The organism is Kribbella pratensis (assembly GCF_004366075.1).
Lineage (GTDB): Bacteria > Actinomycetota > Actinomycetes > Propionibacteriales > Kribbellaceae > Kribbella > Kribbella pratensis.
In genome coordinates, this window is the sequence record NZ_SODU01000003.1 from 1,073,003 (window position 1) to 1,127,539 (window position 54,537).

General features: G+C 67.6%; 64 protein-coding genes and 1 pseudogene (2 of these 65 only partly in view). 8 read left to right on the forward strand and 57 right to left on the reverse strand.

The genetic code is table 11. The features are described 5' to 3' along the window. Nucleotides 1-865: the 3' portion of a sulfatase-like hydrolase/transferase gene (locus tag EV137_RS29350; protein ID WP_134131547.1), read on the forward strand. 476 nt of this gene lie to the left of the window's left edge; only the last 865 of its 1,341 coding nucleotides appear in the window; its start codon lies off the left edge, out of view; its stop codon occupies nt 863-865. A 140-nt stretch (nt 866-1,005) separates the two neighbouring features. After that, a complete protein-coding gene (locus EV137_RS29355) occupies nt 1,006-1,479 on the forward strand; it encodes a DoxX family protein (RefSeq protein WP_134008619.1) in 474 nt (157 codons plus the stop codon). 35 nt (nt 1,480-1,514) lie between these two features. On the opposite strand, the gene EV137_RS29360 is transcribed toward EV137_RS29355, so the two are convergent. Continuing rightward, complete coding sequence (locus EV137_RS29360) at nt 1,515-1,970, reverse strand: nuclear transport factor 2 family protein (protein ID WP_134131548.1); 456 nt, start codon at nt 1,968-1,970, stop codon at nt 1,515-1,517. 285 nt (nt 1,971-2,255) lie between these two features. On the opposite strand from EV137_RS29360, the gene EV137_RS29365 reads away from it, so the two are divergent. After that, nucleotides 2,256-2,804: a TetR/AcrR family transcriptional regulator gene (locus EV137_RS29365; RefSeq protein WP_238175624.1), complete on the forward strand. Its 549-nt coding sequence runs from the start codon at nt 2,256-2,258 to the stop codon at nt 2,802-2,804. Next, nucleotides 2,801-3,769, forward strand: coding sequence for a glycoside hydrolase family 18 protein (locus EV137_RS29370; protein ID WP_134131549.1), 969 nt, complete (start codon nt 2,801-2,803; stop codon nt 3,767-3,769). Before EV137_RS29365 ends, EV137_RS29370 begins: the two co-directional genes overlap by 4 nt. On the opposite strand, the gene EV137_RS29375 is transcribed toward EV137_RS29370, so the two are convergent. Next, nucleotides 3,766-5,526 carry a hypothetical protein gene (locus tag EV137_RS29375; protein ID WP_134131550.1) on the reverse strand — a complete coding sequence of 587 codons (1,761 nt, stop codon included), beginning with the start codon at nt 5,524-5,526 and terminating at the stop codon, nt 3,766-3,768. The genes EV137_RS29370 and EV137_RS29375 overlap by 4 nt on opposite strands. Nucleotides 5,527-5,541: 15 nt before the next feature. Further along, nucleotides 5,542-7,224, reverse strand: a complete 1,683-nt coding sequence (locus EV137_RS29380; protein ID WP_134008607.1) for an ABC-F family ATP-binding cassette domain-containing protein — start codon at nt 7,222-7,224, stop codon at nt 5,542-5,544. A 120-nt stretch (nt 7,225-7,344) separates the two neighbouring features. Between EV137_RS29380 and EV137_RS29385 the strand changes: the two genes are divergently transcribed. Beyond that, the gene (locus tag EV137_RS29385; RefSeq protein ID WP_134008604.1) at nt 7,345-7,554 is read left to right on the forward strand and encodes a hypothetical protein; all 210 of its coding nucleotides are present in this window, start codon (nt 7,345-7,347) and stop codon (nt 7,552-7,554) included. After that, on the forward strand, nt 7,551-8,711 hold the full coding sequence (locus tag EV137_RS29390; protein ID WP_134131551.1) for a hypothetical protein: 1,161 nt from the start codon (nt 7,551-7,553) through the stop codon (nt 8,709-8,711). The genes EV137_RS29385 and EV137_RS29390 overlap by 4 nt, the downstream gene beginning before the upstream one ends. A 1-nt stretch (nt 8,712) precedes the next feature. On the opposite strand, the gene EV137_RS29395 is transcribed toward EV137_RS29390, so the two are convergent. The 14 genes from EV137_RS29395 to EV137_RS29460 form a co-directional block, all read right to left on the reverse strand. Continuing rightward, nucleotides 8,713-9,480 (reverse strand): hypothetical protein, encoded by a 768-nt coding sequence (locus EV137_RS29395; RefSeq protein WP_134131552.1) that lies wholly within the window; start codon nt 9,478-9,480, stop codon nt 8,713-8,715. Beyond that, a complete protein-coding gene (locus EV137_RS29400) occupies nt 9,473-10,006 on the reverse strand; it encodes an RNA polymerase sigma factor (RefSeq protein ID WP_134008595.1) in 534 nt (177 codons plus the stop codon). The genes EV137_RS29395 and EV137_RS29400 overlap by 8 nt, the downstream gene beginning before the upstream one ends. A gap of 57 nt (nt 10,007-10,063) precedes the next feature. Then, nucleotides 10,064-11,407: a zeta toxin family protein gene (locus EV137_RS29405; protein WP_134131553.1), complete on the reverse strand. Its 1,344-nt coding sequence runs from the start codon at nt 11,405-11,407 to the stop codon at nt 10,064-10,066. Further along, entirely contained in the window at nt 11,404-11,691 is a 288-nt protein-coding gene (locus EV137_RS29410; RefSeq protein WP_133789391.1) for a ferritin family protein, read from the reverse strand. Before EV137_RS29410 ends, EV137_RS29405 begins: the two co-directional genes overlap by 4 nt. A 39-nt stretch (nt 11,692-11,730) precedes the next feature. Continuing rightward, entirely contained in the window at nt 11,731-12,330 is a 600-nt protein-coding gene (locus EV137_RS29415; protein ID WP_238175625.1) for a class I SAM-dependent methyltransferase, read from the reverse strand. Beyond that, nucleotides 12,323-13,150 (reverse strand): tRNA pseudouridine(38-40) synthase TruA, encoded by an 828-nt coding sequence (truA, locus tag EV137_RS29420; protein WP_134131555.1) that lies wholly within the window; start codon nt 13,148-13,150, stop codon nt 12,323-12,325. Before truA ends, EV137_RS29415 begins: the two co-directional genes overlap by 8 nt. Nucleotides 13,151-13,212: 62 nt before the next feature. Continuing rightward, nucleotides 13,213-13,776, reverse strand: coding sequence for a 50S ribosomal protein L17 (rplQ, locus tag EV137_RS29425; RefSeq protein WP_134008581.1), 564 nt, complete (start codon nt 13,774-13,776; stop codon nt 13,213-13,215). A gap of 68 nt (nt 13,777-13,844) precedes the next feature. Beyond that, the gene (locus EV137_RS29430) at nt 13,845-14,870 is read right to left on the reverse strand and encodes a DNA-directed RNA polymerase subunit alpha (RefSeq protein ID WP_130384620.1); all 1,026 of its coding nucleotides are present in this window, start codon (nt 14,868-14,870) and stop codon (nt 13,845-13,847) included. 100 nt (nt 14,871-14,970) lie between these two features. Then, a complete protein-coding gene (rpsD, locus tag EV137_RS29435; protein ID WP_131335164.1) occupies nt 14,971-15,579 on the reverse strand; it encodes a 30S ribosomal protein S4 in 609 nt (202 codons plus the stop codon). Between the two features lie 26 nt (nt 15,580-15,605). Further along, complete coding sequence (rpsK, locus tag EV137_RS29440) at nt 15,606-16,013, reverse strand: 30S ribosomal protein S11 (protein WP_130384622.1); 408 nt, start codon at nt 16,011-16,013, stop codon at nt 15,606-15,608. 38 nt (nt 16,014-16,051) lie between these two features. After that, a complete protein-coding gene (gene rpsM / locus EV137_RS29445) occupies nt 16,052-16,423 on the reverse strand; it encodes a 30S ribosomal protein S13 (RefSeq protein WP_133789395.1) in 372 nt (123 codons plus the stop codon). Between the two features lie 183 nt (nt 16,424-16,606). Beyond that, entirely contained in the window at nt 16,607-16,720 is a 114-nt protein-coding gene (gene rpmJ, locus EV137_RS29450) for a 50S ribosomal protein L36 (RefSeq protein ID WP_008361054.1), read from the reverse strand. A 33-nt stretch (nt 16,721-16,753) separates the two neighbouring features. Continuing rightward, nucleotides 16,754-16,975, reverse strand: a complete 222-nt coding sequence (gene infA / locus EV137_RS29455; protein ID WP_012923661.1) for a translation initiation factor IF-1 — start codon at nt 16,973-16,975, stop codon at nt 16,754-16,756. 97 nt (nt 16,976-17,072) lie between these two features. Next, nucleotides 17,073-17,402 (reverse strand): winged helix-turn-helix transcriptional regulator, encoded by a 330-nt coding sequence (locus tag EV137_RS29460; RefSeq protein WP_130384623.1) that lies wholly within the window; start codon nt 17,400-17,402, stop codon nt 17,073-17,075. A gap of 76 nt (nt 17,403-17,478) precedes the next feature. Between EV137_RS29460 and EV137_RS29465 the strand changes: the two genes are divergently transcribed. Then, nucleotides 17,479-18,336, forward strand: a complete 858-nt coding sequence (locus tag EV137_RS29465) for an NAD(P)-dependent oxidoreductase (RefSeq protein ID WP_134131556.1) — start codon at nt 17,479-17,481, stop codon at nt 18,334-18,336. Here EV137_RS29465 and EV137_RS29470 read toward each other — a convergent pair. The 32 genes and pseudogenes from EV137_RS29470 to EV137_RS29625 all read right to left on the reverse strand — a co-directional run bounded on the left by EV137_RS29470 (nt 18,317) and on the right by EV137_RS29625 (nt 39,417). After that, nucleotides 18,317-19,132, reverse strand: a complete 816-nt coding sequence (locus EV137_RS29470) for a hypothetical protein (protein WP_238175626.1) — start codon at nt 19,130-19,132, stop codon at nt 18,317-18,319. The genes EV137_RS29465 and EV137_RS29470 overlap by 20 nt on opposite strands. Beyond that, on the reverse strand, nt 19,129-19,575 hold the full coding sequence (locus tag EV137_RS29475; protein ID WP_134008575.1) for a DUF1707 SHOCT-like domain-containing protein: 447 nt from the start codon (nt 19,573-19,575) through the stop codon (nt 19,129-19,131). The genes EV137_RS29470 and EV137_RS29475 overlap by 4 nt, the downstream gene beginning before the upstream one ends. A 63-nt stretch (nt 19,576-19,638) precedes the next feature. After that, the gene (gene map / locus EV137_RS29480; RefSeq protein WP_375372042.1) at nt 19,639-20,460 is read right to left on the reverse strand and encodes a type I methionyl aminopeptidase; all 822 of its coding nucleotides are present in this window, start codon (nt 20,458-20,460) and stop codon (nt 19,639-19,641) included. Nucleotides 20,461-20,477: 17 nt separating this feature from the next. Next, nucleotides 20,478-21,050, reverse strand: coding sequence for an adenylate kinase (locus EV137_RS29485; RefSeq protein ID WP_202871193.1), 573 nt, complete (start codon nt 21,048-21,050; stop codon nt 20,478-20,480). Further along, nucleotides 21,050-22,351 carry a preprotein translocase subunit SecY gene (gene secY, locus EV137_RS29490; RefSeq protein ID WP_134008569.1) on the reverse strand — a complete coding sequence of 434 codons (1,302 nt, stop codon included), beginning with the start codon at nt 22,349-22,351 and terminating at the stop codon, nt 21,050-21,052. The genes EV137_RS29485 and secY overlap by 1 nt, the downstream gene beginning before the upstream one ends. A gap of 134 nt (nt 22,352-22,485) precedes the next feature. Beyond that, entirely contained in the window at nt 22,486-22,926 is a 441-nt protein-coding gene (rplO, locus tag EV137_RS29495) for a 50S ribosomal protein L15 (protein WP_130384628.1), read from the reverse strand. A gap of 1 nt (nt 22,927) precedes the next feature. Then, the gene (gene rpmD / locus EV137_RS29500; RefSeq protein WP_131286341.1) at nt 22,928-23,110 is read right to left on the reverse strand and encodes a 50S ribosomal protein L30; all 183 of its coding nucleotides are present in this window, start codon (nt 23,108-23,110) and stop codon (nt 22,928-22,930) included. Continuing rightward, the gene (rpsE, locus tag EV137_RS29505) at nt 23,110-23,709 is read right to left on the reverse strand and encodes a 30S ribosomal protein S5 (RefSeq protein ID WP_130384630.1); all 600 of its coding nucleotides are present in this window, start codon (nt 23,707-23,709) and stop codon (nt 23,110-23,112) included. The genes rpmD and rpsE overlap by 1 nt, the downstream gene beginning before the upstream one ends. A gap of 28 nt (nt 23,710-23,737) precedes the next feature. Continuing rightward, nucleotides 23,738-24,121, reverse strand: coding sequence for a 50S ribosomal protein L18 (gene rplR, locus EV137_RS29510; protein WP_133789404.1), 384 nt, complete (start codon nt 24,119-24,121; stop codon nt 23,738-23,740). Between the two features lie 2 nt (nt 24,122-24,123). Then, on the reverse strand, nt 24,124-24,666 hold the full coding sequence (rplF, locus tag EV137_RS29515; protein WP_134008567.1) for a 50S ribosomal protein L6: 543 nt from the start codon (nt 24,664-24,666) through the stop codon (nt 24,124-24,126). 27 nt (nt 24,667-24,693) lie between these two features. Further along, on the reverse strand, nt 24,694-25,101 hold the full coding sequence (rpsH, locus tag EV137_RS29520; RefSeq protein WP_131335173.1) for a 30S ribosomal protein S8: 408 nt from the start codon (nt 25,099-25,101) through the stop codon (nt 24,694-24,696). Between the two features lie 94 nt (nt 25,102-25,195). Further along, complete coding sequence (locus EV137_RS29525) at nt 25,196-25,381, reverse strand: type Z 30S ribosomal protein S14 (RefSeq protein WP_012923674.1); 186 nt, start codon at nt 25,379-25,381, stop codon at nt 25,196-25,198. 1 nt (nt 25,382) lies between these two features. Further along, nucleotides 25,383-25,955, reverse strand: a complete 573-nt coding sequence (gene rplE, locus EV137_RS29530) for a 50S ribosomal protein L5 (RefSeq protein WP_134008564.1) — start codon at nt 25,953-25,955, stop codon at nt 25,383-25,385. Beyond that, entirely contained in the window at nt 25,955-26,344 is a 390-nt protein-coding gene (rplX, locus tag EV137_RS29535) for a 50S ribosomal protein L24 (protein ID WP_131335175.1), read from the reverse strand. Before rplX ends, rplE begins: the two co-directional genes overlap by 1 nt. 1 nt (nt 26,345) lies before the next feature. Next, a complete protein-coding gene (rplN, locus tag EV137_RS29540) occupies nt 26,346-26,714 on the reverse strand; it encodes a 50S ribosomal protein L14 (RefSeq protein ID WP_012923677.1) in 369 nt (122 codons plus the stop codon). Between the two features lie 95 nt (nt 26,715-26,809). After that, a complete protein-coding gene (gene rpsQ / locus EV137_RS29545; protein ID WP_133789407.1) occupies nt 26,810-27,106 on the reverse strand; it encodes a 30S ribosomal protein S17 in 297 nt (98 codons plus the stop codon). Beyond that, nucleotides 27,103-27,381, reverse strand: a complete 279-nt coding sequence (gene rpmC, locus EV137_RS29550; RefSeq protein WP_134008561.1) for a 50S ribosomal protein L29 — start codon at nt 27,379-27,381, stop codon at nt 27,103-27,105. The genes rpsQ and rpmC overlap by 4 nt, the downstream gene beginning before the upstream one ends. Beyond that, nucleotides 27,381-27,800: a 50S ribosomal protein L16 gene (gene rplP, locus EV137_RS29555; RefSeq protein ID WP_134008558.1), complete on the reverse strand. Its 420-nt coding sequence runs from the start codon at nt 27,798-27,800 to the stop codon at nt 27,381-27,383. Before rplP ends, rpmC begins: the two co-directional genes overlap by 1 nt. Before the next feature lie 3 nt (nt 27,801-27,803). Further along, nucleotides 27,804-28,664, reverse strand: coding sequence for a 30S ribosomal protein S3 (gene rpsC / locus EV137_RS29560; protein WP_134008555.1), 861 nt, complete (start codon nt 28,662-28,664; stop codon nt 27,804-27,806). 157 nt (nt 28,665-28,821) lie between these two features. Further along, nucleotides 28,822-29,265, reverse strand: a pseudogene (gene rplV / locus EV137_RS29565) (50S ribosomal protein L22); the annotation flags it as partial. Between the two features lie 52 nt (nt 29,266-29,317). Beyond that, nucleotides 29,318-29,599 (reverse strand): 30S ribosomal protein S19, encoded by a 282-nt coding sequence (gene rpsS, locus EV137_RS29570; protein ID WP_130384641.1) that lies wholly within the window; start codon nt 29,597-29,599, stop codon nt 29,318-29,320. Nucleotides 29,600-29,614: 15 nt separating this feature from the next. Then, the gene (gene rplB, locus EV137_RS29575) at nt 29,615-30,448 is read right to left on the reverse strand and encodes a 50S ribosomal protein L2 (RefSeq protein ID WP_131286351.1); all 834 of its coding nucleotides are present in this window, start codon (nt 30,446-30,448) and stop codon (nt 29,615-29,617) included. Further along, nucleotides 30,448-30,753, reverse strand: coding sequence for a 50S ribosomal protein L23 (rplW, locus tag EV137_RS29580; protein WP_130384643.1), 306 nt, complete (start codon nt 30,751-30,753; stop codon nt 30,448-30,450). Before rplW ends, rplB begins: the two co-directional genes overlap by 1 nt. Beyond that, the gene (gene rplD / locus EV137_RS29585) at nt 30,750-31,442 is read right to left on the reverse strand and encodes a 50S ribosomal protein L4 (RefSeq protein WP_134008549.1); all 693 of its coding nucleotides are present in this window, start codon (nt 31,440-31,442) and stop codon (nt 30,750-30,752) included. Before rplD ends, rplW begins: the two co-directional genes overlap by 4 nt. Continuing rightward, nucleotides 31,439-32,095: a 50S ribosomal protein L3 gene (gene rplC, locus EV137_RS29590; RefSeq protein WP_133789412.1), complete on the reverse strand. Its 657-nt coding sequence runs from the start codon at nt 32,093-32,095 to the stop codon at nt 31,439-31,441. The genes rplD and rplC overlap by 4 nt, the downstream gene beginning before the upstream one ends. 16 nt (nt 32,096-32,111) lie before the next feature. Next, a complete protein-coding gene (rpsJ, locus tag EV137_RS29595) occupies nt 32,112-32,420 on the reverse strand; it encodes a 30S ribosomal protein S10 (RefSeq protein ID WP_012923688.1) in 309 nt (102 codons plus the stop codon). Between the two features lie 361 nt (nt 32,421-32,781). Continuing rightward, nucleotides 32,782-33,975, reverse strand: coding sequence for an elongation factor Tu (tuf, locus tag EV137_RS29600; RefSeq protein WP_131465688.1), 1,194 nt, complete (start codon nt 33,973-33,975; stop codon nt 32,782-32,784). A gap of 74 nt (nt 33,976-34,049) precedes the next feature. Continuing rightward, nucleotides 34,050-36,110 (reverse strand): elongation factor G, encoded by a 2,061-nt coding sequence (gene fusA, locus EV137_RS29605; protein WP_238175703.1) that lies wholly within the window; start codon nt 36,108-36,110, stop codon nt 34,050-34,052. 122 nt (nt 36,111-36,232) lie between these two features. Continuing rightward, a complete protein-coding gene (rpsG, locus tag EV137_RS29610; protein ID WP_134008543.1) occupies nt 36,233-36,703 on the reverse strand; it encodes a 30S ribosomal protein S7 in 471 nt (156 codons plus the stop codon). Then, entirely contained in the window at nt 36,703-37,077 is a 375-nt protein-coding gene (rpsL, locus tag EV137_RS29615) for a 30S ribosomal protein S12 (protein ID WP_130384649.1), read from the reverse strand. Before rpsL ends, rpsG begins: the two co-directional genes overlap by 1 nt. 278 nt (nt 37,078-37,355) lie before the next feature. Then, nucleotides 37,356-38,114 (reverse strand): maleylpyruvate isomerase N-terminal domain-containing protein, encoded by a 759-nt coding sequence (locus EV137_RS29620; protein WP_134131558.1) that lies wholly within the window; start codon nt 38,112-38,114, stop codon nt 37,356-37,358. Beyond that, entirely contained in the window at nt 38,107-39,417 is a 1,311-nt protein-coding gene (locus tag EV137_RS29625; RefSeq protein ID WP_134131559.1) for a nuclear transport factor 2 family protein, read from the reverse strand. The genes EV137_RS29620 and EV137_RS29625 overlap by 8 nt, the downstream gene beginning before the upstream one ends. Before the next feature lie 460 nt (nt 39,418-39,877). Here EV137_RS29625 and EV137_RS29630 point away from each other — a divergent pair, with 460 nt between their 5' ends. Then, nucleotides 39,878-40,903 carry a type IV toxin-antitoxin system AbiEi family antitoxin domain-containing protein gene (locus EV137_RS29630; RefSeq protein WP_134131560.1) on the forward strand — a complete coding sequence of 342 codons (1,026 nt, stop codon included), beginning with the start codon at nt 39,878-39,880 and terminating at the stop codon, nt 40,901-40,903. A gap of 171 nt (nt 40,904-41,074) precedes the next feature. Here EV137_RS29630 and EV137_RS29635 read toward each other — a convergent pair whose 3' ends face one another. The 8 genes from EV137_RS29635 to EV137_RS29670 all read right to left on the reverse strand — a co-directional run. Beyond that, complete coding sequence (locus EV137_RS29635) at nt 41,075-44,935, reverse strand: DNA-directed RNA polymerase subunit beta' (protein WP_133789417.1); 3,861 nt, start codon at nt 44,933-44,935, stop codon at nt 41,075-41,077. Nucleotides 44,936-45,003: 68 nt separating this feature from the next. Then, complete coding sequence (gene rpoB / locus EV137_RS29640) at nt 45,004-48,486, reverse strand: DNA-directed RNA polymerase subunit beta (RefSeq protein WP_134008532.1); 3,483 nt, start codon at nt 48,484-48,486, stop codon at nt 45,004-45,006. Nucleotides 48,487-48,749: 263 nt separating this feature from the next. Continuing rightward, nucleotides 48,750-49,463, reverse strand: coding sequence for a hypothetical protein (locus tag EV137_RS29645; RefSeq protein ID WP_134131561.1), 714 nt, complete (start codon nt 49,461-49,463; stop codon nt 48,750-48,752). Further along, entirely contained in the window at nt 49,463-49,954 is a 492-nt protein-coding gene (locus tag EV137_RS29650) for an Rv1363c family protein (protein WP_134131562.1), read from the reverse strand. The genes EV137_RS29645 and EV137_RS29650 overlap by 1 nt, the downstream gene beginning before the upstream one ends. Then, nucleotides 49,951-51,240 (reverse strand): MCE family protein, encoded by a 1,290-nt coding sequence (locus EV137_RS29655; protein ID WP_134131563.1) that lies wholly within the window; start codon nt 51,238-51,240, stop codon nt 49,951-49,953. The genes EV137_RS29650 and EV137_RS29655 overlap by 4 nt, the downstream gene beginning before the upstream one ends. Beyond that, entirely contained in the window at nt 51,237-52,481 is a 1,245-nt protein-coding gene (locus EV137_RS29660; RefSeq protein ID WP_134131564.1) for an MCE family protein, read from the reverse strand. Before EV137_RS29660 ends, EV137_RS29655 begins: the two co-directional genes overlap by 4 nt. Further along, nucleotides 52,478-53,665 (reverse strand): MCE family protein, encoded by a 1,188-nt coding sequence (locus EV137_RS29665; RefSeq protein ID WP_134008514.1) that lies wholly within the window; start codon nt 53,663-53,665, stop codon nt 52,478-52,480. Before EV137_RS29665 ends, EV137_RS29660 begins: the two co-directional genes overlap by 4 nt. Next, nucleotides 53,665-54,537, reverse strand: the 3' portion of a protein-coding gene (locus EV137_RS29670; RefSeq protein ID WP_133789423.1) for an MCE family protein. 141 nt of this gene lie beyond the right edge of the window; the window shows 873 of its 1,014 coding nt (coding positions 142-1,014); its start codon lies beyond the right edge, outside the window — the gene reads right to left on this strand; its stop codon occupies nt 53,665-53,667. The genes EV137_RS29665 and EV137_RS29670 overlap by 1 nt, the downstream gene beginning before the upstream one ends.

Genomic DNA, 54,537 nt, shown 5'->3' on the forward strand with positions numbered 1-54,537 from the left:
CCGCTACGTCACTCGTGTGTCGGCCGACGACCGCCCCTTCATGCTGTTCCTCTCACTGATCGAGCCTCACCACCAGAACGAGCACGACGACTACCCGGCACCGGAGGTCTACCGGGACACCTACACCGGTGCGTGGCTGCCACCGGACCTGGCGACACTGCCCGGTACGGCGCACCAGCACGCGGCCGGGTACTACGGCCAGATCAAACGCGTCGACGAGTGTCTCGGCCGGCTGCGGGACGCTCTGGTGAGCCTCGACCTCACCGACGACACGCTCCTGCTCTACACGTCCGACCACGGCTCACACTTCAAGACGCGGAACAGCGAGTACAAGCGCTCACCGCACGACGGATCCGTCCGCGTGCCCTTGGTGGTCGAAGGGCCCGGGTACCGCGGTGGCTCGCGCGTGACCGCACCGGTCAGCACGGTCGATGTCGTGCCGACCCTGCTGGACGCGGCCGGGATCGACCTGCCCGACCATCTGGACGGGCTGCCGCTGCGGGAGTCCCGTCGCGACGCAGTGCTCATCCAGGTCAGCGAGTCCGAGGTCGGCCGCGCGCTGCGGACACAGCGGTGGAAGTACTACGTGCACGCCCCGGACGCCGGCGACGTACCAGCGGCCGGGTCCTACACGGAGCGGGCGTTGTACGACCTCGACGCCGATCCGTACGAGCTCGACAACCTGATCGACAGCGTCAACCACCAGGATGTCGCCGCAGAGCTACGGGCGCGGCTCGTCGACGAGATCGCCGCGATCGAAGGACAGTCCGTCACGGTGTCGCCGTACCCGGAGCCGAGGGACCGCGGACGATTCCCGGAGACCACGGTCCGCCGGCTGAACCTCGACGGGCGTCGCCTCGAGTGACGGCGTACTCCCCAGGCCTCAGGGTCTCCCTGAGTCGTACGACGGTCGGCGTAGCGGAAGTGCCGCCGGCCGCCCGACGCGGCAGGCCGGTGCTTTTCGCGAACCTGTTCGTGACATCGACAGCGAACAGGGAGACCACCATGAATGCCTTGCTCTACAAGGGAAATCGAGCCGCGGAGTGGCTCGGGCAGCGCAGCGTCGACATCCTGCGGGTCAGCCTCGGGCTGATCTTCCTGGTGTTCGGCGTGCTCAAGTTCTTCCCCGGGGCCAGCCCGGCGGAGGCGCTGGTGATGCGGACCATCGACACGCTGACGCTCGGCGTCGTCCACGGCCGGTCGGCCGTGCTGCTGACCGCGGTGATGGAGTGTTTCATCGGGCTCACGCTGGTGTCCGGCCGGCTGCTGCGGACCGGGCTGCTGGTGCTCGGCTTCTCGCTGGTCGGGATCATGTCGCCGCTGGTGCTGTTCTTCGGCGATCTGTTCCCGGGCACGCCGACGCTGGAGGCGCAGTACGTGCTGAAGGATGTCGTCCTCGCGGCAGCCGGGCTCGTCGTCGCGGCGAAGGCTCTGACGGCGATGCCGGTGCGGATTGGAGACGGCCCCGGGCGGGCTTGATGCCGCGGTCCGGGGCCGTCCGGCGCCTCTGCCGACTACGACGCGGCCGGGGCGCCCGCCGGTTCCGTCAGGTGCGCGACGAGTTGGTCCACCTGGCCGCGGGCGCGGATCATCGCCAGGTGGTCGATGTAGTCCCGGGACTCCACGATCAGCCCGTCCCGCACCCGGAGTACGAAGATCCCCGGCACCCGGAACGGCTCGCCGGTGGCCACGACCGTCCCGGCGTACTCGAACTCGGCCACGATCACCTCGGGGTCGATGGTCTGGTGCACCCGGATGTTGTCCGGCTGGAAGTGCACCACCTCGGCGACCTGCGGGCCGACCCCGCCGAAGTGCTCGCGGAGCGCGTCCCGGCTGAGCAGCGGGTGGTCGCCGTACGGGTTCATCGGGTGCCGGACGTCGGTCTGCTCGGCGTACAGCTCCGGCAGCACGGCGAAGTCGCGATCGGCGACGCCGTGCACGAGTTTCAGGAAGACCTCTTCAGGAGTCATCGGATTCCTCACGGGTATAAACGGAGTGATGACTTCGAATATATGGAGTCACGACTTCGTTTACAACCTCGGCGGCGTTCGCGGCGTCTTCTAGGCTGAGAGGGTGTCTGAGGATCCCGCGCCGTAGCGAGCAGGTGCTCGGCGGAGTGCCTCGGTGCGCTGGAGGGAAGGGTTCGATGCGGAGCATCGTTCCCTTTCCTCCAGTGCGGCGAGGTGCCCGCCGAGTGCCGCGCAGTAGGCGCGGGATCCTCAGACACCCTCACAGTGCGACGGAGGGGAGTTGGGGTGCGAGCAGACGCACGGGACAATCGGGCCAGGATCATGACGGCCGCGGACGACGTCTTCGGGCGGTCGCCGGGGGCGTCGACCGACGATGTGGCGAAGCTGGCCGGGGTCGGGATCGCGACCGTGTTCCGGCATTTCGCGACCAAGACCGAGCTGCTCGAGGCGGTGCTGACGCTGCGGCTGGAGCGGATCCGCGACCGGGCCCTCGAACTGGCCGGCAGCGACGACCCGGGTACGGCGTTCTTCGAGTTCTTCACGCAGGTCGTGTCGGAGTCCGCGTCGAAGCTGGCGATCGCCGAAGCGCTGACCGCGGCGGGGGCGGCGGCCGGCGAGGAGGCGCGGGAGGCCGGCCGGGGGATGCGGGAGGCGTTCAGCGGCTTGCTGGCCGCGGCCCAGAAGACCGGCGCGGTCCGCGCCGACGCGGAGATGCCCGAGGTGTACGCGCTGCTGATCGGCGCGTCCCGCGGCGCGACCGCGGCCAAGCTCGACCCGGAGACCCGCGACCGGATGCTCGCCCTGATCTACGACGGCCTGAAGCCTCCCCGGTGAAGCGCGTTCTCAAAGTCGTCGTTGTCCTGCTGCTGCTTCTGATTGTCCCGCTCGGGGCCTACGCGATCTCACTGCGCGTGCAGTACACCGGCGACCCGACGGCCCGGACCCGCGGCCAGGACGCGCTCTGGCTCGGTCACGCCTGGGTCGACGGCCGGAAGTCCGCCGCCGACGTGACCGCGCTGGCGCAACGGTTGCAGGGCACCGGCATCCGCGACCTCTACGTGCACACCGGCCCGTTGGAGCACGACGGCTCGTTGCCATTGGCAAAGGTTTCGCCGAAGGCGCGCTGGTTCGTCGATGCGGTGCACGCCGCGGCTCCCGCCGTACGCGTGCAGGCCTGGCTCGGAGACGTCGTACAGCCGGGCAAGGATCCCGGTATGAATCTCGATGATTCAGCCGTCCGCCGCCGGGTCGTCGAGTCGGCGTCCGCCGTTCTGCAGCAGGGGTTTCAGGGCATCCACTACGACTTCGAGCCGGTGCGATCCGGGTCGAAGGGCTACCTGTCCGTGCTGGACGAGACGCGTGCCCTGGGTACGACGTTGTCGGTCGCGGCGGCGCAGATCGACCCGCTCTGGTACTTGCACGTGATCCCGGTCGACAAGTGGTGGTCCCAGGACTACTTCCGCCAGATCGCGGAACGGGTCAACCAGGTCGCCGTCATGTCCTACGACACCGCACTGCCGCTGGAGTCCTTGTACGGCGGGTACGTCGCCAAGCAGACCAAGCTGGCGTTGGAGGTCACCCCACCAGCCACGGTCCTCCTCATGGGACTCCCGGCGTACTGGGAGAACAATCCGGCCCATTGGGGCGACGCGGAGACCGTCAGCGCGGCAGTCCGCGGCGCACGTCTCGGTCTTGGCGACTCACCGCGTCAGAACTTCGGTCTGGCCTTGTACGTCGACTTCGCGGCCACCGACGAGCACTGGACGGCGTACCGCGACGGCTGGTGCGTGGCGCCCTAGAAAGGGTTCCAGCGGGTCAGGACGAGGATGAGGACGCACACGGCTACGTAGATCGCGTTGATCAGCAGCACCGGCGAGGGACGGCGGGCGATCGGCTCCTCCGGCAGACCGGTGTGCGAACGCAGCCGGAGCGTCTCGAACACGGCAGCGACGTTGGCCAGCTCCTTGTCCGCGATACCGCCGACAACATGCCAGTCGTCACCTGCCTCCAGGCTGAGCCCGTCCTCCTCGACCTCGACCGAATCCACGACCCGCCACGACAGGCGCCGCTCCAACCAGCCAGTGCGAATCCACAGGTCGGTCGCGGTGGCAGTCACCCGGAAGAGCGCACGTGAGCCGAGCGAGTGCACCAGCTGTGCGCCGACCAGAGTCGCCATGCACGCACCGAACCATTCGCCCCAGCTTGCGAAGGCCCCGACTGCGAGCGGCCCGACGAGCAGTACGGCGATGAGTGCCGGCAGGCTCCACCAAGACCGAGCCCGCAGCGGAACCTCCCATGGCAGCGTCGGCACCTCCCGCGCCGGCTCGACGGGCGGCGCGGTGGGCGCGTCCTCGGCCGGCTCGAAGTCCGTCGGCAAGCTGCTGGCTGTCTCGTCGTGCCACGGCAGCTTCCTGAACGCGCGGAACGGGCTGACCGGCCGGAGCGCCTGACTACCGAGCAGCAATGTCGGCCAGCTGCCCTCAGCGAGGTCACCGACGAGCAGTGCGTCGCCGCGGTACCTCATGAGCGTTTGCGCCCACTCCCGCCTGAGCTTGGCCGGCGCCTCGGCCTGCTCCTCCTCGTCGAGCACACTGAAGGCCTCGAGCAACCGCAGGTCGCTCGCTTCGTCGTCCAGGTCGGCGTCGAGAAGGCCCAGCAGGACCGTACCGTCCGCGGACCGGACCGCGAAGGCACCGGAAATGTGCGGATCGATCCGGACAGGCATGGCCGGTCCGCTCCACGACCTCCGCGGACGGGCTCTACGCAGCCGGAGGTCGCGCAGCACGAACAGGAGGGCCAACAGCCACGCACCACCAGCGACCGTGTACCAGAAGGTGTAGTCGGCCAGCTCTGCGCGCAGCCGGAGCCAGTCTCGGTCGGCAGGGTCGACGAGGACCAGAATCTCCTCGCCGGTGTCGTAGTCACCCGCCACGGACACTTTGCGGCTGCTGCCGTCCGGCAGTTGGAGAGCGAGCTCCCCGTCATCGTTGATGCCCTTCGCAACAGCAGTCTGCTCGACGGCACGTCGTAGATGAGTGTCCTCGCGCGAGTCCTGCCAGTTCATCAGGCCGAGCGCGGCAGCGCCCACCAGCACCAGGGCAACCGCCACGAGCAGCCTGCTCGTCACACCGGTCCGTGCAGCCGCAGGTACTTGCACCTGGTCTCGTTGCATCCGCCCAGCCAGTGACCGTTGGCGGAGGCGGCTCGTGCCGATCCAGATCAGCAGTACGGCACACAGGACGCCGTACACGGTCCAGCCGATCCGCGCTGAGGCGACATTGTCGTACCGGAGGTCGAGAGCCATGAACACCACGCCGGCCACCGCTGCGACGATCGGTTGCCACCACAGCAGGGCGAGCGACGCGAAGCAGGCGATCATCGCCAGTGAGAACGTCCGGTCCGGACCGCAGGTCGTCGGGACCTCGACCGAGCAGTTGCTGGTGTCCCCGACGACCGACGCCAGGATCGCCCCGAGCCAGAGCGCCGGCAGCAGCCAGCGATAGGTCCAGCTCGGTACGACGGTGCGAGCCCAGCGGGCCGCGAGAGCGCCTGTCATTCGAGAACTGTAAGGTCAGCGGGCCCTTTCCACGCGACCTTCGTCCCAGACCGGCTCGTCGGGTTCGTAGACCGAGCCGTCGGCGCCGAAGACCAGGTAGCGGTCGAACCCCCGGGCGAACCAGCGGTCGTGGGTCACTGCGAGGACCGTGCCGTCGAACGAGTCGAGGCCCTCCTCCAGCGCCTCGGCCGACTCGACGTCCAGGTTGTCGGTGGGCTCGTCGAGAAGCAGCAGCGTCGCACCGGACAGCTCCAGGAGGAGGATCTGGAAACGGGCCTGCTGACCTCCTGACAGGCTGTCGAAGGTCTGCTCGGCCGCGTGTGCCAGCTCGTACCGGTCCAGCTTCCGCGACGCCAGCTCGCGTCCCATGCCGTCACGGTGGTCGTCACCGCGGTGCAGGATCTCCAGCAACGTCCTACCGACCAGCTCCGGGTGCTCATGGGTCTGCGCGAACCAGCCGGGCCGCACGCGCGCACCGAGCTTGGCGTTGCCGGTGTGCGCCACGGACGGGATCCGTATGTCGCCGACGGGCTCGTGCTCCACATCCGGATCCGAACCACCATTGGCGAGCAGCCGCAGGAAGTGCGACTTCCCGGACCCGTTGGAGCCCAGCACGGCGACACGTTCGCCGTACCAGACCTCGAGGTCGAAGGGCTTCATCAGGCCGGTCAGCTCGAGTGCGGTGCACACCACGGCCCTCTTGCCGGTGCGGCCGCCTGTCAGCCGCATGCTGACCTTCTGCTCGCGTGGCAAGGCCTGCGGCGGCCCAGCCTCCTCGAACTTGCGCAGCCGCGTCTGCGACGCCCGGTAGCGCGAGGCCATGTCGGAGTTGTATGCCGCTTTCTGCTTGTACATGAGCATCTGCGCCCGCAGCTTGGCGTGCTCCTCGTCCCAGCGCTTGCGCAACTCCTCGAAACGCTCGAACCGGTGCCGCCGCGCCTCGTGGTACGTCGCGAACCCGCCGCCGTGCGTCCACGCCGTATTGCCTGCCGCTCCGAGCTCCACGGTGACGATCCGGGTAGCGGTGTTGGCCAGCAGCTCCCGGTCGTGGCTGATGTACAGCACGGTCTTGTCGGAGCTACGCAACTGCTCCTCCAGCCACCGCTTCCCCGGTACGTCGAGGTAGTTGTCCGGCTCGTCCAGCATCAGTACTTCGTCTGGCCCGCGCAGCAACGCCTCCAGCACCAGTCGCTTCTGCTCACCGCCGGACAGCGTCTTCACCTCACGCCAGCGACAGCGGTCGAACGGTATGCCGAGTGCGGACGTCGTACAGACGTCCCAGAGGACCTCCGCGTCGTACCCACCGACCTCGCCCCAGTCCGCCACCGCCTGCGCATACCGGAGCTGGGTCTTCTCGTCGTCCGCGTCCATCATCTTCTGCTCGGCCTTGTCCAGCTTGGCCGCGGCCTGCTGGATCGCCTCGGGCGCCACACCGAGCAGCAGATCGCGGACGGTCGACGAGTCGCGCACCGAGCCGACGAACTGCCGCATCACGCCCAGCCCGCCGGACCGGGAGATGCTGCCACTGTGCGGCTTCAGGTCGCCGGCGATGATCCTGGTGAGGGTGGTCTTGCCCGAACCGTTCGCCCCGACCAGCGCAACCTTCGCGCCGTCCCCGACCCGGAACGTGACGTCGTCCAGCAACACCCGCCCGTCCGGCAGCTCGAACCCCACACCGGCGACATCCACGTGACCCATCCCCCCAGTCTGACGGCCCCGGCAACCCCCACGCGACCGGTTATCGTGTGCCGGTGCGGCGGGTGCCTGGGCGGCGCACCGGCTCGGTGGCGACCCTTTGAAAAGGAATGATCGGGACGGATGGACGCTTATCGTGAAGCACAGCGGCTGTACGCCGAGGCCATGTTGTCGCATGCCTCCGGGCGGGAACTGATCGCCGAGCTCGAGCGGGCGCTCCAGCGGATCGGGGAACTGCTGCCACAAGCGGCACCGGACCAGCGTTCCGCCGTACTGCTGATGAACAGCTCGATCGCGGAACGGCTCGCCGGGCTGGCGGAGGAGAGCCGATGACCGAGCTCGGTCCGGAGATCCCCCCTGGCACCTGGGAGCACGACTGGGTCTCGTCGGTCGTCGCCAAGGCCGCGGAGTACGCCGGCCGACCCTCCCGCTGGAACGGGAAGCTGTACGAGCAGCCAGGACCGGTCGCAGGCGTGTGTCTTCCCGACGGCAGCATGACGATCAGCCGGGAGCACGTGCTCGACCCGGCCCGTGCCGCCTACACCCCGGGCCGAACGCTGACCAGCGACGAACGGTTCGCGGCGGCCCGCGCGACCACGATGGCGGTGTTCAACGCACGGCTCTCGATGTCCGAGGTCGGCGACGACAGCGTGCCCGGCGCGACACCGATCGGGTCGCTCGAGGACATCGCTCTCGAGAACGCACGAGCCGACCAGTTCAGCCAGGAGTACAGCGGCCGGATCGCCGAGAGCATGACCGAGCAGTCGCTGTCCCTGGGCGGTGACGCTCCGGTGTTCCCGGCGTACTCGGCGGCCACGGATCGGCTGCTGTACACGTTGGGCGACGCCACCGGGATGGGCCACGACCAGCTCGGCGACCTGATCGACAGCACCGCGCGCACGCAGCGGTTCAACGCGATCGCCGACCAGGCGCTCGACCATCAGGTCGGCGAGCTGATCCCCGAGTCGCACCGCGCCCAACTGCGCGAGGCCCTGACCGGGCCGCTCCGCCGCGGACTCGGCGGCCTCACGATGACGGAGATGAGCGAACTCACGCACCCCGGATCAAAGCACAAGTGGGGCTGGGACTCGGCAGAGTGGACCGAGGTGGAGTTCACCACCAACCTCGACGACATCAAGAAGCACTACGAGTCCTGGGACGCGGAGCACCCGGGCGAGGAGCCGCCGGAACTGCCGGACTCGCTGCGTGAGAGGTTCCTCGACCGCGAGGAGGAGATCCAGCAGGTCTGGGCCAGTAAGGGCTGGCCGGCGCAGCAGCCGGTCGCGGGGCGCGAACAGGAGTACTACGAGCGGCTGCCCGAACAGGTGTACCCGAACGCGCGCGAGCAGGAGATCGCCAGGCTGCAGCAGTTCCTGTGGTCGCACACAGCACCGAGCAAGCGCAACGATTCGGCTGTCGACACCGGCGGACGCCCGGACAACGTCCGGCACATCGGCTCGGCCCGCAAGCCCGACCGCGGGGTCGAGTGAGCTACCAGTCCTTGAGGGCGCTCAGGTAGGTGCCGCCGGACGGGCGGACCGCGCCTGTCATGAAGAGCTTCAGCGGCGCGGAGTACAGCCCGTAGACGTGAGTTCCGGTGAAGAAGCCGGCTGACGTGCACCCGTCGTACACGACCCAGATCTCCTTGGTACCGGCCGCGGTGCTGAAGCGGAGCGCGATCGCCTCGGAGGGCTTGGCGACCTGCGGAGCGCATTTGAACACCGGCAGGTCCGGGTTACGCTCCGGGAGCACCTTGATCGCGTCGACCACTTGCCGTGCAACGGCAGCGTCGAACTCCTGCTCTCCGAGGAGACCGCCCTGGCCCGTGCTGTAACGGCAGGCATGGAGTCCGGTCACTGGGGTGTTCAGGTCGAGTCCTGTCCCTGTCGGTACGTCGTTCGGCGCTGCCACCTGCTGGATCGGATGCGGGACCGGACAGCTTGTCTTCCCGGCCTTGGAGTTCGGCGCTACGCCCTGTGAGGGCTGCTCCGGTGCGACAGCCCCGCCCTCGGAGGCAGAGTCACTGTGGCTGGTGGCGACGGGTGACTCACCACCCAGCAGGCCCCACACGCCACCGACGGCCGCAACCACCAGGACCGCACCAGCAGCCATCGACAACGCCGTACGGCGCCGGTGCACCCGACGACGTGCTTCACGCGCCAGACCTGTCGTCTGCATCCCCTGAGCGCCCGCGTGGTCCTGGAACGCAGAGGTGATCTTGGGGCCGAGCTCCTGCTCTGGGTCGTGCTGCTCAGGCATCCTCGGCTCCTTCCGTGCTCAGTGTGGTCTTCAACGCTGCCAGTGCTCGATGTACGTGCGACCGCGCCGTCGCCTCCGCGCAGTGCAGCAGCTGCGCGATCTCGGCGTACGACAGCTCCTCGTAGAACCGCAGTACGACGGCAGCTCGCTGCTTGTCGGGGAGGGTCGCGCACAGGTCCCAGATGGCATCAGCCTCGGCGCGGGCCGTCGTACCGTCCGAGACGGCGCGCGCCGTGCGCACCGGGTCGTCGACCGGCGTCTCCCGCCGGCGGAACCGCCGCCACCAGGAGATGTGCGCATTCACCACCATCCGCTTCACGTACGCCTCGGGGTCGTCGGCACGGCTCACCCGGCCCCACCGCGCGCACGCCGTCGTCAGAGCGTCCTGTACGGCGTCCTCGGCCAGGCTCGCGTCACCCGTGAGGACATACGCGAACCGCAGCAGGGCATCCGCCTTCTCGGTGACCCACGCCTCGAAGTCGAGCGGCCCCGTCCGAACCTCAGCTGCCGCCAAGACTGCCTCCATACCCTCAGGACGCCGGTGTGCCGCTGTCCGTTGCAGTACGACACCATCCGCCCGAGGTCACCGAGCCAACCGACCGTTGTCTCCGCCACCACGCTCGTCGCGAGCCGCACCCTGTCCCCGCTGCGGCCGCTGCCCACCCTCAGGTTGCGAGTGCGTGTCGGCCCCAGGCACAGAGATACCAGACGCAGGGCTCTGCTCAGCCTGCAACCGCACCGCAAACCGCTCCCAGTCATGCCCCTGCTGCGGCCGCGCAGGTACCTGCTGTCCACCCACCGCCTGCGCCCCACCCTGCACCCCCGCCGCCCACCGCGGGTCCTGCGCACCAGCCACCGCCTGCTGCGGCTGCTGCGCCGCCTGCTCCTGCCACGACTGCGCCACGTGCTGCTGATGCGGCGCATACCGCGGAGGCGGAGGCACCTGCTGAGGTTGTTGTGGCTGCTGCGGAACAGCTTGTGGTTGTTGGGTTGGTTGGGCAGCTCGGGTGGCTTCGGCTTGGGCCCTTAGCGCGGTCAGGCGGTGGTGTTCGGCCAGTTTGGGGGCGGCTGTTTGTTGGAGTTTGGCGAGCAGGCGGTGGCCCTCGCGGGTTGCCATCAGGGGCATGGCCTTGAAATGGTCCTTGAGCGGCCGGCGGGCCAGAGCGTCGAGTTTGTTGTAGCCGCGGACGAAGTGGTTGACCTCCCGGTCGGTCCACGGGCGGTTGCGCTCGGTCTCGATGGCCCAGCGGCTCGAGCCGATCTGGTGCCGCCAGACGCCGTTCTTCTGCTCGTTCGTGAACACCGGCTCGGCCTCGCCCCGCCGGTACACGTGCACGGCGTCGGCCACACCCTGCGCCTCGATCGCATCAGCGGTGTCCAGCATGTCGTGGTAGATCTGATCGTGCTGACCCGCGTCGATCCACCGCCCGTACCCGACCTCCTGGCGGCTGTCGTTGAACCGCTCGATGATCCCGAGCTGACTCTGCGACTCGTGCACGGCCGCAACCGCGACCTCGACCCGGTACCCCTGCTCCTGGAACGACCGCATCAGCTCGAGGTCGCCGATCGGGTACGGCACGACGACGTCCATCCGCCGTGCCTGCACGTCGCCGAGCGCCCGCCCGCGCCACTCCGCCGCATCCTCGGCATGGCCCACCGTCGCGGAGTAGTCGTTGTCGAGCGCCGCACGCGCATACTCGGGGTGCTTCTCCAGCAGCTCGTCGTGATCGAGGACGTACGCCTTCTTCATGCCGAGGCGGTCCATCGCCGCCGCCTGCATGGTCGTCTTGCCCGCACCGGGCTGCCCGAGGATGAACAGCACGGTGGGCTTGCGCCACGGCGGACGCCCCCGGCCGTGCTTGGCAAGTCCAGGCTGGATCCGCCGGACGTAGAACTCGTCCAGCTTCTCCTTCGACAGCCGGCTCATTGCCGACCGGCGCGGACCCGTGCGAGCAGTTCCGGGAACTCGGCGTTGATCCGCGCGATCTCGGCCTTGTCGTCGGGCGACAGTCCGCGCCGCAGCTCTTCGTACCCGGCCGACACCTCCGCCAGCCGATCCGCCTCGACGTGGTCACCGGCGTCGTCAGCGGCACCGATCCGGGCGCTGTACGCCGCGATCACCGCACCGATGCGATTCCGCGCGGACTCGTACGCCCGCTCGTCGTCGAACGACCAGCGCGGGTTCGGCTCGGTGCTCCCCGTTTCCGTCATCCAGACGACGATATCTCGGGCATGGATGCCTGAGGCAAATTAATCCCGGCGGGCCCGCAGCACCCGGAAGCCCTTGGCGCTTCCCGTCCGCTCACAGGGATAGCCCTGCTCGGTCATCCACCGCTGCAGGGAGTCACCACCCAGGTTCTTTCCGACAACGAACCGGGCGGTCCCACCCGGCGCCAGCCGTTCCAGCCAGCGCAGCAGCATCTTGTGGAGCTCGGGTTTGCCGATGTGGATCGCCGGGTTCGACCAAATCTCGTCGAACCGCACCTCCTCGGGTACGTCGTCCGGCAGCACCGCATGCACCCGCTCCGCGACCCCTGCGGCCTTGGCGTTCTCCGCCGTCAGTTCGAGCGCGCGCGTGTTCACGTCGACCGCCCACACGGTTGCCTGCGGCACCTCGGTCGCCAGCGCGCACGCGATCGGCCCGTAGCCGGTCCCCAGGTCGAGGAACGTCCCGGCCTTCCGCGGCGGCTCGACCTCGCGCAGCAACACCGCCGTACCGATGTCCAGCCGGTCCCGCGAGAACACGCCGGTCGCGGTGGTGAACGTGTACTCCCGCCCCCAGATCCGGGCCTCGACAGTACGTCGTACGTCCGCAGAGCCAGGCTCCGCCGAGAAGTAGTGGTCAGCCACTGCGCCCTCCATTTGGGACGTGAACCTCTCCCCTGACCTGACGGGCCTGCGATGCCCGCGCGGCCAGCTGGTCGTCCGCCGGGTAGCGCACTTCCTCCAACGTCAGCCCGTGCGCCGGCAGGACCGACACGGCCGAGTCCCGCACCTTCCCAGCCAGTACTGCGGCCGGCCACTCGACGTCCCGGCGTCCGTCGCCCACAGGGATCATCGAGCCCACCAGCGCCCGCACCATCGAGTGACAGAAGGCATCTGCGATCACAGTGCCCTCCAGCTGCCCTACACCCGTCCGCTGCCACGAAAACTCCAGCAGCGCCCGCACTGTGCTGGCACCTTCCCGCTTCTTGCAGAACGCCGCGAAGTCGTGCTCTCCGAGCAGACCGGTCGCGGCAGCGTTCATACGATCCACATCCATCGGACGTCCCACCCGCAGGACATGTCCCCGGGTCAACGGGTCCCAGCCGGACGGGTCGTCGCACAGCCGGTACACGTACCGCCGGGCCAGGGCGGAGAACCTGGCGTCAAAGCCCTCAGGAGCCGCTGAGACGGCCGTGACAGCTACATCTGCGGGTAGGACGCCGTTCAGCCCTCTCAAGAGCCTCAGCGGGTCCACAGCGCCTTCGACGTCGACGTGGGTGACCTGTCCCCGGGCGTGGACGCCCGTGTCGGTCCGACCGGCACAGGTCACGGTCACCGGCTCCGGCAGTCGCAGTACGACGCGAACCGCCTCTTCGAGCTCCCCCTGCACGGTACGGAGACCCTCCTGACGGGCCCACCCATGAAAGGCCGCTCCGTCGTACCTCAGGTCAATCCGCCAACGCACACGCCAATCTAACGCAACAGCACCCCCTCACCGCGTGGTGAGGGGGTGCTGCGTGAGGCCTGTTACTTGTCCTCGGTCTTCGCGTCCTCGGCGACGACGTCCTGGACCTTCTCGTCCTGGACGTCCTCGGTCGCGACGTCCTCGGTCGCGACGTCCTCGACCTTGGGCTCGTCCTCGACCTTGTCCTCGGTCTTCGGCTCCTCGGCCGCGGCGGCCTTCTTCGCCGGCGCCTTCTTGGCGGCCGTCTTCTTCGCCTTCGGCGAGTCCGCCAGCGCCTCGACCAGCTCGATCTTCACCATCGGGGCGTTGTCGCCCTTGCGCGGGCCGAGCTTGGTGATCCGGGTGTAGCCACCCGGACGGTCGGCGTACCGCTCGCCGATCTCGGTGAAGAGCACGTGCACGACGCTCTTGTCCTTGATCCGCTTCATCACCTGGCGGCGCGAGTTCAGGTCACCACGCTTCGCCTTGGTGATCATCTGCTCCGCCAGCGGCTGCAGGCGCTTGGCCTTGGCCGCGGTGGTGGTGATGGCGCCGTGCTCGAACAGCGACGTCGCGAGGTTGCTGAGGATCAGCTTCTCGTGCGCCGGGCTGCCGCCCAGCCGGGCACCCTTGGTGGGGGTTGGCATCTCATAACTCCAGGAATCTAAGGCCCGTCGGGCCGAAGGGTTGTAGGGCCCGACGGGCCTTGGTCAGCTCAGTACTGCTCGGTCTCGGCGAAGCTCTCGTCCTCGTCGTCCGCCTCGTTGCCGTAGGCACCGGACGCGGCGCGCAGGTCGAACCCGGGCGGGGAGTCCTTCAGCGACAGGCCCATCTCGGCCAGCTTCAGCTTGACCTCGTCGATCGACTTGGAGCCGAAGTTCCGGATGTCCAGCAGGTCCTGCTCGCTGCGCGAGATCAGCTCACCCACGGTGTGGATGCCCTCGCGCTTCAGGCAGTTGTACGACCGGACGGTCAGCTGCAGGTCCTCGACCGGCAGGGCCAGGTCGGCGGCCATCTGCTCGTCGACCGGCGACGGGCCGATGTCGATGCCCTCGGCCTCGACGTTCAGCTCGCGGGCCAGGCCGAACAGCTCGACCAGGGTCTTACCGGCCGACGCGACGGCGTCGCGCGGCAGCATCGACGGCTTGGTCTCGACGTCGACCACGAGGCGGTCGAAGTCGGTGCGCTGCTCGACACGGGTCGCCTCGACCTTGTAGGTGACCTTGAGGACCGGCGAGTAGATCGAGTCGACCGGCATCCGGCCGATCTCGGCGTCGGCGGACTTGTTCTGTACGGCGGACACGTAGCCGCGGCCCCGCTCGACGACCAGCTCCATCTCGAGCCGGCCCTTCTCGTTCAGGGTGGCGATCTTCAGGTCCGGGTTGTGCACCTCGACACCGGCCGGCGGCGCGATGTCGGCGGCGGTGACGTCACCGGGGCCCTGCTTGCGCAGGTACATGGTGACCGGCTCGTCGTGCTCGGAGGAGACGACCAGGTCCTTCAGGTTCAGGATCAGCTGGGTGGCGTCTTCCTTGACCCCGGCAACGGTGGAGAACTCGTGCAGAACTCCGTCGATCTTGATACTGGTGACGGCCGCCCCCGGGATGGAGGACAGCAGGGTCCGGCGGATCGAGTTGCCGAGGGTGTAACCGAAGCCCGGCTCCAGCGGCTCGATCACGAACCGCGAGCGGTACTCGTCGACGACCTCTTCGGTCAGGGTGGGGCGCTGTGCGATAAGCACTTCTGTCTTCTTTCTGTTCCGCGACGACCACTATTTGAGGTCGCGAAGGAAGAACGCACCGATCCGGCCGGCGGCCCGCAGGCCGCCGGCCGGGACCGGGTCAGTTCTTCGAGTAGAGCTCGACGATCAGGTGCTCGGCGACCTGGGTGTCGATCTGCTGCCGGGTCGGCAGCTGGTGGACGAGGATCCGCAGCCTTTCGGGCATCACCTCGAGCCATGCCGGGACGACACGCTCGCTGTGCGTCTCCCGGGCGATGATGAACGGCGTCGTCTCGACCGACTTCTGCTTGACATCGATGATGTCGTGCGCGGCCACGCGGTACGACGGGATGTTCACCTTGCGGCCGTTCACGGTGAAGTGACCGTGGACGACGAGCTGACGGGCCTGCCGACGCGTCCGGGCCAGGCCGGAGCGGTAGACCACGTTGTCCAGGCGGGACTCGAGGATCTGCAGCAGGTTGTCACCGGTCTTGCCGGAGCGCCGCGAGGCCTCCTCGTAGTACCGGCGGAACTGCTTCTCGAGAACGCCGTACGAGTAACGCGCCTTCTGCTTCTCGCGCAGCTGGAGCAGGTACTCGCTCTCCTTCGGGCGGCCGCGGCCGTGCATACCCGGCGGGTACGGACGACGCTCGAACGCCTTGTCGCCACCGACGAGGTCGACCCCGAGACGGCGCGACTTCTTGGTCATAGGTCCGGTGTAACGGGCCATGGTTCGCTACCTTCCTCTCTCTGGGATCAGACCCGGCGCCGCTTCGGCGGGCGGCATCCGTTGTGGGCGACTGGGGTGACGTCCTGGATGGTGCCGACCTCGAGGCCGACCGCACCCAGTGAACGGATCGCGGTCTCACGGCCGGAACCGGGACCCTTGACGAACACGTCGATCTTGCGCATGCCGTGCTCCATCGCCCGGCGCCCGGCGGCCTCGGCGGCCATCTGCGCGGCGAACGGGGTCGACTTGCGCGAACCCTTGAAGCCGACGGTGCCCGCGGAGGCCCACGAGATGACCGCGCCGGTCGGGTCGGTGATCGTCACGATCGTGTTGTTGAACGTGCTCTTGATGTGAGCGTGGCCGGCGGCCACGTTCTTCTTCTCCTTGCGGCGCACCTTCTTCGCGCCGGCCGCGCTGCGGCTCTTGGGAGGCATAGGTCAGTTGCTCCTGGGGTGGTCGAAAGTCATCCGGGTCACTTCTTCTTCTTGCCGGCGATCGCCTTACGGCGGCCCTTGCGGCTACGGGCGTTGGTCCGCGTGCGCTGACCGCGCACCGGAAGCCCGCTGCGGTGCCGGCGACCCTGGTACGACCCGATCTCGATCTTGCGGCGGATGTCCGCGGTCACCTCGCGACGGAGGTCACCTTCGATCTTGTAGTTGCCTTCGATCCAGTCCCGGAGCTTGACCAGCTCGTCGTCGCCCAGCTCGTGGACGCGCTTGTCCGGGGAGACCCCGGTGTTCTTCAGTGTCTCCAGGGCGCGTGTGCGGCCCACACCGAAGATGTAGGTCAGAGCGACCTCGATGCGCTTGTCGCGCGGCAGGTCGACTCCTACGAGGCGTGCCATGTGGCGGTGTTCCTTTCGTCAGCAGAGGTGTGGTGGCGCGCTGCGTCCTTGCCCGCCTCGGTGACTTGTGGTGCTTCACCGGCAAGGCCCCGGCCTCTGTTCCAGGGGCAACGCCCGGGACGGATCCCGGACGAGCATGCGCGCTGTGGTGCGAAAGTGCTGTGCTACTGCGTGAAGGCTTTGTCAGCCCTGCCGCTGCTTGTGCCGCGGGTTCTCGCAGATCACCATGACCCGGCCGTGACGGCGGATCACCTTGCACTTGTCGCAGATCTTCTTGACGCTCGGATTGACCTTCATCGAGCTACTTTCTTCGACAGGTGTTGGTGGGTCTTACTTGTACCGATAGACGATGCGACCCCGGGTGAGGTCGTACGGCGACAGCTCCACGACGACCCGGTCCTCGGGGAGGATCCGGATGTAGTGCTGCCTCATCTTGCCGCTGATGTGCGCGAGCACCTTGTGCCCGTTGGACAGCTCAACACGGAACATCGCGTTCGGCAGGGCCTCGACGATGGTGCCCTCGAGTTCGATAACTCCCTCTTTTTTGGGCATGTCCTCGCACTTCTGTAGACGTGACTGGCTATGGCCACAAAGTAGCCAAGGAATGAGTGTACGCCACGCACCCAGGCGAAACCCAATCGAGACCGGATCAGCGCACGCGGGAGGCCTCGAGCTCGGTCAGATGGTCCGATCCCCAGGTGTCCAAGGGTATCAGCGCCTCGTTGAGTGACCGCCCGAGTTCGGTCAGTGAGTACTCCACCTTCGGCGGCACCTGGTGGAACACCTCCCGATGCACGATGTCGCGCGACTCGAGCTCCCGCAACTGCTGGATCAGCATCTTCTCGGTGACCCCGGTGATCTCCCGCCGCAGCTCCCCGAACCGCATCGGCCCGTGGTGCAGCGCCCACAGGATCCGCGGCTTCCACTTCCCGCCGATCACGTCGGCGGCCGCATCCAGACCACAGGTGTAGGCGCGCATGCTTACCTTTCCGTCAGTACCTGACTATTTAGTGGGTACTTGTCCATCCTAAAGCCTCGGCTCCAGGGTGGACGGCATGAAGACACCTGTCACCGTCCTGGGGCTCGGGGCGATGGGGACCGCTCTCGCCCGGGCCTTCCTGGCCGCCGGCCATCCGACCACCGTCTGGAACCGCACGCCCGGCCGCTCCCCCGAACTCGACGCGGCACGCGCCGCCACCGCCGGCGAGGCGATCGCGGCCAGTCCGCTCGTTGTGGTCTGCCTGCTCGTCGACGACACCGTCCGCAGCACGCTCGAGGGCATCGACCTCACCGGCAAGACGATCGTCAACCTCACCAACAGCACGCCCGACCAGGCGCGGACCACAGCGGAGCGAGTCACGGCCGCAGGAGCGCAGTACGTCGACGGCGGGATCATGGCCGTCCCCGCGATGATCGGCGGACCCGCGGCCTTCATCTTCTACAGCGGCGTACCGGAAGCCTTCGAGAAGCATCGCGCCGACCTGTCCGCGCTGGCACGTCCCGAGTACGTCGGCGCCGACCCGGGCCTCGCCGCGCTCTACGACATCGCGTTGCTGAGCGCGATGTACGGGATGTTCGGCGGCGCCCACCACGCGCTGGCGCTCATCGGCACCGAAAACGTCCCCGCCGAACCGTTCACGGAACGCTTCCTGCTTCCGTGGCTGACCGCGATGCTCGGCTCCCTGCCTCGCATCGCCGACGAGCTCGACAACGGCCCGTCCGGCACAGCCGGCTCGAACCTCGCGATGCAAGCAGCCGCCTACGACAACCTGACCGGCACATCCATCGCGCAAGGCGTTGACCCGATGCTGCTGGAGCCGATGGGCGGGTTGCTGCGCAAGGCCGTTGCCGCTGGGCACGGCGATGCGGACCTCGCAGCGCTCGTCGGCTTGCTCAGGACTCCTGCCGGGTAGCGGCCCACTGTTCGCCCGCGCGCCAGATCTGTTCGGGCATCAGGTCCAGCAGGTCGCAGGCCGCGTCCAGTTGCGCGAGGGCGGTGGTCGCGTCCCGGTACGCCGGGAGGATCGCAACGAACCGCCGGCCCTCGCAGCTGAAACCGAACGCCGGTACGTCGGCCAGCGCCTCGACCGCCCGCGGATGCAGGACCGCCATCGCGTGGTCCTCGCGCCCGTTGAACAAGCGGTACTGCGCCGGCAGCCCGTCGATCGTCAACGGCAACGGCAGGTAGCTCGCAGCCGCGACCGGTGCGAGCCCCGAAGGCAGCACCTGCAACGGCGGCAGCGGCCGATCCACGTGCAGATCGAGGAAGTCGAAGCCGAGTTCACGTCGCCGTACCTTGTGCCGGAACCGCCCGGTCCAGAACTCCCGGCCGCGATGGCTGCCGGACGTCACGTCGACGACCTCGGCCTCCGGATCCGCGTCGAACGGTGGGAACTGCCAACGATCCAGTAGTTCCCTCCCGGACGCGCTGATCCGCCAGCCGAGCTGCCCGGCCGCATCGGCCCACGCGCGTCGCCGGCGGCCGTCACGGATCCGCAGCAGCACCGTGACCCCGATCAGCACCAGGAACCAGGCCATCACCAGCCAGCCCACCCAGCGCGGCTCCAGCAGTAACCCGGCGATCGCCAGTGGTACGGCGACGGCGAACCAGATCACGTAGACGATCGCGGCCCCTTGGTGCAGCTGCCATGCCAGATCCGGCCGCAGCCGCGGACCGGTCACACGTCGGCTGACCGGGGCCGTCGTCAACGGCGCCTGCCGAGGCCGCCGAGGGCGATGATCGCCCACGGGATCAGCAGCCAGACCGGCCAGAAGTGCGGCCAGTGCCCGCCGTTGCCGATCCCGATCACGAACCAGATCAGCACGTTGATCAGCACGACACCGGTGAATCCGCCCACGGACCTGCGTCCGCGGTCCGGGTGGTTGTCCTTCTTCCGCTCCGGGAAGTTCCCCGGCTCCGGCCCCGGCTTGCTGTCCTGCACCACCTTGGGCGTCTCGTACGTGCGGACCGCCGGCAGGTCACGCACCAGCGGCTCGAGCTCGCCGTACGTCTGCACGGTGTAGAGCTGGTCGAGACGGGACGAGAACTCGGGCTGGTCCAGCCGGCCGTCCGCGAACGCGTCCCGCAACCGCCCGGCGATCTTGTCCCGGTCGGCTTCGGTGAAACGCTGGTGCGGCTGGTACTGAGGCATGTCTCAAGTGTGCCTCAGCCCCGGTCCCTCCGCGTCCCCCAACGGGTGGACCCACGGCGTCCCTCAGTCGGCGAGGGCGCCGAACTTGATGCCGAGCTCGGCGAGCTTCGCCTCGCCGCCGTCGAGCGCGGTCAGCACCCACGGGCCGGCCGGGGTCAGCGTGAAGGTGTGCTCGGTGTGGGCGGCGTACCGGCCATCGTCGGTGACGACCGTCCAGTCGTCCTCGAGCGTGTGGTTGTCCTGCTTGCCGAGCGTGAGCATCGGCTCGACGGCCAGTGCCATGCCCTCGACCAGCTTCGGGCCGCGACCGGGCCGGCCGAAGTTCGGCACGTTCGGCGGCTGGTGCATCGCCGAACCGATCCCGTGGCCGACGAAGTCCTCGACGATCCCGTACGACGAGTTCGCGCGGACATGCGCCTCGACCGCGGCCGAGATGTCCGACAGCCGCCCGCCGAGCCGCGCCGCGGCGAACCCGCGCCACATCGACTCCTCGCAGATCCGGGCGAGCTCCAGCAGCTCCGCGTCCACGTCGCCGACCGGCACGGTGATCGCGGCGTCGCCGTGCCACCCGTCCACGATCGCACCGCAGTCGATCGAGATCAGGTCGCCGTCGGCCAGTACCCGGTCGCCCGGGATGCCGTGCACGATCTCGTCGTTCACCGACGCGCAGATCGAGCCGGTGAAGCCGTGGTAGCCCTTGAACGACGGCGTCGCGCCGGAGGACCGGATGTTGTCCTCCGCGATCGCGTCCAGCTCGCCGGTGGTGATGCCGGCCCGGACCGCACCGCGGAGCAGCTCCAGCGTGCGGCCGACCACCAGGCCGGCCTTACGCATGGCGAGGATCTGCTCGCGGGTCTTGATCTCGATACCGCGGTCCCTAAACATCACAGCACGTCATCGGGTTACTCGGTCACCGTCTTGAGTGCGGCGAGCACCCGCTCGCTCACTTCGTCGATCTCGCCGACGCCGTCGACCTCGACCAGCAGGCCGCGCTCGGCGTACACCTGCAGCAGCGGCTTGGTCTCGGCGGTGTAGACGTCCTGCCGGTGCCGGACAACCTCTTCGGAATCGTCCGTCCGACCCTCGATGTGCGCCCGCTTCGTCATCCGCTCGACGAGTACGTCGATGTCGGCGACCAGGGCGACCACTGCATCCAGCTTGTGACCGTGGTCGGCCAGGATCTCGTCCAGCGTGCCGACCTGGGCCAGCGTCCGCGGGTACCCGTCGAGCAGGAACCCCTCGCCGGCGTCGGCCTCGGACAGCCGGTCGCGCACCATCGCGTTCGTGACCTCGTCGGGGACGTAGTCGCCGGCGTCCATGTACCGCTTGGCCTCGATACCCAGCGGCGTCTCGTCCTTCACGTTCGCACGGAAGATGTCGCCGGTGGACACGGCCGGGATCTTCAGGCGTTCCGCAAGCACCTTTGCCTGCGTGCCCTTGCCCGCCCCGGGCGGACCCATCAGCAACATTCTCATCAGCGCAGGAACCCTTCGTAGTTTCGCTGCTGCAGCTGACTCTCGATCTGCTTCACCGTGTCGAGTCCGACGCCGACCATGATCAGGATCGACGTACCGCCGAACGGGAAGTTCTGGCTCGCGTTCAGCAGGACGAGAGCGACCAGCGGGATCATCGAGATCGCCGCAAGATAGATCGCGCCGGGCAGCGTGATGCGGTCCAACACGTACTTGAGGTATTCCTCGGTCGGCCGTCCCGCCCGGATGCCCGGGATGAAGCCGCCGTACTTCTTCATGTTGTCGGCGACCTCCTTCGGGTTGAAGGTGATCGAGACGTAGAAGTACGTGAAGAAGATGATCAGAGCGACGTACGTCGCCATGTAGATCGGGTGGTCGCCCTTGACCAAGTTGCCCTGGATCCAGTTGGACCAGCCCTTGCCCTGCTGGAACTGACTGACCAGAACGGGGAGATACAGCAGGCTGGAGGCGAAGATGACCGGGATGACGCCGGCCTGGTTGACCTTCAGCGGGATGTACGTCGAGGTGCCGCCGAACATCTTGCGGCCCACCATGCGCTTGGCGTACTGCACCGGGATCCGGCGCTGGGCCTGCTCGATGAAGATGACCGCGGCCATGATGACCAGACCGATCGCGATCACCACGACGAAGGTGGTGACGCCCTTCTGCTTGCGGATGCTCCACAGCTGGGTCGGGAAGGTGGCGACGATCTGGGTGAAGATCAGGATCGACATACCGTTACCGACGCCACGGTCGGTGATCAGCTCGCCGAGCCACATGATCACGCCGGTGCCGGCGGTCATGGTCAGCACCATCACCATGATGGTGAACCAGTCGTCCTTGTAGAGCAGCGGCTCGCTGCAGCCCTGGAACAACCGTCCCGGCGTCCGGGCCAGCGCGACGAACGCGGTGGACTGCAGGATCGCCAGACCGACGGTCAGGAACCGGGTGTACTGCGTGATCTTGCCCTGGCCCGCCTGGCCTTCCTTCTTCAGCGACTCCAGCCGCGGGATCACCACGGTGAGCAGCTGCAGGATGATGCTGGCGGTGATGTACGGCATGATGCCGAGCGCGAAGATCGCGAGCTGCAGCAGTGCGCCGCCGGAGAACAGGTTGATCAAGTTGTACAGGTTGGCGTTCTGGCCGCCCTGGGAGATCTTGATACACGTGTGCAGCGACTGGACGTTCACACCGGGAGCCGGAACGACGGAGCCGATCCGGAAGATCACGACAATGAAGAGCACGAACAAGATCTTCCGGCGCAGGTCCGGAGTCTTGAACGCGTTGGCAAAGGCGCCTAACACCCTGTCCTCCCACAAGTTTCCCTGCCGCGGGCACGGCAGGGGCCTAGCTAAGCCGCTGGGCAAGAGACGAACCAGGGCTCGTCCGACCGGCGCAGGATATCAAGCACCGGGCGTTACGAGCCCTGGACCTCGTGTCACACCTCGGTCGTGGTCCCCCCAGCCGCCTGGATCTTGTCCGTGGCGGACTTGGAGAACTTGTTGGCCGAGACCTGCAGTGCCACGGTCAGTTCGCCGTCACCCAGTACCTTGACCGGCTGACCGCTACGAACCGCGCCCTTGGCGACCAGGTCGGCAATGCCGACCTCGCCACCGTCGGGGAACAGTTGTCCGAGCTTGTCCAGGTTAACGACCTGGAACTCCACCCGGTTCCTGCTCTTGAAGCCCTTCAGCTTCGGGAGCCGCATGTGCAGCGGCATCTGGCCACCCTCGAACCACTCGGGGATGTTGTTACGCGCCTTGCTGCCCTTGGTACCGCGGCCGGCGGTCTTGCCCTTGCTGCCCTCACCACGACCCACGCGGGTCTTGGCGGTCTTGGCACCGGGCGCCGGACGCAGGTGATGAACCTTGAGCGCCATGTCAGTCGACCTCCTCGACGGTGATGAGGTGGCGAACCGCACGCACCATGCCGCGAACCTCGGGCTTGTCCTCGTGGACGGCGCTGTCGCCGATCCGCTTGACGCCCAGGGTGCGCAACGTGTCGCGCTGGTTCTGCTTACCACCGATGCCCGAACGGATCTGGGTCACCTTCAAGCGTGCCATCAGGAAGCCGCCTCCGCCCGCGCCTTCAGCAGGGCCGCCGGAGCGACGTCCTCGACCGGCAGACCACGGCGCGCGGCCACGGCTTCCGGGGTCTCCAGGCTGCGCAACGCCGCAACGGTGGCGTGCACCACGTTGATGGAGTTGGACGAACCCAGCGACTTGCTGAGGATGTCGTGGATCCCGGCGCACTCCAGTACGGCGCGCGCCGAGCCACCCGCGATCACACCGGTACCGGGAGCGGCCGGACGCAGCATGACAACGCCTGCGGCCTTCTCGCCCTGGACCGGGTGCGGGATGGTGCCCTGGATCCGCGGCACCTTGAAGAATGCCTTCTTGGCCTCCTCGACGCCCTTGGCGATCGCCGCGGGCACCTCCTTGGCCTTGCCGTAACCCACACCGACGGTGCCATCGCCGTCGCCGACGACCACGAGGGCGGTGAAGCTGAAGCGACGACCACCCTTCACGACCTTGGCGACACGGTTGATGGCTACCACGCGCTCGATGTAGGCGGTCTTGTCCGCCTGCTGACCGCGACCACCGTCGCGGCCACGGCGCTCACCACCGGCGCCGCCTCCGCGACGCTGCTGGCCTCCGCTCATTTCGAACTACCTTCTTCCCTTGTCGCCATCAGAAGCCGAGCCCGCCCTCGCGGGCGGCGTCGGCCAGGGCCGCGATGCGGCCGTGGTACTTGTTCCCGGCCCGGTCGAAGACGACCGAGTCGATGCCGGCGGCCTTGGCCCGGTCGGCGATCAGCCCGCCGACGGTCTTGGCCTTGTCGGTCTTGTTCGCCTCCGCGCCACGCAGGTCGGCCTCCATGGTGGAAGCCGAGACCAGCGTCTTGCCGGCGACGTCGTCGATGACCTGCGCGAACAGGTGCTTCGACGACTTCGAGACCACCAGGCGCGGCCGCTCGGCCGTGCCGTTGATCTTCTTCCGGACCCGGATCTGCCGACGCAGCCGGGAAGACGTCTTCTTGGCGGAGTGCTTGTGCGGACGCAGTCCGATCGCCATGGTTACTTACCAGCCTTTCCGACCTTGCGGCGCACCTGCTCGCCCGCGTACCGCACACCCTTGCCCTTGTACGGCTCGGGCTTGCGCAGCTTGCGGATGTTGGCGGCGACCTCACCGACGGACTGCTTGTCGATGCCGATGACCGAGAAGCGGGTCGGCGCCTCCACGTTGAAGGTGATGCCCTCAGGGGCGTCGACCGTGATCGTGTGGCTGTACCCGAGCGAGAACTCCAACTGGGTCGGTCCCTTGGACAGGACGCGGTACCCGACGCCGACGATCTCGAGCTTCTTCTCGTAGCCTTCCGTCACGCCGGTCACCAGGTTGGCGATCAGGGTGCGGGACAGGCCGTGCAGTTCCTTGCTCTTGCGCTGGTCGTCGGGGCGGGTCACGGCGATCGCGCCGTCCTCGTCCCGGTTGACCACGATGGGCTCAGCGACGACGTGCGACAGCTGACCCTTGGGACCCTTGACAGTGACCGTCTGGCCGTCGATCGTGACGTCGACGCCGGACGGGACCGTGACCGGGAGCTTACCGATGCGAGACATTTCTGTGGTCCTCCTTCCGGTTCTTCGTCACCAGACGTAGGCGAGGACTTCCCCGCCGACGCCCTTGTTCTTGGCCTGACGGTCGGTCAGCAGTCCCTGGGACGTCGAGATGATCGCGACGCCCAGGCCACCGAGGACCTTGGGCAGGTTGGTCGACTTCGCGTAGACCCGCAGGCCCGGCTTGCTGATCCGGCGGACGCCCGCGATGGAGCGCTCCCGGCTCGGGCCGAACTTCAGGTCGACGGTCAGAGTCTTGCCGACGGCCCCTTCCTTGGGGTCCTCCACCTGGTAGGAGGCGATGTAGCCCTCCTGCTGGAGGATGTCGGCGATGCCCTGCTTGATCTTGCTGTACGGCATCGTGGTCGACTCGTGGTACGCCTGGTTGGCGTTCCGCAGACGCGTCAACATGTCTGCGATCGGGTCGGTCATCGTCATGGCCTGGGGCCTCTTTCCCGCCGTGGTTTCGCCGTTCGGCGACCTACGGTGACTAGATGGTGGTGAATAGGGAGAAGTTCGGGGGTGGAGACGGTCACCAGCTGGACTTGGTCACGCCGGGCAGCTCGCCCCGGTGCGCCATCTCCCGCAGGCAGATCCGGCACAGGCCGAACTTGCGGAAGACCGCCTTCGGCCGGCCGCAGCGCTGGCAGCGCGTGTAGCCACGCACCGCGAACTTCGGCTTCCGGGCCTGCTTGACCTTGAGTGCTGTCTTCGCCACGTCAGTTCTCCTTGAACGGGAAGCCGAGCGCCCGCAGCAGGGCCCGACCCTCGTCGTCGTTCTTCGCGGTGGTCACCACGGTGATGTCCATGCCCCGGACCCGATCGATCCGGTCCTGGTTGATCTCGTGGAACATCACCTGCTCGGTCAGACCGAAGGTGTAGTTCCCGGTGCCGTCGAACTGCTTCGGGGACAGGCCGCGGAAGTCACGGATCCGGGGCAGCGCGAGCGCCAGCAGCCGGTCCAGGAACTCCCACATCCGGTCGCCGCGCAGCGTCACGTGGGCGCCGATCGGCATCCCCTCACGCAGCTTGAACTGCGCGATCGACTTGCGGGCCTTGGTGACCTGCGCCTTCTGGCCGGTGATCGCGGCCAGGTCCTTCACGGCGCCCTCGATCAGCTTCGAGTCGCGCGCCGCCTCGCCGACACCCATGTTCACCACGATCTTGGTGAGCCCGGGCACCTGCATGACGTTCGCGTACTGGAACTGGTCCTGCAGCTGGCCGACGATCTCCTCGCGGTACTTCGTCTTCAGCCGCGGCTGGACCTTGGTCTCGCTAACTGCGGTGGTCATTAGATCTCCTCGCCGGTACGCCGGGCGATCCGGACGCTCCGGTAACCCGTGTACGTCGAACCGTCGGGACGGCGCTTCTGCACCTCGACACGGTTGTAGCCGACGCGCGTGGTCACCTTCTCCTTCTTGCCGTCCTTCTCGACCTCGACAAGAAGCGCCACGTTCGAGACGTGGATCGGGGCTTCCTGGGTGACGATGCCACCGGTGGTGCCGCCGCGCTGGGCCTGCTGCACCTTGGTGTGCTTCTTCACCCGGTTGACGCCCTCGACGATGACCTTCTCGTCGTCCGGGAAGACCTGGATGATCTTGCCCTCGAGGCCCTTGGACCTACCGGCGATCACGCGGACCTGATCGCCCTTCTTCACGTTCAGCTTCTTCTGCTGGGCCATCTCAGAGCACCTCCGGCGCGAGCGAGATGATCTTCATGAAGCGCTTCTCGCGCAGCTCCCGGCCGACCGGCCCGAAGATACGGGTGCCGCGCGGCTCGCCGTCGGCCTTCAGGATCACCGCGGCGTTCTCGTCGAAGCGGATGTAGGAGCCGTCCGGACGCCGGCGCTCCTTCACGGTCCGCACGACGACCGCCTTGACGACGTCACCCTTCTTCACACCGCCGCCGGGGATCGCGTCCTTGACGGTGGCGACGATCGTGTCACCGACACCGGCGTAGCGCCGACCGGAGCCACCGAGAACGCGGATGCAAAGGATCTCCTTCGCGCCCGTGTTGTCGGCGACCTTCAGTCGCGACTCCTGCTGGATCATCTGTTGATCTCCTGGTTGTCTCGCTGGTTCTCACTCACGTGAGCCTTGCGGAACGAATAATTTCGAATGGTTGCCGATCGCATGCGACCGAACGGCTACTTGGCCTTCTCGAGGATCTCGACGACGCGCCAGCGCTTGGTCGCCGACAGCGGCCGGGTCTCCATCAGGAGGACGCGGTCGCCGATGCCGGCGGCGTTCTGCTCGTCGTGCGCCTTGAGCTTGCTGGTACGCCGGATGACCTTGCCGTACAGCTTGTGCTTGACCCGGTCCTCGACCTCGACGGTGACGGTCTTGTCCATCTTGTCGCTCAGCACCAGACCCTCACGGGTCTTCCGGCGGCCTCGCGCCTCGGTGGTCGTGCTCACGGTCTCGTCCTTCGCGTTCTCGGTCATGCGTTGGCCTTCTCACTGTCGTCCGCAGCTTCGTCGGCCTGCGCCTCGGCAACCGGGGCGTCGACCTCCTCGGTGATCCCGAGCGCACGCTCGGACAGCACCGTGTAGATGCGGGCGATGTCCTTGCGGACGGCGCGCAGCCGCCCGTGGGACTCCAGCTGGCCCGTGGCAGCCTGGAACCGGAGGTTGAACAGCTCCTCCTTGGCTTCGCCGAGCTTCGTCATCAGCTCGTCACGACCCAGGTTCCGCAGCTCGGCGGCGGTCAGGGTAGCCATCAGTTCTCACCTGCCTCTCGGGTGATGAAGCGGCACTTCATCGGCAACTTGTGGATCGCGCGGCGCATTGCCTCGCGAGCGATGTCCTCCGGCACACCGGAGAGCTCGAACATCACGCGACCGGCCTTCACGTTGGCGATCCACCATTCCGGCGAACCCTTACCGGAACCCATCCGGGTCTCGGCCGGCTTCTTGGTCAGCGGGCGGTCCGGGTAGATGTTGATCCACACCTTGCCGCCACGCTTGATGTGCCGGGTCATCGCGATACGCGCGGCCTCGATCTGCCGGTTGGTGACGTAGTGGCTCTCCAGCGCCTGGATGCCGAAGTCACCGAAGGCGAGCGACGTACCGCCCTTGGCCGCGCCGGAGCGCGTCGGGTGGTGCTGCTTGCGGTGCTTGACCTTGCGGGGGATGAGCATGGTTCAGCTCTCCGTTCCGGTCGTCTCGGCGGCCTTCTCGGCAGCCGGCGCGGACGCCTCGGCAACCGGAGCCGCCGCGTTGTTGTCACGACGGTTGTCACGGCGGTCGTCGCGACGGCCGCCACGGTCACCACCGCGACCGCCACGGTCACCGCGGTCGCCACCGTCACGACGGGCCGGACGGCCACGCTGCTGGGTGGCGGCGCGAGCAGCGGCCTGCGCCTCACGCTCGGCGCGGGTGCCGGCGACGTCGCCCTTGTAGATCCAGACCTTCACGCCGATCCGGCCGAAGGTCGTCCGGGCCTCGTAGAAGCCGTAGTCGATGTCGGCCCGCAGCGTGTGCAGCGGGACGCGGCCCTCGCGGTAGAACTCCGACCGCGACATTTCCGCGCCACCGAGCCGGCCGGAGCACTGGATCCGGATGCCCAGGGCGCCGCCACGCATGGTGGTCTGCATCGCCTTGCGCATCGCGCGGCGGAACGCCACGCGGCCGGACAGCTGCTCGGCCACGCCCTGCGCGACCAGCTGGGCGTCGACCTCGGCGTTCTTCACCTCGAGGATGTTCAGCTGCACCTGCTTGCCGGTGAGCTCCTCCAGGCTGCCCCGGATCCGGTCCGCCTCGGCGCCACGGCGACCGATGACGATGCCCGGACGAGCGGTGTGGATGTCGACCCGGACCCGGTCACGGGTGCGCTCGATCTCCACGCGGGAGATGCCGGCGCGCTCCATGCCCTTGCTCAGCAGACGACGGATCTTGACGTCCTCGCCCACGTAGTCCTTGTACAGCTTGTCGGCGTACCAACGGCTCTTGTGGTCGGTGCTGATGCCGAGACGGAACCCGTGCGGGTTAACCTTCTGTCCCACGTCAGGACTCCTTCTTCTCAGCGGTGGCCTTCTTGGTGGCCGCCTTCTTGGCGGACGCCTTCTTGGCCGGCTTCTCGGCGGCCTCGGCCGGCTTGTCGGCAGCCTTCTTGGCCGCCTTCTTCGCCGGTGCCTTCTTCGCCGTGTCAGCGGTGTCCGCGGACTTCTTCGCGGCGGCCTTCTTGACCGGGGCCTTCTCGGCCGGCTCGGCCTCGCGCGGCGCGACGACCACGGTGATGTGGCTCGTCCGCTTGTCGATCCGGGTGGCCCGGCCCTGTGCACGCGGGCGGTGACGCTTCAGCGTCGGACCCTCGTCCACGTAGGCCTTCGCCACGACCAGGTCGGCGCGGTTCAGGTGCTCGGTGCCCTCGGCGTTCGCCGCGGCGCTGTCGACGACCTTGTACACGGTCGCGGCAGCGGCCTGCGGGGCGAACTTCAGAGTGGCGAGTGCGTCGTCGACGCCCAGACCGCGCACCAGATCGACCACGCGGCGCGCCTTCATCGGCGTCACGCGGACGAAGCGCGCGACCGCGAAGGCCCCGGGCTGCTCGCCCAGCAGGCTCTCGCGACGGGCGCTGATCGCCCTACGCTCTTGAACGCTCATGATGTTCGAATCTCTCCGTAGATTGCTTTCGCTTCGTCACTGTCCTCGCGGATCAGCGACGCCGTGACTTCCGGTCGTCCTTCTCGTGACCCTTGAACGTCCGGGTCGGGGCGAACTCGCCGAGCTTGTGCCCGACCATCGAGTCCGTCACGAACACCGGCACGTGCTTGCGGCCGTCGTGCACCGCAATCGTGTGGCCGATCATGTCCGGCACGATCATCGATCGGCGAGACCAGGTCTTGATGACGTTCTTGGTGCCCTTCTCGTTCTGCACCTCCACCTTCTTTGCCAGGTGGTGGTCGACGAACGGGCCCTTCTTCAAGCTGCGTGGCATGTGGCCGGCTCCCTATCAGCGCTTCTTGCCGGCCTTGCGGCGCCGGACGATCATTCGGTCGCTTTCCTTGCGGGTGCGGGTCCGGCCTTCCGGCTGGCCCCACGGGGACACCGGGTGGCGACCACCCGAGGTCTTACCCTCACCACCACCGTGCGGGTGGTCGACCGGGTTCATCGCGACACCGCGGACGGTCGGGCGCTTGCCCTTCCAGCGCATCCGGCCCGCCTTGCCCCAGTTGATGTTCGACTGCTCGCCGTTGCCGACCTCACCGAGGGTGGCGCGGCAGCGCACGTCGACCATCCGGACCTCGCCGGACGGCATCCGCAGGGTCGCCATCCGGCCTTCCTTCGCGACCAGCTGAATGCTGGCGCCGGCCGAGCGACCCATCTTGGCGCCACCGCCCGGGCGCAGCTCGACGGCGTGCACCGTGGAGCCGACCGGGATGTTGCGCAGCGGCAGGTTGTTGCCGATCTTGATGTCCGCGGCCGGGCCGTTCTCGACGACCGTGCCCTGCTTCAGGTTGGACGGGGCGAGGATGTAGCGCTTCTCGCCGTCCACGTAGTGCAGCAGCGCGATCCGCGCGGTCCGGTTCGGGTCGTACTCGATGTGCGCGACCTTGGCCGGCACGCCGTCCTTGTCGTACCGCTTGAAGTCGATCAGCCGGTACGCCCGCTTGTGACCGCCACCGTGGTGCCGGGTGGTGATCTTGCCGGAGTTGTTCCGGCCGCCCTTCTTCGGCAGCGGGCGCAGCAGCGACTTCTCAGGGGTCGAACGGGTGAGCTCGACGAAGTCGGCCACGCTCGAGCCACGGCGGCCCGGCGTCGTCGGCTTGTACTTGCGGATTCCCATTACGACTGGCCTCCGAAGATGTCGATGCGGTCGTCGCCCTTGAGGGTGACGATCGCCCGCTTGGTGTCCGGGCGCTTGCCGAAGCCGGACCGGGTCCGGCGCCGCTTGCCCTTGCGGTTGAGGGTGTTGACGTCGCTGACCTTGACCTTGAAGACCTTCTCGACCGCGAGCTTGATCTCGGTCTTGTTGGCGTCCGGTGCGACCTCGAACGTGTACTTCTGCTCGTCCAGCAGGCCGTAGCTCTTCTCGCTCACGACCGGCCGGAGCAGCACGTCACGCGGGTCCTTGTTGACTCCGTGGCTCATGCCTCTACCTCCTCGGCCTCAGTCGACGTTGCGACGGCCTTGACGGACTTGCCCTTGGGCGCGCCGGCGACGAAGGAGTCGAGCGCGCTCTTGGTGAACACGACCGCGTCGCTGACCAGAACGTCGTACGCGTTCAACTGGTCGGCGGCGATCAGGTGCACGTGCTGCACGTTGCGCAGGCTCAGCCAGGTGAGCTCGTCGGCGCGGTCGACGACGACCAGCGCCTTGCCCGGCTCGGTCACCTCGCCCAGCACCTTCAGGGCCGACTTGGTGGAGGGCTTGTCGCCGTCCACGAAGCTCTCGACCACGAACACCTGGCCGTCACGGGCCCGGTCGGACAGCGCACCGCGGAGCGCGGCGGCGATCATCTTCTTCGGGGTCCGCTGGCTGTAGTCGCGCGGCACCGGGCCGTGGACGACGCCACCGCCGGTGAACTGCGGCGCGCGGGTCGAGCCCTGACGGGCGCGACCGGTGCCCTTCTGGCGGTACGGCTTGGCGCCACCGCCGGACACCTCGCCCCGGGTCTTCGCCTTGTGCGTACCCTGGCGGGCCGCGGCCAGCTGGGCCACCACGACCTGGTGGATCAGCGGCACGTTGACCTGGACGTCGAACAGCTCGGCCGGAAGCTCGGCGGAACCCTTCTTGCTGACCTTGTCGCCCTTCACGACGACGACGTCGACGGTGCTCACTTCGCAGCTCCCTTCGCGGCGTTGCGGATCAGCACCAGACCACCCTTGGGGCCGGGAACGGCGCCCTTCAGCAGGATCAGGCCGCGCTCGGTGTCCACCGCGTGCACGGAGACGTTCTGGGTGGTGACCTGCTCGGCGCCCATCCGGCCCGCCATCCGCAGGCCCTTGAAGACCCGGCCCGGGGTGGCGCAGCCGCCGATGGAACCCGGCGAGCGGTGCTTCTTGTGCACACCGTGGGTGGCGCGCAGACCGTGGAAGCCGTGCCGCTTCATGACACCGGCGAAACCCTTGCCCTTGCTGGTCGCGGAAACGTCGACCCGCTCGCCGGCCTCGAAGGCCTCGGCCTTGATCTCCTGGCCCAGGGTGTACTCGCTGGCGTCAGCGGTCCGCAGCTCGAGCAGGTGACGGCGCGGGGTCACGCCGGCCTTCTCGAAGTGGCCGCGCATCGGCGAGTTCACCTTGCGGGGGTCGATGTCGCCGAAGGCGATCTGGACGCCGTCGTACCCGTGGCTGGCCGAGGTACGGACCTCGGTGACGACGCACGGGCCGGCCTGGACCACGGTCACGGGGACGACGCGGTTGTTCTCGTCCCAGGTCTGGGTCATGCCGAGCTTGGTGCCCAGCAGACCGCGCGTGTTCTTTAGCTTGCTCATTGGCTGTTCGCGTCCCTCAGAGCTTGATCTCGATGTCGACGCCGGCCGGCAGGTCGAGACGCATCAGCGAGTCGACGGTCTTCGGCGTGGGGTCGATGATGTCGATGAGCCGCTTGTGGGTGCGCATCTCGAAGTGCTCGCGGCTGTCCTTGTACTTGTGCGGCGAGCGGATGACGCAGAACACGTTCTTTTCCGTCGGCAACGGCACCGGGCCAGCAACCTTCGCACCAGTACGCGTCACCGTGTCGACAATCTTGCGTGCCGAGCTGTCGATGACCTCGTGGTCGTAGGCCTTCAGCCGGATGCGGATCTTCTGTCCCGCCATCGCTTCGCTTTGTCCTTCTCTATCGTCTTCGCCTTCGTCGCTCCGACCCCCGCGGTCGGGTGTGTCGCGTGCGCGGAACGCGCGTGACCCACCGCTTCGTCGACCTGGATTGGAGATCGGGGCCCGGTCTCGGACCGGAACCTCGGCAACGTCTCCGGTCCAGCGCACCAGCCAGATCAAGAAGATCTGGGGCGCACCCCGGCGGCCTCGCCTGAGCAACCTGAATATTGTGCCATCGATCGGCATCGAAACGCCAATCGGTAGCTTTCACGCCCGATCCGGTACCACCTGAGCGCCGGATCAGGCGCAAAGCAGAGGTCCGCGAGGGCTCAGTTCTCGAGCCCTCGCGGACCTCATGAGATCACTTGATGATCTTGGTGACCCGGCCGGCGCCGACGGTGCGGCCACCTTCACGGATCGCGAACTTCAGACCGTCCTCCATGGCGATCGGCTGGATCAGCTCGACCGACATGTCGGTGTTGTCGCCCGGCATGACCATCTCGGTGCCCTCGGGCAGCGTGACGACACCGGTGACGTCGGTGGTGCGGAAGTAGAACTGCGGGCGGTAGTTCTGGAAGAACGGCGTGTGACGGCCGCCCTCCTCCTTGGAAAGGATGTAGACCGACGCCTCGAAGTTCGTGTGCGGGGTCGTGGTGCCCGGCTTGATGACGACCATGCCGCGCTCGACGTCCTCGCGCTTGGTGCCACGAAGCAGCAGACCGACGTTCTCACCGGCCTGGCCCTCGTCGAGCAGCTTGCGGAACATCTCGATACCGGTGACCGTGGTGGTCTGCTTCTCCGGACGGATACCGACGATGTCGACGGTCTCGTTGACCTTGATGACACCGCGCTCGATCCGGCCCGTGATGACCGTGCCGCGACCCGTGATGGTGAAGACGTCCTCCACCGGCATCAGGAACGGCTTGTCGATCTCGCGCTCCGGCTGCGGGATGTACTCGTCGACCGCGTTCATCAGCTCGAGGATCGACTCGCCCCACTTGGCGTCGCCCTGCAGCGCCGGGTGAGCGGCGACGCGGACGATCGGCGCGTTGTCGCCGTCGAACTCCTGCTCCGAGAGCAGCTCGCGGACCTCGAGCTCGACGAGCTCCAGGATCTCCTCGTCGTCGACCATGTCGCACTTGTTCAGGGCGACGACCATCGCCGGCACGCCGACCTGACGGGCGAGCAGCACGTGCTCACGCGTCTGCGGCATCGGGCCGTCGGTGGCGGCGACGACCAGGATCGCGCCGTCCATCTGAGCCGCACCGGTGATCATGTTCTTGATGTAGTCCGCGTGACCCGGGCAGTCAACGTGGGCGTAGTGCCGGGCCTCGGTCTGGTACTCGACGTGCGCGATCGAGATGGTGATACCGCGCTGACGCTCTTCCGGCGCCTTGTCGATCTGATCGAAGGCCGATGCCTCGTTGAGCGTCGGGTACTTGTCGTGCAGCACCTTGGTGATCGCCGCGGTAAGAGTGGTCTTACCGTGGTCGATGTGACCGATGGTGCCGATGTTGACGTGCGGCTTAGTCCGCTCGAACTTCGCCTTCGCCACTGGGGCCCTCCTAGATAAATGTTGACTACGCCGTACGCCGACGCGCTTGGGGTGTGGTGGTCAGGAGCGAGAGACTACTCGCCCCGGGCCTTCTTGATGATCTCTTCCGCCACGTTCTTCGGAACCTCGGCGTAGGAATCGAACTGCATCGAGTAGGACGCGCGGCCCTGGGTCTTCGACCGCAGGTCACCGACATACCCGAACATCTCCGACAGCGGCACCAGGGCCTTGACGACCCGGCTGCCACCAGGACCTTCGTCCATCGACTGGATCTGGCCACGGCGGGAGTTGAGGTCGCCGATCACTTCACCCATGTAGTCCTCGGGCGTGGTGACCTCGACCGCGAACATCGGCTCCAGGATGACCGGGTTCGCCCGGCGGGCGGCATCCTTGAAGGCCATCGAGCCGGCGATCTTGAAGGCGAGCTCGGACGAGTCGACATCGTGGTAGGCGCCGTCGGTCAGCGTGACCTTGACGTCCACCATCGGGTAGCCGGCCAGTACGCCGAACTCCATCGCCTCCTGGGCGCCCTCGTCCACCGACGGGATGTACTCCCGGGGGATCCGGCCACCGGTGACGGAGTTGACGAACTCGTAGCCGCCTTCGCCGCCGGCCTCGACCGAGGTCGGCTCGATGTTGATGATCACACGCGCGAACTGACCCGAACCACCGGTCTGCTTCTTGTGCGTGTAGTCGACCTTCTCGACCTTCTTCTTGATGGTCTCGCGGTAGGCGACCTGCGGCTTGCCGACGTTGGCCTCGACGCGGAACTCGCGCTTCATCCGGTCGACCAGCACCTCGAGGTGCAGTTCGCCCATACCGGCGATGATCGTCTGGCCGGTGTCCTCGTCGGTCCGGACCTGGAAGGTCGGGTCCTCCTCGGCGAGCCGCTGGATCGCGACGCCCAGCTTCTCCTGGTCGGCCTTCGACTTGGGCTCGATGGCGACCGAGATGACCGGGGCCGGGAACTGCATCGACTCCAGCACGACCGGCTTCGCCGGGTCGCACAGGGTCTCACCGGTGGTGGTGTCCTTCAGGCCCATCACGGCGACGATGTGGCCGGCGCCGATCGACGCGATCTCCTCACGCTTGTTCGCGTGCATCCGGTAGATCTTGCCGATCCGCTCCTTGCGGCCCTTCGTCGGGTTCAGCACCTGGGTGCCGGTCTCGAGCTTGCCCGAGTACACCCGGATGAAGGTCAGCTTGCCCAGGTGCGGGTCGGCCGCGATCTTGAACGCCAGCGCCGAGAACGGCTCGCTGTCGTCCGGCTTGCGCAGCACGACCTGCTCGGCGTCCTTGACGTCGTGGCCCTCGATGGCCGGGACGTCGATCGGGCTCGGCAGGTAGGCGTTGATCGCGTCCAGCAGCGGCTGGACGCCCTTGTTCTTGAACGCCGTACCGGTCAGGACCGGGGTCAGCTTGCTGGCGATGGTCGCCCGCCGGATGGCCGCGACGATCTGCTCCTGGGTGGGCTCGTCGCCCTCGAGGTACTGCTCCATGATCTCGTCGTCGGCCTCGGCCAGCGTCTCGATCAGCTTGTCGCGCCACTCGGCGGCGATCTCGGTGTGGGTCGCCGGGATCTCCTCGACGGTGTAGTCCTCACCCATCGTGGTCTCGCCGCGCCAGGTCAGCGCGCGCATCCCGATCAGGTCGACGACGCCGATGAAGTCGGCCTCGGACCCGATCGGCAGCTGCAGCACCAGCGGCACCGCGGCCAGCCGGTCGACGATCATGTCGACACAGCGCATGAACTCCGCGCCGGTCCGGTCCAGCTTGTTCACGAAGCAGATGCGGGGTACGCCGTACCGGTCGGCCTGACGCCAGACCGTCTCCGACTGCGGCTCCACGCCGGCGACACCGTCGAAGACAGCGACGGCACCGTCGAGGACGCGCAGCGAACGCTCCACCTCGACGGTGAAGTCGACGTGGCCCGGGGTGTCGATGATGTTGATGGTGTGGTCTTTCCAGGTGCAGGTCGTCGCGGCGGACGTGATCGTGATGCCGCGCTCCTGCTCCTGCTCCATCCAGTCCATCGTGGCGGCGCCGTCGTGGACCTCACCGATCTTGTAGGTGATACCGGTGTAGAAGAGGATCCGCTCGGTCGTCGTCGTCTTGCCGGCGTCGATGTGGGCCATGATCCCGATGTTGCGGACCTTGGCCAGGTCGGTGGTGATTTGTACGGCCACCTCGGTGGTCTACCTCTCGATTCTGTACTGCGTCAAAGGGGTGAGGGCTGGAGTCCGGATCGGACTCCGGGTCACCAGCGGTAGTGGGCGAAAGCCTTGTTGGCTTCGGCCATCTTGTGCGTGTCCTCGCGGCGCTTCACCGATGCACCGAGACCGTTGGACGCGTCCAGGATCTCGTTCATCAGGCGCTCGGACATGGTCTTCTCGCGACGGGCCCGCGAGTACATCGTCAGCCAGCGCAGCGCCAGCGTGGTGGACCGGCCGGGCTTGACCTCGATCGGCACCTGGTAGGTGGCGCCACCGACTCGACGGCTCTTGACCTCGATGCTCGGCTTCACGTTGTCCAGCGCACGCTTCAGCGTGATCACCGGGTCGGTGCCGGTCTTGGTGCGAGTGCCCTCGAGCGCGCTGTAGACGATGCTCTGCGCGATCTGCTTCTTGCCGTCGACCAGGATCTTGGAGATCAACTGGGTGACGAGCGGCGAACTGTAGACCGGGTCGATGATGACCGGGCGCTTCGGGGCGGGGCCCTTGCGCGGCATTAGCTCTTCTCCTTCTTCGCGCCGTAGAGGCTGCGGGCCTGCTTCCGGTTCTTCACACCCTGGGTGTCGAGCGAACCGCGGATGATCTTGTACCGGACACCCGGGAGGTCCTTCACACGACCGCCACGCACGAGCACGATCGAGTGCTCCTGCAGGTTGTGGCCGACGCCGGGAATGTAGGCGGTGACCTCGATACCGCTGGTCAGGCGGACACGCGCAACCTTGCGAAGCGCGGAGTTCGGCTTCTTCGGCGTGGTCGTGTAGACGCGCGTGCACACACCACGACGCTGAGGGGAACCCTTCAGGGCGGGCGTCTTGTTCTTGGACACCTTGTCCTGGCGGCCCTTGCGGACCAGCTGGTTAATGGTGGGCACCGCGTGGGTCTCTTTCTGTCGTCCGGCTGGGTTTGTAGCTTTTGCCTGACCCCCGCGGTCGGGTGTGTCGCGTGCGCACGAGCAGACCGAAGCCGTAATCTTTCAGACTGTCGGCAGGAGTCCCGTGCCACGCGGCCCGATCCGTTGGACGAGGGGCACGCATGACGGCCCAGGAAAGACCCCGGGCACGATCGTTAAGACTAGCGGGTGCCTCAAGCACGGTCAAAATGAGTAACTGGCCGCGGTAGAGAGGCTTCCGCGCTTTCAGTCTACAGGGTCTACGCCGTGGCCCTTCCGGCCAGGAAGTCGGCCGCGACCGCTGCGTCTCCCTCGACCGTGAGGACCGTTCCCGGCAAGCGCTTCCACAGGCACAGGTCGAGGTCGGACGCAGTGCCCGACAGGACCGCTTCACCGGCCGCCTTGCCCCGCTCGACGAGCGGCCGATCGCCTTGTGACACAGGCGTCAGCGTCCACTCGTGCCCGGTGTCGGTGGCCCGCACGCCGACCTGCCGGGTCACCGCCGGCGCGAACCCGCGGGCCAGCAGCCGGGGCAGGAACACCTCGAACACCTCGTCCACACCGTCGGCCGCGACAGCCGCAGGTACGACGGCCAGACCAGTGTCGACCTGTTCGCCCGCCGCGACCCCGGCCTGGATCAGGTCCACCAGGTGGATGACTGTCTCATGCAGACGCCGTCGGGCCCAGAATCCGGCGCGCTGATCCACCGGGGCGAAGTTCCAGCACGGTTCGTCCGGGTCGACCGCACGGATCGCGGCCAGCAACGCCGCGGTCGTACCGGCGTACCAGTCCGGCCAGGAGATCGTCGTCCGGAGCACCTCCGGCACCTTCTGGGCGGCGCCGGAGAGCAGGATCGCCGCGGCCCAGCGCTGACCTGACCCCAGGTGCAGGGCCAGGTCGGCGACGGTCCAGCCGGGACAGGCGGGCACGGCCGCGCCGGGATCGACCCGTCCGAGGGCGGCCGCGAAATCGTCGGCCGCGCGCTCGAACTCGGTCAGGTGGTCGATCGGGTCAGGCACGGAATTCGACGTCCGTGATCAGGCCGTCGGCGACCCGGTAGAGGGCCAGTTGCGGGGTGGATTCGCCGTCGTCGTAGCTGATCACGTGCTCGACCACCCACTCCCCCAGCATCAGCCGCTGGACGACCTCGGTCTTGCAGCGGCCGGCGGCGAAGCGCGGGCGGTAGAACTCGCGCAGGAACCGGCGGCCCTTCAGTTCGGAGCCGTCCGCGAGCCGGATCCGGGCGGTCGGCGAGTACATGGCCAGGAAGGCCTCGAGGTCGTGAGCGTCGTACGCCGCGTGCTCACGGCCGATCACCCGCGCGGCCGGGGTGTCGGCGGTGACGGCCGCGACCGTCGCGGCTCCCAGGCCCGCCAGCGGCGGCTGGGCCGCGGCCGGGACGACGGGTGCGGGGACAGGTGCCGGGACCGCTGCAGGGACGGCAGGGGCGGCAGGGGCCGGCTGAGTGGCGGGTTCAGCCGGAGCTGGGACTTGCTGCACCGCGACAGGTGCTTTGGCGGCAGGCGTCGTACGGCGGGTCGAGGTCGTCTTCTTCTTGGCTGGAGGTGGTGGGACGAGGAGCTTGCCGTCCGCGCCAGGCTCTTCGCCGAGGTGGGCGATCGCCCAGTCGAGAGCCTTGGTCACGGCGGCGCGTGATTCTTCGGTGTGGTCGAGCATGTCGAACCCGTGGTGCCCTTTCGGTACGTCGATGATGTCCAGCGCGGCGCCGCCCGCGGAGACGAACTCCGCTACCGGACCGGCGAGCTCCTCACGCTCGAGTCCAGCTCTTGTCAGCAGCACCGGCAGGTCCTTGTGTTTGCCGATCACTTCGGCGGCGGTTACCAAATCGTCGACACCGGGCGGGGTGGCGAGCAGGGGGTAGGTCAGGGCGACGAAGCGCAGCCAGTCGGGGCGGCTGTCCAGCCACTCCCCGGCCAGCAGGCCGGCGCCGGAGAAGAACCACAGTCCGACCCGATCGGGGTCGACCCGTGGGTCGGAACGCAGTACGCCGACCGCTGCCTCCACCTCGTCCGCGGCCGCGACCAGTCGGTCGAGGCCGTGGATCAGGCTGTGGTCGACGACCGCGGCCACCAGGCCCCGCCTGGCGGCAGCCGTCGCGTAGCCCTTGTAGACCGGCCAGTCCCGAGGCATCACCTCGAGGCCGGCAGGCCCAGGTCCCCCGTGCACAAAGAGAATTGCTCCGCCTCGGGCGGTACCGGGCGGACGGTACAGGTCGATCTCCCCCAGGCGATCGACGCGTACGTCAGAACCTTCCAGAACCCCCAAGACGAAAGGCCGCAGGTAGGCCGGCAGATCCGTCATGCACCAATCTTGGCGCATCCCGCGCACCTTTACAGCCGCCACCCCGAGTGTCTTTTCCAAACCGCCTCACGAGGTCCGCAAGGACCAGGAAATCGCACCACCACCAAACACTCAGAAGCACCGCACCCTCGCGCCCAAACCTCACGCGCCACCCGATCACCCCGTCCCCTCCCTCTCCGTCGCCCCGACAAGAATCACCACCCACCCCGGACGAAGTACTCCCCAAACCGGTTCGGGGACGAGACCCATCCAAACCGGGGAGGATCATCCCCCCGGATCGAGCTGCTCGACTCCCCGAACCGGTTTGGGCGAGGGAGGGTGCCACGAGAGTTCGGCGTCGGAAGGGGGTGGTGGCTCGCATCGGGTGTGCACAGGAGGCGAATGGTCGGGCGGGACAGGTGGCGGGCGGTGCATCTTCTCTGGCAGCGGATCCGCAGGCGATCCGTCGAGAGGAGTCGCCATGCGAAACGTCGAAGCGGTGCGGGACGCCGACCAACCTGACGAGACGGCCGAGAGACTGACCCGATTGTTCAGGGAGCTGCGTCAGCGGCAGTCGGGCGCCTTCAGCAGACAGCAGGCGGTCGCGCACGGGATCACGGACAAGGTCCTTTCGCGGCGGTGCCGTGCGCGGCAGATTCAGCGGGTCCACGGCGGTGTGTACGTCGACTTCACCGGGCCGCTGCCGTGGGAGACCAGGGTCTGGGCCGCTTGGCTCGCCTACGCCCCGGATGCCGCCCTCACCGGAGCAACGGCGCTGCGCTGGTACGGCGTCGAGGAAGTTCGAGGAGACGATCGCATTCACCTCGCGGTACCGCATCCGCGCAGGGTCGACCAGCGGGCCGGGATTCTCGTCAGCCGCCATCGCGGTTTCGCAGCGCAACTACACGGTTCCCGGACACCCCCGATCGTGCGGATCGAGGTCGCGGCTCTGATGAGAGCGAGCGCCGACCCGAACGCTTCCCGGCAGGCCGCTCTGCTACTCGATGTCTGCCGTCAGCGCGCCACTACTCCCCAGCGTCTGCTCGCCGAACTCGACTCGCTCACCAGACTGCCCGCTCGCCAGGTGCTCCGCCGGATCGTGCTGGACGCGGCGGACGGTGTGCAGTCGTTCCTGGAGCAGGTCTACTTGCGCCGAGTCGAGCGGGCGCATGCCCTGCCGACCGCTGAGCGACAGGTCCGTGTCGAGTCGACGGACGGGTCTGGCCGAAGGGTCCGATATCGCGATGTCCGGTACTCGCCCTACGGACTCGTCATCGAGCTCGACGGGCACGCCGGTCATTCGGACTCCGAGTCGCGGTGGCGCGACATGCACCGGGACAATTCCACGGCGATGAGCGGCGAGCTGACCCTGCGATTTGGCTACCAACTGGTCGACGAGCCGTGCCTGGCAGCCGCACAGGTGGCTACTGCCCTCCGCCTTCGAGGCTGGGCCGGCACCGCGCGCGCCTGCTCGGCCAGTTGTTCCGTCGCTCGCAACGCCGCCTAGCCAGTTTGGGGAGGTTGTTCTCCCCAAAACGGGCGGTTGGCCTCCCCAAACCGGTTTGGGGAGCCAACGGCCAGGGGTTCGGAGACAGCGCGAGGGCGGCGCCTCCCGGTTCGGGAAGCGCCGCCCTTGGTATCAGTTCTTCATCGCCCGCGGGGGGCGTGGTGACTCGGCTCAGTTCTGGTAGGAACCGAGGTCGAAGTCGTCGAGCGGGACCGACTGACCGCTGGACGGGCCGAAGTCGTAGTCGTACGACTCGTAGCCGACCATCGAGTACATCGCGGCCTTCGCCTCCTCGGTGGGCTCCACCCGGATGTTGCGGTACCGGTCCATGCCCGTACCGGCCGGGATCAGCTTGCCGATGATGACGTTCTCCTTCAGACCGACCAGCGAGTCGGACTTGCCGTGGATCGCGGCCTCGGTGAGGACGCGGGTCGTCTCCTGGAAGGAGGCGGCCGACAGCCACGACTCGGTCGCCAGCGAGGCCTTGGTGATACCCATCAGCACCGGACGACCGGAGGCCGGCGTACCGCCCTCGGCCACGACGCGACGGTTCTCCGCCTCGAACATGATCCGGTCCGCCAGCTCGCCCGGCAGCAGGTTCGCCTCGCCGGACTCGATCACCGTGACCCGGCGCAGCATCTGCCGGACGATGATCTCGATGTGCTTGTCGTGGATGGCCACACCCTGCGACCGGTACACCTCCTGGACCTCGTCCACCAGGTGCTCCTGCGCCTTGCGGACACCCAGGATCCGCAGAACCTCCTGCGGGTCCGGCGTACCCTGCGTCAGCTGCTGACCGACCTCGACGTGCTGACCGTCCTCGATCAGCAGGCGGCCACGCTTCGACACCGGGTAGGCGACCTCCTCGGAACCGTCGTCCGGGGTGAGCACCAGCTTCCGGGTCTTGTCGGTGTCCTCGATCGCGATCCGGCCCGCGGCCTCCGAGATCGGCGCCTTGCCCTTGGGCTGACGCGCCTCGAACAGCTCGACCACACGCGGCAGACCGTGGGTGATGTCATCACCCGCGACACCACCGGTGTGGAAGGTCCGCATCGTCAGCTGCGTACCCGGCTCACCGATGGACTGGGCCGCGATGATGCCGACCGCCTCGCCGATGTCGACCGGCTTGCCGGTCGCCAGCGAACGGCCGTAGCACTTCGCGCAGGTACCGGTCTTGGCGTCACAGGTGAGCACCGACCGGACCTTGACCTCTTCGATCCCGGCCGCGACCAGCTTCGCGATCGACACGTCGCCCAGGTCGGCGCCGCCGGCGAGCACGACGTTGCCGTCGGCGTCCAGGGCGTCGGTGGCCAGGGTCCGCGCGTACGCGCTGGTCTCCACGTTCTCGGCGTGCACGACCTTGCCGGACGGGTCCTTCTCGCCGATCTGCTTCGGCAGGCCCCGCTCGGTGCCGCAGTCCTCCTCGCGGATGATCACGTCCTGCGACACGTCCACCAGACGACGGGTCAGGTACCCCGAGTCGGCGGTCCGCAGCGCGGTGTCGGCCAGACCCTTCCGCGCACCGTGGGTGGCGATGAAGTACTCGACCACCGACAGGCCCTCACGGAAGTTGGACTTGATCGGCCGGGCGATGATCTCGCCCTTCGGGTTGGCCACCAGGCCACGCATACCGGAGATCTGCCGGATCTGCATCATGTTGCCTCGGGCTCCCGAGTGCACCATCATCCAGATCGGGTTGTCCTTGGCGAAGTTCTCCTCCATCGCCTTACCGACCTCGGCGTTGGCGCCGGTCCAGATCTCGATCAGCTCCTGACGCCGCTCGGACGAGGTGATCAGACCCCGCTCGAACTGCTTCTGGACCTTCTCGGCCTGGGACTCGTACCGTGCCATGATCTCCGGCTTGGACGGCGGCGTGCTGAAGTCGTCGATCGACACCGTCACGCCGGAACGCGTGGACCAGTAGTAACCGAGGTCCTTCAGCGCGTCCAGGGCGTGCGCGACCTCGACCTTGGTGTACCGCTCGGCCAGGTCGTTGACGATCCCGCCGAGCTGCTTCTTGCCCACCTCGGTGTCGACGAACGGGTAGTCCGTCGGCAGCGCCTCGTTGAACAGCGCCCGGCCCAGCGTGGTCTCCAGCGCGAAGCCGCCGTTCGCCGTCTCGGCCGCGTCCTGCGGTGCGGCCGAACCGTTGAGCCGGATGGTGATCTTGGCCTGCAGCGACAGCTCGTTGCGGTCGAAGGCCATCATCGCCTCGGCGACCGAGCTGAACGCCCGGCCCTCGCCCAGGGCGCCTTCCTTCAGCATGGTCAGGAAGTAGATGCCGATGATCATGTCCTGGGTCGGCATGGTGACGGGACGACCGTCGGCCGGCTTCAGGATGTTGTTCGTCGACAGCATCAGGATCCGGGCCTCGGCCTGCGCCTCGGCCGACAGCGGCAGGTGCACCGCCATCTGGTCGCCGTCGAAGTCCGCGTTGAACGCGGAGCAGACGAGCGGGTGGATCTGGATCGCCTTGCCCTCGATCAGCTGCGGCTCGAACGCCTGGATACCCAGCCGGTGCAGGGTTGGTGCACGGTTGAGCAGGACCGGGTGCTCGGTGATGACCTCTTCCAGCACGTCCCAGACCTGGGCGCGCTGACGCTCGACCATCCGCTTGGCGGACTTGATGTTCTGCGCGTGGTTGAGGTCGACCAGCCGCTTCATCACGAACGGCTTGAACAGCTCCAGGGCCATCGCCTTCGGCAGACCGCACTGGTGCAGCTTCAGCTGCGGGCCGACCACGATGACCGAACGGCCGGAGTAGTCGACGCGCTTGCCGAGCAGGTTCTGACGGAAGCGGCCCTGCTTGCCCTTGAGCATGTCGGACAGCGACTTCAGCGGCCGGTTGCCCGGACCGGTGACCGGACGGCCACGGCGGCCGTTGTCGAACAGCGCGTCGACGGCCTCCTGCAGCATCCGCTTCTCGTTGTTGACGATGATCTCCGGCGCGCCCAGGTCGAGCAGTCGCTTGAGCCGGTTGTTCCGGTTGATCACCCGGCGGTACAGGTCGTTCAGGTCCGAGGTGGCGAACCGGCCACCGTCGAGCTGGACCATCGGCCGCAGGTCCGGCGGGATCACCGGAACGCAGTCGAGCACCATGCCCATCGGGCTGTTGTTCGTCGCCAGGAACGCGGTGACGACCTTCAGCCGCTTCAGGGCGCGGGTCTTGCGCTGGCCCTTACCGGTCTTGATCGTCTCGCGCAGGTTGTCCGCCTCGGCCTTCAGGTCGAAGGTCTCCAGCCGGCGCTGGATCGCGGCGGCGCCCATGGCGCCCTCGAAGTACTTGCCGAACCGCTCCTTCATGGCGCGGTAGAGGATCTCGTCGCCCTCGAGGTCCTGGACCTTCAGGTTCTTGAACCGGGTCCAGACCTCGTCGAGGCGGTCGATCTCGCGCTGCGAGCGGTCGCGCAGCTGCTTGACCTCCCGCTCGGCGCCTTCCTTGACCTTGCGGCGTACGTCGGCCTTGGCGCCCTCGGCCTCGAGCTGCGCCAGGTCCTCCTCGAGCTTCTTCATCCGCTGCTCGATGTCGTTGTCACGACGGTTCTCGAGCTGCTTGCGCTCCACGTCCACGCGACCCTCGAGCGAGGACAGGTCGCGGTGCCGCGACTCCTCGTCGACGTCGGTGATCATGTACGCCGCGAAGTAGATGACCTTCTCCAGGTCCTTCGGGGCGAGGTCGAGCAGGTAGCCGAGCCGCGACGGGACACCCTTGAAGTACCAGATGTGGGTGACCGGCGCGGCCAGCTCGATGTGGCCCATCCGCTCGCGGCGCACCTTGGAGCGGGTGACCTCGACGCCACACCGCTCGCAGATGATGCCCTTGAAGCGAACGCGCTTGTACTTGCCGCAGTAGCACTCCCAGTCCCGGGTGGGACCGAAGATCTTCTCGCAGAACAGACCGTCACGCTCGGGCTTGAGCGTCCGGTAGTTGATCGTCTCGGGCTTCTTGACCTCGCCGTGCGACCACTGGCGGATCTCATCCGCGGTCGCAAGGCCGATCCGAAGCTCGTCGAAGAAGTTCACGTCGAGCACGATGTGTTATCTCCCGTTGCTAAAAATGGTCTGAGTGAGTTGGTTGTTGATCTCAAGCGGCAACCCGCTCAGACCTCCTCGACGCTGTTCGGCTCGCGCCGGGACAGGTCGATGCCCAGTTCCTCCGCTGCACGGAAGACGTCCTCCTCGCTGTCGCGCATCTCGACGCGGCTTCCGTCGGACGAGAGCACTTCCACGTTCAGACACAGGGACTGCATTTCCTTGACCAGAACCTTGAAGGACTCCGGGATACCCGGCTCCGGAATGTTCTCGCCCTTGACGATCGCCTCGTACACCTTGACCCGCCCGACAACATCGTCGGACTTGATGGTCAGCAGCTCCTGCAGCGCGAAGGCGGCACCGTAGGCCTCCAGGGCCCACACCTCCATCTCGCCGAACCGCTGGCCGCCGAACTGGGCCTTACCGCCCAGCGGCTGCTGCGTGATCATCGAGTACGGACCGGTCGAACGCGCGTGGATCTTGTCGTCGACCAGGTGGTGCAGCTTCAGCATGTACATGTAGCCGACGCCGATCGGGTCCGGGAACGGCTCACCCGAACGACCGTCGAACAGCTTCGCCTTGCCCTGCCCGTTGACCATCCGGACGCCGTCCCGGTTCGGCAGCGTGGAGCTGAGCAGGCCGGTGACCTCCTCCTCCGTGGCGCCGTCGAACACCGGAGTGGCGACGTTCGTCATCGGCTCGGCCGCACCGGCGCCGATCTTGATCAGCCGCTGCGCCCACTCCTCCTCGTTCTCCGGGTCGACCTCCCAGCCGCGGCTGGCGATCCAGCCGAGGTGGGTCTCCAGGACCTGGCCGACGTTCATCCGGCCGGGCACGCCCAGCGGGTTCAGGATGACGTCGACGTGGGTGCCGTCCTCGAGGAACGGCATGTCCTCGACCGGAAGGATCTTCGAGATGACGCCCTTGTTGCCGTGCCGGCCGGCCAGCTTGTCGCCGACCGAGATCTTCCGCTTCTGGGCGACGTACACCCGGACCAGCTGGTTGACGCCCGGCGGCAGCTCGTCGCCGTTGTCCCGGTCGAAGACGCGGACGCCGATGACGGTGCCCTCCTCGCCGTGCGGGACCTTCAGCGACGTGTCGCGGACCTCGCGCGCCTTCTCACCGAAGATCGCGCGCAGCAGCCGCTCCTCCGGGGTCAGCTCGGTCTCGCCCTTCGGCGTGACCTTGCCGACCAGGATGTCACCGGTGGTGACCTCGGCGCCGATCCGGATGATGCCGCGCTCGTCCAGGTCGGACAGCATCTCGTCGGAGACGTTCGGGATGTCCCGGGTGATCTCCTCCGGACCCAGCTTGGTGTCGCGGGCGTCGACCTCGTGCTCCTCGATGTGGATCGAGGTCAGCAGGTCCTGCTGTACGACGCGCTGGCTGAGGATGATCGCGTCCTCGTAGTTGTAGCCCTCCCACGTCATGAACGCGACCAGCATGTTGCGGCCGAGGGCCATCTCGCCCTCGTCGGTGCACGGACCGTCAGCCAGCGGCGTACCGATCTCGACCCGCTGACCGGCGTCCACCAGCGGGCGCTGGTTGATGCAGGTGCCCTGGTTCGAGCGGCGGAACTTCGCCATCCGGTAGGTCTGGTACGTGCCGTCGTCGGCGGCGATCTCGATCAGGTCGGCCGAGACCTCCTTGACCACACCGGCCTTGTCGGAGACGACCACGTCCCCGGCGTCGACCGCACCGCGGAACTCCATGCCGGTACCGACCAGCGGGGCGTCCGAGGTGATCAGCGGCACCGCCTGGCGCTGCATGTTCGAACCCATCAGCGCGCGGTTGGCGTCGTCGTGCTCGAGGAACGGGATCAGCGCGGTCGCCACCGACACCATCTGGCGCGGCGAGACGTCCATGTAGTCCACGTCGTCGACCGGCACGAGCTCGACCTCGCCGTGCCGGCGACGGACCAGCACGCGCTCCTCGGCGAACCGGTTGTCGTCGTTCAGCGCGGCGTTCGCCTGCGCGATGACGAACCGGTCCTCCTCGTCGGCGGTCAGGTAGTCCACCTGGTCGGTGACCTGGCCGTCGACGACCTTGCGGTACGGCGTCTCGACGAAGCCGAACGCGTTCACCCGGCCGTACGACGCGAGCGAGCCGATCAGACCGATGTTCGGGCCTTCCGGCGTCTCGATCGGGCACATCCGGCCGTAGTGCGACGGGTGCACGTCACGGACCTCGAAGCCGGCCCGCTCACGGCTCAGACCACCCGGGCCGAGCGCGTTCAGCCGGCGCTTGTGGGTCAGGCCCGCGACCGGGTTGGTCTGGTCCATGAACTGCGACAGCTGGGAGGTGCCGAAGAACTCCTTCAGCGCCGCCACCACCGGACGGATGTTGATCAGGGTCTGCGGCGTGATCGCCTCGACGTCCTGGGTCGTCATCCGCTCCCGGACCACGCGCTCCATCCGGGCCAGGCCGGTGCGCAGCTGGTTCTGGATCAGCTCGCCGACGGTCCGCAGCCGGCGGTTGCCGAAGTGGTCGATGTCGTCTTCCTCGACCACGATCTCGCCGGTCGGGGCGGGCAGCTCGGTCTTGCCTTCGTGCAGCGCGACCAGGTACTTGATCGTGGCGACGATGTCGTCGACGGTCAGCACCGCCATGTCGTGCGCCTCGTCACGGCCGAGCTTCTTGTTGATCTTGTAGCGGCCGACCTTGGCCAGGTCGTAGCGCTTGCCGTTGAAGTAGTAGTTCTCCAGCAGCGCCTGCGCGGCCTCGCGGGTCGGCGGCTCACCCGGACGCAGCTTGCGGTAGATGTCCAGCAGCGCGTCGTCCTGCCCGGAGGTGTGGTCCTTCTCCAGGGTCAGCCGGATCGACTCGTAGTCGCCGAACTCTTCCAGGATCTGCGCGTCGGTCCAGCCGAGCGCCTTGAGCAGGACAGTGACGTTCTGCTTGCGCTTGCGGTCGAGGCGGACGCCGACCATGTCGCGCTTGTCCACCTCGAACTCCAGCCACGCGCCGCGCGACGGGATGATCTTGGCGGTGAAGATGTCCTTGTCGGACGTCTTGTCCGGGGTGCGCTCGAAGTACACACCGGGCGAGCGGACGAGCTGGGACACGACGACCCGCTCGGTGCCGTTGATGACGAACGTGCCCTTGCGCGTCATCAGCGGGAAGTCGCCCATGAAGACGGTCTGGCTCTTGATCTCACCGGTTTCGTTGTTCATGAACTCGGCGGTGACGAACAGCGGCGCGGAGTAGGTGACATCCCGCTCCTTGCACTCGTCGACCGTGTTCTTCGGAGGCTCGAAGCGGTGGTCGCGGAACGACAGCGACATGGTGCCGCTGAAGTCCTCGATCGGGGAGATCTCCTCGAAAATCTCTTCCAGGCCGCTGGGGCCGGACAGGTCCGACCGCCCCTCGGCCTCGGCGGCGGCCACGCGGGCCTGCCACGTTTCGTTACCGACCAGCCAGTCGAAACTGTCCACCTGCAGCGCAAGCAGATCCGGAACCTGGAGAGGTTCGGAGATCTTCGCGAAGGAGATGCGGCGGGGGCCGGTGACGTTGGAAATGCTGTCGGACTGGGGGTTGCGCGAGGCGACCAAGGGGCGTCCTTCCACGGGCTCGCAAAATCACATCGGTGCTGGGAGCGCACGCCAAGCCGCCCCAGTCAAGTTGAGAACTCGAGCGAGGGCGAGAGAAAAGGCAGCGCAAAGCAATAGGCTACATGATCCAGGCAAGCCTGTCCAATGGGGTCCAACAGTTTGCCGTCGGACCACCCTCTCCGTCAAGGACCGACCCGGAGTCTCCAGTGGGTAGATCACCCACGAGCCAACCGGCGCCCCTCTGGTGCGGAGTTACCTAGAGATTACAGTCCGGCGATCTCCTGGACCAGCCATCGGTCGCCGTTTCGGACCATCGTGAACCGGGTCCGGTTCAGGTCCACCCGGGGACTACCCTTCGTGATCGTGCTGGTGGTCGTCTGGTTGACGAAGATGATCAGCGTGACCCGGTCGGCGTCGCCGTCGCGGACCCCGACGTCGCGGACCTCGGCCTTCACCGTGGCCTTGGTCTTGGTGGCGAGCTCGCCGGCCACCTTCGCGGTCTCGTCGAACTTCGCGGCGAACTCCGGGGTCATCGTCGCGCGCGCGGCGGCGAAGCTTTTGTCCAGGTCGCGGTAGTCGTAGCTGAGCGCCGTCTCGGCCGCCTTCCGGCCCGCGGCGGCGGCCTGGTTGCGGGCGTCCTCGGCCTGCTTGCCGTGCCAGGCCTTGATCCCGAGCACCGCGGCGACGGTCAGGGTGAGTACGACGACGATGCCGAGCGCGGCCGTCAACGCGGTCCCCAGCCCCCGTTTCGGCTCACTCTCCGTAGAGATTTCGGCAGCCGGCGACTTCTCCGGAACACCCGCGGCGGCGTCGTCTGTGGCCGGGGTCACATCCTGCAGACGGGGGTCCTCGACCACTTCCTCGACGAGTTCGCCCTCGGCGACGACCGGCGCGTCCGGGGCCGGCGCGTCCGGCTGGTCAGGTTTCGCCGTACGGCGCTGGCCGGCGATCCGTGGGCGGCTGCGGCGATCCGGCATCAGCCCACCACCTGCAGGTCGGCGGTCAGCCAGCGGTCCTTCTCGCGGACCATGTCCAGCTTGATCCGGTACCGGCGCTCGACGCCCTCGGCCGAGGCCGTGTTCGTCACCACCGCGTTCACGATCACCAGCACCTGGGCGGAATCCTTGTCGTTGGAGACGACGGCGGCCTCCTTGACGTCGCCCTTGGAGGTCGCCTTGTTCGTCACCACGTCGGTCTTCACCGCGTCGATCCCCTGCTGGAACTCCTGCTTGAACTGCCCGGTCGAGTCGTCGACGACCCGCTTCGAGTCCGCGTCCCAGGTCTGGTAGTCGTACGTCGTGAAGTCCAGCGCCAACTGCCGCGCCGCCTTCATCGCGCCGTCGCGTTGTGAGTCGTCGGCCCGCTGCTTGCTCAGGGCGACCACCGACAGCGTGAGGCCGGCGATCGCCACCAGGAGCAGCACGCTGAGAGCCCAGGCCAGCACGAGCCGGCCGTTCCGTGCGATCACTTGCCGGTCACCGGTCCAAGGATGAGTGCCTTCCAGGAGTCGCTGCCGAGCAGGTCCTGCTGTCCGCCGGTGGAGCCGAGCGTCATACCCGGCATCCCATCGGCTCCGCCCGCGGCGCCCGTCGCCGGGTCGTACCCGAGCCCGTACCCGGACCGGTTCAGGTCCTCCCGCGTCGACGGCGACGGCTTGTTCTGCGAGCCGCGGACGTTGATCCCGCTCGACGGGTCCGCCGTACAACCGGCCTTGGTGTTCGCGGGGGTGTCCTTGACGTCCTGCGGAACCCGCTTGTTCGTCCCGCCGTACCCGGGCCGGCAGGCCGGCGGCTGGAGCCCGACGACCAGCCCGAAGTGCGCGTCGTAGTGCCCCTCGGCGTTCTTGGCCGGTACGACGTACCCGCCCATCGACACCGCCGGGTACACCACGAACAGCTGCTCGACGGCGTCCAGCCGGACCGCGGTCAGTTCGCTCACCGTCAGCAGGTTACCGAGCAGCACCGCGATCGACGCACTGTTGTCCTGGATCAGGCCGGTGATCTGGGTGGACGCGAGCGAACCCTGGTCGATCACCTTGCGCAGGTTGCTGTCCGAGCTGACCAGGGTGTCCGACAGCAGCGCCAGGTTCTTCGCCCAGGTCTTGATCGCGTCGCCGCTGGCCACCTGGGTGGCGAGCACCGTGTCGCCGTCGTTGATCAGCTTGATGGTCTGCAGCACGTTCGCGTCCGCGTCGTCGATCAGCTTGCCGGAGCTGTCGATGATCTTCTGCAGGTCGGTGCCCTTGCCCTTCAGCGCCGCCCCGAGCTCGCGCACCGTGGTCCGCAGGCTCTCCTTGTCGACCGAGTTCACCAGCTGGTCCAGGTTCAGCAGCAGTTCGGTGGTGTCGATCGGGATCGCGGTGTCCTTGCGGTCGATCTTCGAGTTGTCCTGCAGGTACGGCGCCCCGTCGCGGCGCGGCTGCAGGTCGACGTACTGCTCGCCGATCGCGGACCGGTTCGCGACCACCGCGAGCAGGTCGTTCGGGATCTTGAACTTCTTCTCGATGTCCATGTCCACCTGGACGCCGTCGTCGAGCAGCTTCAACTGCCCGACCCGGCCGACCGGCTGGCCGCGATACGTCACCTCGGCGCCCGCGAAGATGCCGCCGGACTCGACGAAGCTGGCGCTGACGGTGTAGTCGGTGTCGACCACCAGCTTGTCGATCTGGGCGTACTTCGCGCCGACGAACGCCACGCCCACGACGGTGATCAGCAGGAACACCATCAGCTGGATCCGGACCGCTCTGGTGATCATCCGACCACCCCCGGCATCAGCGCCCTGGCCAGGTCGGGATCGAAGCCGGACCGGTTCAGCTTCGGCGAGCAGACCGGCAGGCCGAGCACCGTGATGCAGGTCGTCGCGGTCCCGGTCGGGACCGGCACCGACGGCTGCACGCTGCCCTGCCCCGGGCTGGTCGGCAGGTGCAGTGGGAGGCTGATCCGGCCGGTCGGCAGCGCGGTCGGGCCGACCGTCGGCAGCTGGATCCCGAGCAGGGTGTCGAGTGCCTTCTTGGTGTTCACGTCCACCGTGATCCCGAGGTTGGTGTAGTCACCCTTCGCGGCCTTGGCGGCGTTGTCGGGGAACGGATAGGTGAACAGCAGCTCCAGCGACTTCGGCAGGTTCTCCCCCGCCTCCGCCAGCTTGGTGAGGATCGGGTACAGCGACTGCAGGTTGGCCACCAGGTCCTTCTGCGCGGACGTGATCACCCGGGTCGCGGTGTTGCCCAGCGTGGCCAGCGCCTGCAGGGTCTTGACCAGCGCCGCGCGCTGCTTGTCCAGGGTCGCGATCGACGCCGGCAGCGAGTCGATCGCGGTCGCCAGCGTCGCCTTCTGCGCGTTCAGCTTCTTGGCGAGCAGGTCCACCGACTTGATCGCGGTGATGATCCGCGCCTTGTTCTGGTCCAGGGTGCCGACGAACGTGTTCAGCTGCGTGAGCACGCTGCGGATGGCCGGCTCGTTGCCGGTCAGCGCCTTGTTCAGCTCCTGCGTGATGATCTGCAGCTGCGCGACGCCGCCGCCGTTCAGCAACAGCGACAGCGCGGACAGGACTTCCTCGACCTCGACGTTGCTGGTGGTCCTGGACAGCGGGATCAGCTCGCCGTTGTCGAGTTTGCCGCGGGCCTTCTCGGACCCGGTCGGCCGGGCCAGCGACACGAACTTCTCGCCCAGCAGGCTGGTCTGGCGGATCGTTGCGTGCGTGTTGTCCGGCAGCGCGAGGCTCTTCGGCAGCTTGATCCGCACCTTCGCGACGTACCCGTCCAGCCAGACCTTCTCGACCGTGCCGACGGTGACGTCGTCGACCTTCACCGACGACTTCGGCACCAGGTCCAGGACATCGGCGAACTCGACGGTGACCGTGTACGACGGCCCCTTGATCTTCGCGCCGCCCGGCAGCGGGAGCGAGTAGACGGAGAAGTCACAGCCGCTCAGCAGGGTCGCGAGCGCGATGACTCCGGCGACGATCGACGTACGGCGTTGGATTCTGGGGAGTCTCATCGGACCAACCCCCCGAGCGTCGGGTCCACGGGGTCGGGGCTGTTCAGCGGGGCCTTCGGTGCCGGTGCCCACGGCGTACCGGCAGGGCCGCCGCTGGCCGGCGCGGTGCCGGTCAACTGCTCGATCAGCGGCAGCTTGGCCAGGGCGTCGAGGACCGGCTTCAGCGTGGAGCACATCGACATCGGCTGGTTCGCCTGCAGCAGCAGCGAGCAGACGAACGTTGCCGGGTCGTCGAGCTGTCCCGGGTTGATGCGCTGGTCCAGCGTGCCGAACTGCGGGTTGTAGATCCGGGCGAGGTTGCCGAGGCCGAGCGGCGCGGTGTCGAGCACCTCGGCCAGCGCGGCCTTCTCGTTCACCAGGATCTGCGACAGCTTGGTGGCGCCGGTGACCGTGTTCTTCACCAGCGTCCGGTTCTCCTTGACGAACGTCGCGACCTCGCCGAGCGCGGTGGCGAGCAGCGACAGTGCCGCGCCCAGGTCCTTGCGCTCCCCCGCCAGGGTGGTCGAGGTGGCGGCGAAGTTCGTGTTGAACTGCCGAACCAGCTGGTCGTTCGCGGCGAGCGCGGACACGAACGTCTGCAGCTGCCGGATCGTGTTGAACAGCGCCGACGAGTTGCCCGACAGCGTGCTGGTCAGCTTCGAGACGTCGGTGATGGTCTGGTTCAGCTTAGCGCCCTGGCCGTTCAGGTTCTTCGCCGAGACGTCCAGCAGCCGGGCCAGCGCGCCCTGGTCGTTCGCGCCCTTGGGCCCGAGCGCCACGGACAGGTCGTTGAGGCTCTGGTAGATCTGGTCGAGCTCGAGCGGTACGGCCGTCCGCTCGAGCGGGATCTGTGCGCCGTCGGCCATGACAGCGCCCTTGGAGTACGCCGGGGTGAGCTGCACGTACCGGTCCGCGACGATCGACGGCGAGGCGATCACCGCCTTCGCCTCGGCCGGCACCTTGTGCTTGGCCTCCCACCAGAACTTCACCCGCACGCTGCGGCCGGCCGGCGTGACGCTCTCCACCTCGCCGACCTTGATGCCGAGGATCCGCACGTCCGATCCCGGGTACACCGATACCGCCCGCGGGAAGTACGCCGTCGCCGTCACCCGCTCGGGCTTCGGCCACAGCGACACGGCGCCGACCACGATGATCACCAGGACCACCGCCATCGCGATCAGCCGCGAAACAGCGTTCACCCGCATCAGCCGCCACCTCCCAGGATCGGAGGCAGACCGGTGGGCAACACCTTGGGCAGCGGGATCTCGGGCACCGGCACCAGGTTCTGCAGGTACGTGTCGAACCATGGCCCGGTGCCGAGCGTGTTCGTGAAGACCCGGACGAACGGCGCCAGACCCTTGATGCTCGCGTCCAGGGAGTTCTGGTTCTGCAGCAGGACGGCGAGCACCGCGTTCACCTTCTGCAGCGTCGGCCCGAGATCCTTGCGGTTCTCCCGGACCAGCGCGGTGATCTGCGCGGACAGCTTCTGCGTCGACACCAGCAGCTGGTGGATCAGCGCCCGCCGGGCCTGCACGGCCTGGAAGACCTTGTTGCCGTCCTTCATCAGCTTGATCAGCTGCTGGTTGCGGTCGGCAAGAACCTTGGTGACCACGTTCGAGTGCTGCAGCAGCAGCTTGAGCTGCTCGTCGCGCTTGGCCACGTTCCGGGACAGCCGGGACAGGCCGGTCAGCGACGCCTGCACCTCTTCGGGCGTGTTCTTGAACGTCGCCGACAACGTGTCCAGGGCCTTCGCCAGCTGGGCGGTGTTGATCCGCTCGGTGGTGTTGGCCAGGTCGGTGAAGGCGTCCACGACGTCGTACGCCGAGATCGTCCGGGCCAGCGGAATCTCGGAACCGGGCTTGAGCTCGCCGGGACCGGCCGGGTTGAGTTTCAGGTACTTCTGGCCGAGCAGGGTCTTGATCTTCATCTCGGCGCCGGTCTGGTCGCCGAGCTTCACGCCCTTGTCGACCACGAAGTCGACCCGGACGTGGGTGCCTTCGAGTTCGACGTTGCGGACCTTGCCGACGCGGACGCCGGCCACCCGGATCTCGTCGTTCGCCTTCAGGCCCCCGGCCTC

What these genes read in the sequence shown, in the direction of transcription:
- EV137_RS29660 (WP_134131564.1), bottom strand. Translation starts at nt 52,481, where the DNA reads ATGAGACTCCCCAGAATCCAACGCCGTACGTCGATCGTCGCCGGAGTC.
- rpmC (WP_134008561.1), bottom strand. Translation starts at nt 27,381, where the DNA reads ATGGCTACCCTGACCGCCGCCGAGCTGCGGAACCTGGGTCGTGACGAG.
- rplB (WP_131286351.1), bottom strand. Translation starts at nt 30,448, where the DNA reads ATGGGAATCCGCAAGTACAAGCCGACGACGCCGGGCCGCCGTGGCTCG.
- rpsJ (WP_012923688.1), bottom strand. Translation starts at nt 32,420, where the DNA reads ATGGCGGGACAGAAGATCCGCATCCGGCTGAAGGCCTACGACCACGAG.
- rpsS (WP_130384641.1), bottom strand. Translation starts at nt 29,599, where the DNA reads ATGCCACGCAGCTTGAAGAAGGGCCCGTTCGTCGACCACCACCTGGCA.
- rplE (WP_134008564.1), bottom strand. Translation starts at nt 25,955, where the DNA reads ATGACCACCGCAGTTAGCGAGACCAAGGTCCAGCCGCGGCTGAAGACG.
- EV137_RS29485 (WP_202871193.1), bottom strand. Translation starts at nt 21,050, where the DNA reads ATGAGAATGTTGCTGATGGGTCCGCCCGGGGCGGGCAAGGGCACGCAG.
- rplR (WP_133789404.1), bottom strand. Translation starts at nt 24,121, where the DNA reads ATGGCGATCGGACTGCGTCCGCACAAGCACTCCGCCAAGAAGACGTCT.
- EV137_RS29655 (WP_134131563.1), bottom strand. Translation starts at nt 51,240, where the DNA reads ATGATCACCAGAGCGGTCCGGATCCAGCTGATGGTGTTCCTGCTGATC.
- rpsH (WP_131335173.1), bottom strand. Translation starts at nt 25,101, where the DNA reads ATGACGATGACCGACCCGATCGCAGACATGTTGACGCGTCTGCGGAAC.
- EV137_RS29410 (WP_133789391.1), bottom strand. Translation starts at nt 11,691, where the DNA reads ATGACGGAAACGGGGAGCACCGAGCCGAACCCGCGCTGGTCGTTCGAC.
- EV137_RS29645 (WP_134131561.1), bottom strand. Translation starts at nt 49,463, where the DNA reads ATGCCGGATCGCCGCAGCCGCCCACGGATCGCCGGCCAGCGCCGTACG.
- rplO (WP_130384628.1), bottom strand. Translation starts at nt 22,926, where the DNA reads ATGGCGCTCAAGGTTCATCACCTGCGTCCGGCGCCCGGTGCCAAGACC.
- EV137_RS29385 (WP_134008604.1), top strand. Translation starts at nt 7,345, where the DNA reads ATGGACGCTTATCGTGAAGCACAGCGGCTGTACGCCGAGGCCATGTTG.
- rplP (WP_134008558.1), bottom strand. Translation starts at nt 27,800, where the DNA reads ATGCTCATCCCCCGCAAGGTCAAGCACCGCAAGCAGCACCACCCGACG.
- rplN (WP_012923677.1), bottom strand. Translation starts at nt 26,714, where the DNA reads ATGATCCAGCAGGAGTCGCGACTGAAGGTCGCCGACAACACGGGCGCG.
- rpmJ (WP_008361054.1), bottom strand. Translation starts at nt 16,720, where the DNA reads ATGAAGGTCAATCCGAGCGTCAAGAAGATCTGCGACAAGTGCAAGGTG.
- rpsG (WP_134008543.1), bottom strand. Translation starts at nt 36,703, where the DNA reads ATGCCGCGCAAGGGCCCCGCCCCGAAGCGCCCGGTCATCATCGACCCG.
- rplC (WP_133789412.1), bottom strand. Translation starts at nt 32,095, where the DNA reads ATGAGCAAGCTAAAGAACACGCGCGGTCTGCTGGGCACCAAGCTCGGC.
- rpsD (WP_131335164.1), bottom strand. Translation starts at nt 15,579, where the DNA reads ATGGCCCGTTACACCGGACCTATGACCAAGAAGTCGCGCCGTCTCGGG.
- rpsQ (WP_133789407.1), bottom strand. Translation starts at nt 27,106, where the DNA reads ATGACCGAGAACGCGAAGGACGAGACCGTGAGCACGACCACCGAGGCG.
- infA (WP_012923661.1), bottom strand. Translation starts at nt 16,975, where the DNA reads ATGCCCAAAAAAGAGGGAGTTATCGAACTCGAGGGCACCATCGTCGAG.
- rpsM (WP_133789395.1), bottom strand. Translation starts at nt 16,423, where the DNA reads ATGGCACGCCTCGTAGGAGTCGACCTGCCGCGCGACAAGCGCATCGAG.
- rpmD (WP_131286341.1), bottom strand. Translation starts at nt 23,110, where the DNA reads ATGGCACGCTTGAAGGTGACCCAGATCCGTTCGGGCATCGGTGGTAAG.
- EV137_RS29380 (WP_134008607.1), bottom strand. Translation starts at nt 7,224, where the DNA reads ATGGGTCACGTGGATGTCGCCGGTGTGGGGTTCGAGCTGCCGGACGGG.
- EV137_RS29405 (WP_134131553.1), bottom strand. Translation starts at nt 11,407, where the DNA reads ATGAGCCGGCTGTCGAAGGAGAAGCTGGACGAGTTCTACGTCCGGCGG.
- EV137_RS29460 (WP_130384623.1), bottom strand. Translation starts at nt 17,402, where the DNA reads ATGCGCGCCTACACCTGTGGTCTGGATGCGGCCGCCGACGTGATCGGC.
- rplQ (WP_134008581.1), bottom strand. Translation starts at nt 13,776, where the DNA reads ATGCCAACCCCCACCAAGGGTGCCCGGCTGGGCGGCAGCCCGGCGCAC.
- EV137_RS29465 (WP_134131556.1), top strand. Translation starts at nt 17,479, where the DNA reads ATGAAGACACCTGTCACCGTCCTGGGGCTCGGGGCGATGGGGACCGCT.
- EV137_RS29375 (WP_134131550.1), bottom strand. Translation starts at nt 5,526, where the DNA reads ATGACAGGCGCTCTCGCGGCCCGCTGGGCTCGCACCGTCGTACCGAGC.
- rpsK (WP_130384622.1), bottom strand. Translation starts at nt 16,013, where the DNA reads ATGCCTCCCAAGAGCCGCAGCGCGGCCGGCGCGAAGAAGGTGCGCCGC.
- EV137_RS29665 (WP_134008514.1), bottom strand. Translation starts at nt 53,665, where the DNA reads ATGCGGGTGAACGCTGTTTCGCGGCTGATCGCGATGGCGGTGGTCCTG.
- EV137_RS29360 (WP_134131548.1), bottom strand. Translation starts at nt 1,970, where the DNA reads ATGACTCCTGAAGAGGTCTTCCTGAAACTCGTGCACGGCGTCGCCGAT.
- EV137_RS29355 (WP_134008619.1), top strand. Translation starts at nt 1,006, where the DNA reads ATGAATGCCTTGCTCTACAAGGGAAATCGAGCCGCGGAGTGGCTCGGG.
- EV137_RS29475 (WP_134008575.1), bottom strand. Translation starts at nt 19,575, where the DNA reads ATGCCTCAGTACCAGCCGCACCAGCGTTTCACCGAAGCCGACCGGGAC.
- EV137_RS29625 (WP_134131559.1), bottom strand. Translation starts at nt 39,417, where the DNA reads ATGACGGATCTGCCGGCCTACCTGCGGCCTTTCGTCTTGGGGGTTCTG.
- rplW (WP_130384643.1), bottom strand. Translation starts at nt 30,753, where the DNA reads ATGAGCCACGGAGTCAACAAGGACCCGCGTGACGTGCTGCTCCGGCCG.
- rplX (WP_131335175.1), bottom strand. Translation starts at nt 26,344, where the DNA reads ATGGCCCAGCAGAAGAAGCTGAACGTGAAGAAGGGCGATCAGGTCCGC.
- EV137_RS29400 (WP_134008595.1), bottom strand. Translation starts at nt 10,006, where the DNA reads ATGGAGGCAGTCTTGGCGGCAGCTGAGGTTCGGACGGGGCCGCTCGAC.
- EV137_RS29395 (WP_134131552.1), bottom strand. Translation starts at nt 9,480, where the DNA reads ATGCCTGAGCAGCACGACCCAGAGCAGGAGCTCGGCCCCAAGATCACC.
- rpsE (WP_130384630.1), bottom strand. Translation starts at nt 23,709, where the DNA reads ATGAGCGGAGGCCAGCAGCGTCGCGGAGGCGGCGCCGGTGGTGAGCGC.
- rplF (WP_134008567.1), bottom strand. Translation starts at nt 24,666, where the DNA reads ATGTCTCGCATCGGTAAGCTCCCGGTCACGGTCCCGTCCGGCGTCGAC.
- fusA (WP_238175703.1), bottom strand. Translation starts at nt 36,110, where the DNA reads ATGGCCCACATCGACGCCGGCAAGACGACGACGACCGAGCGGATCCTC.
- EV137_RS29390 (WP_134131551.1), top strand. Translation starts at nt 7,551, where the DNA reads ATGACCGAGCTCGGTCCGGAGATCCCCCCTGGCACCTGGGAGCACGAC.
- EV137_RS29630 (WP_134131560.1), top strand. Translation starts at nt 39,878, where the DNA reads ATGCGAAACGTCGAAGCGGTGCGGGACGCCGACCAACCTGACGAGACG.
- map (WP_375372042.1), bottom strand. Translation starts at nt 20,460, where the DNA reads ATGTTTAGGGACCGCGGTATCGAGATCAAGACCCGCGAGCAGATCCTC.